The 57,671-nt window shown below is 38.5% G+C and carries 42 protein-coding genes, 2 tRNA genes and 1 pseudogene (1 of these 45 running past the window's edge); 20 read left to right on the top strand and 25 right to left on the bottom strand.

Annotated features, from left to right (window positions below; genetic code table 11):
- The 12 genes and pseudogenes from H4J57_RS01225 to H4J57_RS01170 all read right to left on the bottom strand — a co-directional run.
- Positions 1-2,003: the 5' portion of a nitrate reductase gene (locus H4J57_RS01225; RefSeq protein ID WP_182241717.1), read on the bottom strand. 688 nt of this gene lie to the left of the window's left edge; only the first 2,003 of its 2,691 coding nucleotides appear in the window; its start codon is at positions 2,001-2,003; its stop codon lies off the left edge, out of view.
- A 97-nt stretch (positions 2,004-2,100) separates the two neighbouring features.
- A pseudogene (gene nirB, locus H4J57_RS01220) lies at positions 2,101-3,555 on the bottom strand (nitrite reductase large subunit NirB); the annotation flags it as partial.
- Between the two features lie 116 nt (positions 3,556-3,671).
- Positions 3,672-4,856, bottom strand: a complete 1,185-nt coding sequence (locus H4J57_RS01215; RefSeq protein WP_182241716.1) for an alginate export family protein — start codon at positions 4,854-4,856, stop codon at positions 3,672-3,674.
- A gap of 60 nt (positions 4,857-4,916) precedes the next feature.
- Positions 4,917-5,777 (bottom strand): ABC transporter ATP-binding protein, encoded by an 861-nt coding sequence (locus H4J57_RS01210; RefSeq protein WP_182213408.1) that lies wholly within the window; start codon positions 5,775-5,777, stop codon positions 4,917-4,919.
- 24 nt (positions 5,778-5,801) lie between these two features.
- Positions 5,802-6,758 (bottom strand): ABC transporter permease, encoded by a 957-nt coding sequence (locus H4J57_RS01205; protein WP_259366324.1) that lies wholly within the window; start codon positions 6,756-6,758, stop codon positions 5,802-5,804.
- A gap of 123 nt (positions 6,759-6,881) precedes the next feature.
- Positions 6,882-8,228, bottom strand: coding sequence for a CmpA/NrtA family ABC transporter substrate-binding protein (locus H4J57_RS01200; RefSeq protein WP_182213585.1), 1,347 nt, complete (start codon positions 8,226-8,228; stop codon positions 6,882-6,884).
- Positions 8,229-8,629: 401 nt separating this feature from the next.
- Positions 8,630-9,703 carry a CmpA/NrtA family ABC transporter substrate-binding protein gene (locus tag H4J57_RS01195; protein WP_182241715.1) on the bottom strand — a complete coding sequence of 358 codons (1,074 nt, stop codon included), beginning with the start codon at positions 9,701-9,703 and terminating at the stop codon, positions 8,630-8,632.
- A gap of 41 nt (positions 9,704-9,744) precedes the next feature.
- On the bottom strand, positions 9,745-10,380 hold the full coding sequence (locus tag H4J57_RS01190; RefSeq protein ID WP_259366313.1) for an ANTAR domain-containing response regulator: 636 nt from the start codon (positions 10,378-10,380) through the stop codon (positions 9,745-9,747).
- A 352-nt stretch (positions 10,381-10,732) separates the two neighbouring features.
- The gene (gene nirD, locus H4J57_RS01185) at positions 10,733-11,068 is read right to left on the bottom strand and encodes a nitrite reductase small subunit NirD (protein ID WP_182202631.1); all 336 of its coding nucleotides are present in this window, start codon (positions 11,066-11,068) and stop codon (positions 10,733-10,735) included.
- Between the two features lie 26 nt (positions 11,069-11,094).
- Positions 11,095-13,638, bottom strand: a complete 2,544-nt coding sequence (nirB, locus tag H4J57_RS01180) for a nitrite reductase large subunit NirB (protein WP_182241714.1) — start codon at positions 13,636-13,638, stop codon at positions 11,095-11,097.
- A gap of 216 nt (positions 13,639-13,854) precedes the next feature.
- Positions 13,855-15,636: a bifunctional protein-serine/threonine kinase/phosphatase gene (locus tag H4J57_RS01175; protein ID WP_182241713.1), complete on the bottom strand. Its 1,782-nt coding sequence runs from the start codon at positions 15,634-15,636 to the stop codon at positions 13,855-13,857.
- 6 nt (positions 15,637-15,642) lie between these two features.
- Positions 15,643-17,115, bottom strand: coding sequence for a NarK family nitrate/nitrite MFS transporter (locus H4J57_RS01170; protein WP_182241712.1), 1,473 nt, complete (start codon positions 17,113-17,115; stop codon positions 15,643-15,645).
- A 700-nt stretch (positions 17,116-17,815) separates the two neighbouring features.
- Here H4J57_RS01170 and H4J57_RS01165 point away from each other — a divergent pair.
- From H4J57_RS01165 to H4J57_RS01115, 11 genes are all read left to right on the top strand, one after another.
- Entirely contained in the window at positions 17,816-20,284 is a 2,469-nt protein-coding gene (locus H4J57_RS01165) for a S8 family serine peptidase (protein ID WP_182241711.1), read from the top strand.
- Between the two features lie 184 nt (positions 20,285-20,468).
- Positions 20,469-21,305, top strand: coding sequence for a DUF6689 family protein (locus H4J57_RS01160; protein ID WP_182241710.1), 837 nt, complete (start codon positions 20,469-20,471; stop codon positions 21,303-21,305).
- Positions 21,306-21,340: 35 nt separating this feature from the next.
- A complete protein-coding gene (locus H4J57_RS01155; RefSeq protein WP_182241709.1) occupies positions 21,341-22,243 on the top strand; it encodes an FHA domain-containing protein in 903 nt (300 codons plus the stop codon).
- A 26-nt stretch (positions 22,244-22,269) separates the two neighbouring features.
- Complete coding sequence (locus tag H4J57_RS01150; RefSeq protein WP_182241708.1) at positions 22,270-25,623, top strand: serine/threonine-protein kinase; 3,354 nt, start codon at positions 22,270-22,272, stop codon at positions 25,621-25,623.
- Positions 25,613-26,335 (top strand): sensor histidine kinase, encoded by a 723-nt coding sequence (locus H4J57_RS01145; RefSeq protein ID WP_182221097.1) that lies wholly within the window; start codon positions 25,613-25,615, stop codon positions 26,333-26,335. The genes H4J57_RS01150 and H4J57_RS01145 overlap by 11 nt, the downstream gene beginning before the upstream one ends.
- Entirely contained in the window at positions 26,332-26,970 is a 639-nt protein-coding gene (locus H4J57_RS01140) for a response regulator transcription factor (RefSeq protein ID WP_182241707.1), read from the top strand. The genes H4J57_RS01145 and H4J57_RS01140 overlap by 4 nt, the downstream gene beginning before the upstream one ends.
- Before the next feature lie 101 nt (positions 26,971-27,071).
- Positions 27,072-29,546, top strand: a complete 2,475-nt coding sequence (locus H4J57_RS01135) for a S8 family serine peptidase (RefSeq protein ID WP_182241706.1) — start codon at positions 27,072-27,074, stop codon at positions 29,544-29,546.
- 179 nt (positions 29,547-29,725) lie between these two features.
- The gene (locus H4J57_RS01130) at positions 29,726-30,319 is read left to right on the top strand and encodes a PEP-CTERM sorting domain-containing protein (RefSeq protein WP_182221095.1); all 594 of its coding nucleotides are present in this window, start codon (positions 29,726-29,728) and stop codon (positions 30,317-30,319) included.
- 590 nt (positions 30,320-30,909) lie between these two features.
- Entirely contained in the window at positions 30,910-33,027 is a 2,118-nt protein-coding gene (locus tag H4J57_RS01125; RefSeq protein WP_182241705.1) for a bifunctional diguanylate cyclase/phosphodiesterase, read from the top strand.
- A 51-nt stretch (positions 33,028-33,078) separates the two neighbouring features.
- Positions 33,079-33,363 (top strand): MazG nucleotide pyrophosphohydrolase domain-containing protein, encoded by a 285-nt coding sequence (locus H4J57_RS01120; protein ID WP_070374689.1) that lies wholly within the window; start codon positions 33,079-33,081, stop codon positions 33,361-33,363.
- Between the two features lie 478 nt (positions 33,364-33,841).
- Complete coding sequence (locus H4J57_RS01115) at positions 33,842-34,663, top strand: RMD1 family protein (RefSeq protein ID WP_259366312.1); 822 nt, start codon at positions 33,842-33,844, stop codon at positions 34,661-34,663.
- Positions 34,664-34,757: 94 nt separating this feature from the next.
- On the opposite strand, the gene speB is transcribed toward H4J57_RS01115, so the two are convergent.
- The 3 genes from speB to H4J57_RS01100 all read right to left on the bottom strand — a co-directional run bounded on the left by speB (position 34,758) and on the right by H4J57_RS01100 (position 39,428).
- Positions 34,758-35,684, bottom strand: coding sequence for an agmatinase (gene speB / locus H4J57_RS01110; RefSeq protein ID WP_182241704.1), 927 nt, complete (start codon positions 35,682-35,684; stop codon positions 34,758-34,760).
- Positions 35,685-35,696: 12 nt separating this feature from the next.
- A complete protein-coding gene (gene speA, locus H4J57_RS01105) occupies positions 35,697-37,607 on the bottom strand; it encodes a biosynthetic arginine decarboxylase (protein ID WP_182241703.1) in 1,911 nt (636 codons plus the stop codon).
- Between the two features lie 294 nt (positions 37,608-37,901).
- Positions 37,902-39,428 (bottom strand): carbon-nitrogen hydrolase family protein, encoded by a 1,527-nt coding sequence (locus H4J57_RS01100; RefSeq protein WP_182213456.1) that lies wholly within the window; start codon positions 39,426-39,428, stop codon positions 37,902-37,904.
- A gap of 332 nt (positions 39,429-39,760) precedes the next feature.
- Here H4J57_RS01100 and H4J57_RS01095 point away from each other — a divergent pair, with 332 nt between their 5' ends.
- Positions 39,761-40,735, top strand: a complete 975-nt coding sequence (locus tag H4J57_RS01095) for a transposase (protein WP_182241702.1) — start codon at positions 39,761-39,763, stop codon at positions 40,733-40,735.
- Positions 40,736-41,174: 439 nt separating this feature from the next.
- On the opposite strand, the gene H4J57_RS01090 is transcribed toward H4J57_RS01095, so the two are convergent.
- The 7 genes from H4J57_RS01090 to mutY form a co-directional block, all read right to left on the bottom strand.
- A complete protein-coding gene (locus H4J57_RS01090; protein WP_182241701.1) occupies positions 41,175-41,516 on the bottom strand; it encodes a YdbL family protein in 342 nt (113 codons plus the stop codon).
- Between the two features lie 9 nt (positions 41,517-41,525).
- Positions 41,526-41,708 carry a YnbE family lipoprotein gene (locus tag H4J57_RS01085; RefSeq protein ID WP_182213460.1) on the bottom strand — a complete coding sequence of 61 codons (183 nt, stop codon included), beginning with the start codon at positions 41,706-41,708 and terminating at the stop codon, positions 41,526-41,528.
- 2 nt (positions 41,709-41,710) lie between these two features.
- Complete coding sequence (locus tag H4J57_RS20230; RefSeq protein ID WP_182241700.1) at positions 41,711-44,344, bottom strand: YdbH domain-containing protein; 2,634 nt, start codon at positions 44,342-44,344, stop codon at positions 41,711-41,713.
- 374 nt (positions 44,345-44,718) lie between these two features.
- A tRNA-Thr gene (locus H4J57_RS01075) sits at positions 44,719-44,794 on the bottom strand.
- Between the two features lie 122 nt (positions 44,795-44,916).
- Positions 44,917-44,992, bottom strand: a tRNA-Phe gene (locus H4J57_RS01070).
- Between the two features lie 188 nt (positions 44,993-45,180).
- Positions 45,181-45,453, bottom strand: coding sequence for an oxidative damage protection protein (locus H4J57_RS01065; protein WP_070374680.1), 273 nt, complete (start codon positions 45,451-45,453; stop codon positions 45,181-45,183).
- 101 nt (positions 45,454-45,554) lie between these two features.
- Positions 45,555-46,628, bottom strand: a complete 1,074-nt coding sequence (mutY, locus tag H4J57_RS01060) for an A/G-specific adenine glycosylase (RefSeq protein ID WP_182241699.1) — start codon at positions 46,626-46,628, stop codon at positions 45,555-45,557.
- A gap of 141 nt (positions 46,629-46,769) precedes the next feature.
- Between mutY and H4J57_RS01055 the strand changes: the two genes are divergently transcribed.
- Both H4J57_RS01055 and trmB read left to right on the top strand, forming a co-directional pair.
- Positions 46,770-47,108 (top strand): 50S ribosome-binding protein YggL, encoded by a 339-nt coding sequence (locus H4J57_RS01055; RefSeq protein ID WP_182241698.1) that lies wholly within the window; start codon positions 46,770-46,772, stop codon positions 47,106-47,108.
- A gap of 151 nt (positions 47,109-47,259) precedes the next feature.
- Entirely contained in the window at positions 47,260-47,994 is a 735-nt protein-coding gene (trmB, locus tag H4J57_RS01050; protein WP_182241697.1) for a tRNA (guanosine(46)-N7)-methyltransferase TrmB, read from the top strand.
- 14 nt (positions 47,995-48,008) lie between these two features.
- On the opposite strand, the gene H4J57_RS01045 is transcribed toward trmB, so the two are convergent.
- From H4J57_RS01045 to H4J57_RS01035, 3 genes are all read right to left on the bottom strand, one after another.
- The gene (locus tag H4J57_RS01045; protein ID WP_220470246.1) at positions 48,009-48,356 is read right to left on the bottom strand and encodes a hypothetical protein; all 348 of its coding nucleotides are present in this window, start codon (positions 48,354-48,356) and stop codon (positions 48,009-48,011) included.
- 200 nt (positions 48,357-48,556) lie between these two features.
- Positions 48,557-49,036, bottom strand: a complete 480-nt coding sequence (locus tag H4J57_RS01040) for a methylated-DNA--[protein]-cysteine S-methyltransferase (protein ID WP_182241696.1) — start codon at positions 49,034-49,036, stop codon at positions 48,557-48,559.
- A gap of 157 nt (positions 49,037-49,193) precedes the next feature.
- On the bottom strand, positions 49,194-49,625 hold the full coding sequence (locus H4J57_RS01035; protein WP_182241695.1) for a CBS domain-containing protein: 432 nt from the start codon (positions 49,623-49,625) through the stop codon (positions 49,194-49,196).
- Positions 49,626-49,817: 192 nt separating this feature from the next.
- Here H4J57_RS01035 and H4J57_RS01030 point away from each other — a divergent pair, with 192 nt between their 5' ends.
- From H4J57_RS01030 to H4J57_RS01005, 6 genes are all read left to right on the top strand, one after another.
- Positions 49,818-52,061 (top strand): ABC transporter permease subunit, encoded by a 2,244-nt coding sequence (locus H4J57_RS01030; protein WP_310733690.1) that lies wholly within the window; start codon positions 49,818-49,820, stop codon positions 52,059-52,061.
- 16 nt (positions 52,062-52,077) lie between these two features.
- Positions 52,078-53,715, top strand: coding sequence for a phosphate ABC transporter permease PstA (gene pstA / locus H4J57_RS01025; RefSeq protein WP_182241694.1), 1,638 nt, complete (start codon positions 52,078-52,080; stop codon positions 53,713-53,715).
- Between the two features lie 120 nt (positions 53,716-53,835).
- A complete protein-coding gene (pstB, locus tag H4J57_RS01020) occupies positions 53,836-54,657 on the top strand; it encodes a phosphate ABC transporter ATP-binding protein PstB (protein ID WP_070374673.1) in 822 nt (273 codons plus the stop codon).
- Positions 54,658-54,706: 49 nt separating this feature from the next.
- Entirely contained in the window at positions 54,707-55,408 is a 702-nt protein-coding gene (gene phoU / locus H4J57_RS01015; RefSeq protein WP_182176185.1) for a phosphate signaling complex protein PhoU, read from the top strand.
- 189 nt (positions 55,409-55,597) lie between these two features.
- Positions 55,598-56,278: a TIGR00153 family protein gene (locus H4J57_RS01010; protein WP_146799161.1), complete on the top strand. Its 681-nt coding sequence runs from the start codon at positions 55,598-55,600 to the stop codon at positions 56,276-56,278.
- A 9-nt stretch (positions 56,279-56,287) separates the two neighbouring features.
- Positions 56,288-57,553, top strand: a complete 1,266-nt coding sequence (locus H4J57_RS01005; protein ID WP_182202657.1) for an inorganic phosphate transporter — start codon at positions 56,288-56,290, stop codon at positions 57,551-57,553.
- Positions 57,554-57,671 lie beyond the last annotated feature (118 nt).

The raw sequence follows: 57,671 nt of genomic DNA, 5'->3' as shown, positions 1-57,671 counted from the left end.
TTATTCCAATGAATAGGCATAAAACATTCATTAGAACGCTGGTTTTTATCTAACTTTGCATGCACTTTTGCTTGCCCAGTGTTTGATGCAATATTGACTATCTCATCATCTACTATGCTTAATCGCGCCGCGTCATCAGGATTAATATAAAGGTAACATTTATCGGTATGAGCGGTGAGCTGAGGGGATTTGCCGGTTCGAGACATCGTATGCCATTGATCTCTTAATCGACCACTGTTTAGCCTAAAGGGAAATTTAGCGGATAATTTTTGAGTTGGCTGGCGTGGCGTAATAGGAAAAAAGACAGCTTTACCAGAAGGGGTAGAAAACTTACCCTCTTCATAAACACGTTTTTTACCTTCAGGATAGGTATCATTAACTGGCCATTGTAGAGGCTTTAAACGGTTATACTGTTTTGGAGTAATGGCTGAAAATGCAGAGATATCAAAGACTCGTTTGCCATTGTTTTCAAAACCTGACAGTTGAGCGAACTCTCTAAATACCTCACTAACGTGTGAATAGTTAAAGCCTGAAAAACCCATGGCCGTGGCAACGTCCGCAATAATTTGCCAGTCGTGCTTTGCTTGTCCGCTCGGAGCTATAGCATTAGTTTGGCGCGAAATTCGGCGCTCTGAGTTGGTAACGGTACCGTTTTTTTCTAGCCATGGCGTTGCCGGTAGTTTTACATCAGCAAAGTCTAACGTATCATTGTTTTCAGCACAGTCTGAGACCACAACATATTCACATTTATTTAATGCTTGGGCTATTTTTTTAACGTTGGGCAAGCTTACCATCGGGTTAGTTGCCATTATCCAGACCGCTTTTATTTTACCTTCATCGATAGCGTCAAACAGATCAACCGCCTTATAACCTGCTTTAACAGCGATAGTGGGGGATTGCCAAAAACGTTGCACTGTTGAGCGGTGTTCAGGGTTTTCAATATCCATATGAGCGGCTAATTGATTAGACAAACCTCCCACTTCTCTACCGCCCATAGCGTTGGGTTGACCTGTGATAGAAAAAGGCCCACAACCGTCTTTAGCTATTTTTCCGGTGGCTAAATGACAATTAATAATGCTTTGACACTTATCAGTGCCTGAGTTTGACTGGTTGATGCCCATTGAATAAAAGCTGAGTACTTTTTCAGTGTCGGCAAATAATTGATAGACACTGGCAAGGGTTTGTTGGTCAAGATCGCAATAGGCTGATACTTCAGCGAGTGACCATTTTTTTGCTGCTAATAAAGCTTGTTCGAAACCTTGGGTATGTTGCTCGATATAGTCATTATTTAAGCCATTGTTAGTGCTTAAATAATTTAATAGACCGTTAAAAAAGGCGGCGTCAGTGCCAGGCTTTATTGGTAAAAAATAATCAGCTATTTGACAGGTTGCGGTTTTACGCGGGTCAATAACCACAATTTTCATCGCTGGATTACGTTTTTTAGCACGTTCAATACGTTGAAATAATACCGGATGGGTCCAAGCGGCATTAGAGCCGGTAATTAATAAAAGCTCTGTACTGTCTAAATCGTCATAGGTACATGGTACAACGTCCTCACCGAAACTGCGCTTATAAGCGGCAACCGCTGAAGACATGCAAAGGCGTGAATTGGTATCTATATTGGCTGAACCTATATAGCCTTTCATTAATTTATTCGCCAGATAATAATCTTCAGTCAGTAGCTGTCCTGAGACATAAAAAGCCACGGCATCAGCGCCATGCTCTTTAATAATTTGTGTAAATTTATCGGCAACATGATTTGTCGCTGTTGACCAATCAACCGTTTTATTATTTATTTGTGGCTCAAGTAAGCGGTTGGTTAAATCTGTGGTGGCTAATAAATTGGTACCTTTAACACACAGTTGTCCAAAGTTGGCTGGGTGCTCTATGGTGCCGACTAATGCACTGGCCTTGCCATTGTTAACCGTAATATCAATACCACAACCTACACCACAGTATGCACAAGTTGATTGAACAGTATGTGATGATTGAGAACAACTCATAAAATTTACCTTTAAAACAGAGAATGATATACAGCCCGCTTTATATGGGATGTTTTGTTTATTTATTTATGTTCGAATTTTATTCGATGACATTTAGACAAATATCTTGTTTAACTTTCACAGCACGGCTTGCAAATTCTGCCTCAGCCAGATTTTTCAATAAAGCGCTACAACCGCCACATCCGCTACTGGCTTTAGTACAAATTTTAATATCATCTAGGGTATAAGCTCCTTGATCGATTGAGCTGATAATATTGCTTTTTGTGACCTGGTGACATGAACAAATAATTGCGCTATCAGGTAGTGCACCAACGTCTAATGTTGGCTTTTCACCTGATGAAGGCAATATCAGCGTTTCGGGTGATTCAGGTAAATCTATGGCATTAAGCATATATTGCAATAACGTGTCGTATTCACGGGTATCACCAATTAATACTGCGCCAAGCATTTTGCTTTTGTCACTAGAGATAACAATTTTCTTGTAAACGCCAGCCGGTTGATTTTGATAGGTATAGGTTATTGCCCCGGTTGTTTTTGCGTGAGCGTCACCTATTGAGCCTACTTCAACACCCATGAGTTTCAATTTGGTACTCATATCGGCACCGGTAAACAAGGTTTGTTCACCCATAATATGTTTTGCCGCCACTTTAGCCATCTGGTAACCCGGCGCCACTAAACCAAAAATGAAGTTGTTCCAAAGCGCACATTCGCCAATCGCATAGATATTTTTATCTGAGGTTTGGCAGTGGTCATTAATCACAATACCGCCTCGTTCACCCATTTCAAGCGCGAATGATTTAGCTAGATTGTCATAAGGGCGAATACCTGCGGAAAATAAAATAAGGTCAGTTTCTAGCTCGGTATTATCACTAAAACACAGTTTATAACGACAGATTTCGCCGTCTTCAATTACGCTGGTAGCTTTTGATGTATGCACCTCAACACCTAAAGCTTCAATTTTTTCTTTTAATAATCGACCGCCACCAGCATCAATTTGTACCCCCATTAATTGTGATGCAAATTCAACGACATGGGTTTTTAAGCCTAAGTGGCTTAGCGCATTTGCAGCTTCAAGGCCGAGTAAACCACCGCCGATAACTACCCCTACTTTACTGACCTTTGCGCTGGCCTGAATCTTATCTAAGTCATCTATGGTGCGATAAACCAAACAATGCTCGCGGTCTTTTCCTGGAATAGGCGGTACAAAAGGATAAGAGCCAGTGGCTAAGATGAGTTTGTCATAAGCGATAACTTGGCCGTTTTGCGTCACAACATGCTTATTACTGCGATCGATATCAACAACTTTGGCATTAGTTTTAAAATTTACCGTCCAATCTTGGTAAGTTTTTTCGTCAGCCATGGCCAGATCTGCCGCTGTTTTACCGCTAAAGTATGTTGAAAGGTGAACACGGTCATAAGCAAGGCGAGGCTCTGCTGACAAAACGGTTATCTCAATGGCTTGAGCAGCTGAGTTCATTTGAGCCAATTGCTCAACAAAATGGTGACCCACCATGCCGTTACCGACCACGACAACTTTTTGTTTCTCTATGATTTGTTGGTTACTTGAGCTAATTTTATTTACCTGCTGCAATATTGATATGGGTTTACAATTTGTGATAACGCTTAACAAACCTGTAGAGCGTTATCATTATAAGTGTGTTTGGATAGCTAAAAACTTGCACTTACCCAAAGCCAAATTTTATCTGTATCAACTTTACCTGCAGTAGAATCGCCTGCTGAGTAAGCCGCATACTTTAAGCCTGCCTTATAATTCTTAGCGAATTTTTTCGCGTAAACGGCATTAATTTCGCTACCTAAATCATCAACCGTATCGGTTGATTCATCAGCAGAATAATCATGAATTGTCACTGTCCAACCGCCGCCGAATGCTTTACCTGACACCGAGGCATAAAGATCAACCAAGCCTTCTTTTGGTGTGCCTAAAAACTGATCTGCCCAACCATTAAATTTATGCAGTGTCGCCAGTGGTGTTGAAAACCCAACCATTGAATCATCACTGCCCAGAACTTCTGCACCTAATTTAAGGGTTAGCGCATCAAAGCTATAGCCACCTTCTATGGCCATATAGCTTGCAGAGTAGTCAGTTGCGCCGCTTTCTGAATCTTGAGTAGCAAATTCGGCTGAATATGAAAACTTGTCTTTTTTACCGTTAAAACTCACCCCGAAAGTATCTAAGCTATTAGCGGTTCCTTCATCAACTTCTAAGAGATAGCTGTAAACGGTTAGTTTGCCATAACTCGTTTTGTAGGCGAGGTTAAGTAAATGGTCTTTTGCATTAAAATCTTTTTCATTGGAAAAAATACGATTACGTTTATTAATGTAGCTATAGCTCATTTTTACATTGTCTAATGCGTCATAAGTTATGGTCGCGGCATCAAATGTTTGTCTATCTTGACGCCATCCTACATGCCCAACATAACGATGATTATCTAAGGTCAGTACTTGGCGACCGACTTTAGCGGTGATCCCATCTTTTTTGTATTGCACATAAGCTTGGTCTAATTCAGTCGTTTCTGGATCGGCAATAACAGAATATTCAGTATTATTGCCCACGGCATCGTTATACCTGTTAATACCCGCTACTTGGCGTGAGTCTTCAAATTCAACAACTGCGGTAAAATTATTGTAGCTAGCACTGGTGTAATTTAGACGAGTTCTTAGCGTTAACGCTGAGGCATCTTTTTTGGTATTGTCTTGATCAACTTTTTCATATCGCAAGTTTAAATCTATACTGGCTTTAGCTTTAGTCTCGCTATTTGCGGTTGCTGAAGCACTGGCACTTGCTAACAAAACCACTGCCGTAATTTTTGAGAATGTATGAACGTTTTTCATGGTTTATCCCTTAAAGTTTTTTTAAATTATTTTTATAATTTTTCAATTTAGCGAAATGTATTAAGCAACACTGGACGTCTTTTGTTTTACTTGAGCTTTTTCAGTTGATTTAGCCGATTTAGCTGTGGGAATAACTTCAACCTTTCTTTGTTTTTCATACAAAAAAGTTAAAACAGCTGAGCGTAAACGGTTATATTCAACATCTTCTGCTAGCGCTAAACGGTTTCTTGGATGAGGTAAGTTGACGTCTAATATTTCGCCTATTGTCGCGGCTGGCCCGTTGGTCATCATGACAATGCGATCTGATAATAAAACAGCTTCATCTACGTCATGGGTGATCATGATGACGGTGTTGTTAAGCTTTTGCTGAATTTCCATTAATGAGTCTTGCATATGAGCTCGCGTTAAAGCGTCGAGCGCACCAAAAGGTTCATCCATCAAAAGTACTTCTGGTTTCATTGCTAAAGCTCTGGCAATACCAATACGTTGTTTCATACCGCCTGAAATTTCATCAGGACGCTTGTCTTTTGCATGATCCATATGAACTAAACGTAAGTTATGTTCGATCCATTCTTTCATTTCGCTTGAAGACATTTTATTTTTGAAGACTTGTTTTACCGCTAACTCAATATTTTGATAGGCGGTTAACCAAGGCAATAATGAATGGTTTTGAAAAACAACAGCACGTTCAGGGCCGGGTTCTGTTACTTCTTTGTTATTTAATAATACGCCACCTAATGTTGCTCTGTGCAAACAGGCAACAATATTCAATACGGTTGATTTACCACAACCTGAATGACCTATAAGTGAAATGAATTCACCTTTTTTTATTTGTAAATCAACACCCTTTAACGCGGTAAAATCGCCTTTAGGGGTTGGAAATACCATATCTACTTTGCTGATGTCTAAAATAATGCTCATGTGATTTCCTTAATCCTATATTGGCTAAAGTTGTGCGCTTGATTTGTCCCAAGACAATATTCTTTGCAGTTGCAGCATGGTTCTATCAAGCATGTAGCCAATAAGGCCTATGGTTAATACTGCGGTCATAATGCGACTAAGAGATTGCGAACTGCCGTTTTGGAATTCATCCCAAACGAACTTTCCTAACCCTGGATTTTGTGCCAGCATTTCAGCCGCAATAAGTACCATCCAAGCAATACCTAATGACATTCTCATGCCAGTAAAAATGGCAGGAATGGAAGCAGGTAAAACAATTTTTTGAATATGTACGTGTTTAGGCAGGCTTAATACTTTACTGACATTCACCCAGTCTTGATTTATTGAAGCCACACCAAAAGAAGTGTTGATGACCATAGGCCAAAGACTACATAAAGTTACTGTGATTAAAGAGGTGATAAAAGATTTAGCAAACATAGGATCAGGAGATACATAAAGTGCACTGACTACCATGGTTACTATCGGTAGCCAAGCCAAAGGAGATACGGGTTTAAAAATTTGTATAATAGGGTTTATTGCCGTATTTAAATTTTTACTTAAACCAATGGCAATACCTAAGGGAATAGCAACAACAGCAGCCACTAAAAAGCCACTAACTACCGTCACTAAACTGGTGAATATTTGGTCTAAAAATGTTTCTTTACCAGTATAAACTCGTATTTTAGCTTGATAGCTTGGATCTTTTGCCATTCGCACTTTATTTCGTTCGTCCTGGCGAATATAAAAAGCATCTTCTTTGGCGCGTTCAGCATTATGTTCATCAATTAAATTAACTACTTGAGTAGCCACTGCACTGGGGCCAGGGAATTTTCCGAGCGAAGTATCAATGCTACTTGCCGTAAACGACCATAGCAGCATAAAACAGAAGATACCGGCCATAGGTAATATCAACGCTTGTGCCTTTTCTGAAATAAAGGACCCGATTATTTTGTTATTACTCATTGGCACAATACCTAATGTTTTTTTATTAATTACAGCAGTCATTTTTGCTCTCCTTTATGCGCTGCCAGTTAATGGACAGCGCATAACTACTCAGTAAAGTACTGGCTAAAATACGACAAGGTTCTAAAGTTTGTCACCGGCTTTTAGGCCAATTTTAAACTTGTTTATATAGGCGTTTGGTTGAGTACCGTCATAAACAATGTTGTCAATAAAGTGTTTTTGAGGAGCACGGAAACCGTCTTCACCGACTAAGTCTGAAAAGTCGCTTTTAGACAATAACTTGTCATCAACTAATGATTGCGCTGCAGCCATGTAAATATCAGGACGATAAACTTGTGCGGCAATATCTTTGTACCAACTATCAGGTTTGTCATCGCTAATTTGTCCCCAACGACGCATTTGTGTTAAATACCAAATAGCATCAGAGTAGTAAGGATAAGTGGCGTTGTAGCGAAAGAATACGTTGAAGTCAGGTACTGAACGCACATCGCCTTTTTCGTACTCGAAAGTCCCTGTCATGCTGTTTGCGATAACGTCGTAATCAGCACCAACATAGTTCGATTGAGATAAAATTTTCACTGCTTCTGGACGGTTAGCATTATTGTTTTCGTCTAACCATTTAGCGGCACGAATCAATGCGCGTGTTAAACGAATGGTGGTATTTGGGTATTTTTCAGCAAAGGCTTTAGTAATACCAAATACTTTTTCCGGGTTGTTCTTCCAAATTTCATAATCGGTAACGACCGGCACACCAATGCCTTTAAATACGGCTTGTTGGTTCCAAGGTTCACCTACACAATAACCATAAATAGTGCCGGCTTCCATTGTGGCTGGCATTTGTGGAGGAGGCGTTACTGACAACAGCACTTGTGCGTCAATCTTTCCTGATGTATCACCTTTATGAGGAGCGTAAAATCCAGGATGAATATCACCAGCCGCTAACCAATAGCGTAACTCGTAGTTATGTGTCGATACTGGAAACACCATACCCATGTTGAAAGGTTTGCCTTCATCAAGATACTTTTCTACAACAGGCTTTAAGGCATCAGCTTTAATAGGATGAACAGGTCTTCCATCGGCTTGCTTAGGAATATTGACCTTCATTTGCTTCCAAATTTCATTAGAAACAGTAATCGCATTGCCATTTAAGTCCATTGAAAAAGGCGTGATGATTTCAGCTTTAGTCCCGTAACCAATCGTTGCTGCAATGGGTTGGCCAGCAAGCATGTGAGCACCGTCTAATCGACCATCTATAACGCCATCAAGTAATACTTTCCAGTTAGCTTGAGATTCAATCGTGACGTATAAGCCTTCATCTTCAAAAAATCCTTTCTCATAAGCAATAGCGATAGGGGCCATATCGGTTAATTTAATAAAACCAAATTTAAGTTCTTCTTTTTCTGGGTAGCCTAGCTCTGCTGCTTGCAAAGACGAAGTCAGTAGGGAGCCAGAAATACATAGTCCTGCAATAACAGTACGGCATAATTTTTTACATTCATTTTTTAAAGTCGTTTTCAAAATACCTTTCTCCAAATAAAAAAAGCCCACAGTACTTCGGATACAATCCGAGTACTGTGGGCTTCAATGCCAAACTAATAATGACTACGTCGTTGCAGTGCGATTAGTTTTAACGAAATAAGTTTTGAGTCAATTTTCACTTTATCGTTAAAACAACCGCTGTTGATTGAATTAACATGAAAACGCTATTAACTATAAAGCACAATTAGTGCCACCTATTAATTGTTTTTAAAATCAGTAACTTACTTTGTTTTATTTTTTTTGATTAAATACTTTGCTCCAACAGTGAGAAGTATTTGCACTATTTTGGTGTCTATAGGCCTGTAGGCAGATACTTCATTTTAATAAAGGCTCTACTTATTCTTATATATTACAGCTTGATAAATATCTTCCCTGTAGATCGAAGCAATGTCTAGATCCGTTATTTGTTGTCTGTTTATGTGTCCACACGCTTGCATTAATTTGGCAATGTTTTCACCGTAATGATGTGCTGGCCTATTGAATGTGGGATCACCTAATGTCGAAAATTGTTGATAGCTTTCTACTTTACGAGGTGATGTATTGTTAAGGGTTAGGCAACTCCCCATTAATGAAGGCGCAATTACGTCGATATGTGTGTCTAAATACTTTGCACGACTCAAGAACCTCGCTGCTTCAAAGCGATTGGGAATATTTTCAAGCCATTGGCATGCTTCATATAAAGCAGATACTAAAGCAAATGTTGTTTCTGGGTGCTTAACTTGCCAATCAGACATTAATCCAAGCACCTTCTCAGGTGAATCTTCCCATAAGTCAGAAGAGGTAACACCTGTGATGCCAACACCTTCTCTAACCGCTTTAGCATTCCAAGGACTACCGACACAAAAGCCATCAAGATCCCCTGAATGCATAGATGGCACCATGTTTGAAGGAGGTACAATTAATAAATTAATGTCTGATGGATCGATATCACTATTCTTTAGCCATTCAACAAGTTGATAATGATGACAGCTATAAGGAAAAACGACAGCGAAGGTTAATTTATTACCTTCTTTTTTTCGTTGCTCTATTTCATGTCTCAATATATTGGCCGAAAATGGCATACTGATCTCATTGGTATTGTGTTGTAATAATATTTTTTGGTAGAGTTTAGTCGATAACGTGATGCCATTACCGTTACGACTCAATATCATTGGGGCAATCACGGTTGACTTTTGTCCGTGTAAACCTAAGTTACAGGCAATGGGCATAGGGGCTAACATTTGGGCGGCGTCAATAACTCCGCTATGCAATTTATCTGTTAATGTGGCCCAAGAATTTTGTTTTGTTAGGTTTACGTTAAGCCCCCATTTTTCGAAAAATCCCATTTCATGAGCAATGACTAAGGGGGCACTATCTGTTAATGGCATAAAGCCAAGGGTTATATTTTTTTTTTCAATATTAAACATAATTGATATTCTCTACAATTCTTTAAAACGTCTTTAAATATCTAAAAAATGCTAGCAACAGAAAGGATGTTTTTGGCAACATCATCCATTTTCTGGCTGTTATCCATCGCTATTTTTCGAATGAAGTGATACGCATCTATTTCAGACAGTTGTTTTGTTTCCATTAACCAACGTTTAGCTTTATCGATACTTTTCTGGCTAGACAATTTTTGTTTAGTGTCAGCAAGTTCTTGTTTTAGTCCTTGAAAAAGCTCAAATCTCGCAATAGCCACATCAATAATTGACTTCACTCTTGTTTGATTAACTTCCCCTACAACATAAGCACTAACCCCTGATTTGACCATCTGATTAATGGTAGTATTGGCACATTGTTGTTCTGAAAAAACTACGATAGGTTTTGGGGCGAATTGAGAAATTTTATTGAGGTTTTCAAGCATATCTCTGTTTGGAGATTCTATATCAATAATGATAACGTCTGGGTTTAGCTGTTTAACATCTCTTAATAAAGGTACGCCAGAATGAGCAACATGATAGATATCATATTGCTCATTTATCAGTACGCTCATTAATACCTTTGCTTTTGCATGGTTTATTTCAGCAAGCAATACTTTTAATCCTGATGGAACATCCTGATATATCGTATTTTTATTAGGCAAAGACAAGGTTTTATTTTTCAATTTATTCAAATTAAAATTAAGAATTAAGTATATTTAAAATATTAAAGCACAATTCACACCAGAAGTTTAATTACATTTATATCAATTGGTTAGGGTTGCCCTTTGATTTTTTATACTCGTTTTTATTAGTTTGTGATGCAAAGATGCACCAAAATAATCTCTTCCGAGATTGAACTGTTTAAACACCTTAGCATGTAGAATTGGGATAATTAATCTTCGCGTATGCAGACTTTTTTTTAGCAGATGCTAAGTGAGTCATATTAGGCTTAAATTTAATGATGAATGGTACAAAATAAAAATCCCAGCACCGTTAACTTCGCTAGGATTTTTATGAAAATAAAGGATGAAATCCTTAACCAAATATTTCTAATTTTCCATCAGTAACACGTGTTTCATAGGTTTTAATCGCTAAAGTATCATCATCTAAACAGGCTCCTGAATTTAAAACAAAGCGTTGTTTTAATAAGGGTGAAGCAACGTAAATATTACCTTTAGTTTCACCAATTAAACCACGGTATAAAACGTTTGCTTTACCAAAGGGATCAAAGTTAGAAATAGCATAAACGGTGTCCTTACCTACTTGGAATAAAGCCACTTGTTCTTTGTTTGCTAATAATGCACAAACACCTGAGTTTTTAATTAAATCACTGGTTGAGCAAATGGTTTGCCAGCTATTTTCTGTTGTCATTTTATTTTCCTTATTCGTAAATGTATTTATGCAGGTGTTAAATCAACGGCTTGAATTTGAACGCCATATTTTTTCTCATCACCTTGAGCGGGTCTAATTTGATCACGCTCAGTAACGAATTCGATGTTGCCATCGACAGTGTCAGAGTTAACAAACTGACGAAAACGCTTTAATTGCTCTTCACTTTCGATGGTTGTTTTCCACTCACATTGATAGGTATCAACGACATTTTGCATTTGCTTTTCTAATTCAGCATTAATCCCTAAGTGATCGTCCTTAACTATTTTCTCCATGTAGGCTAAGCCGCCTTCTAGGTTTTCTAACCAGACAGAAGTACGGGTTAAGCGATCTGCGGTACGCACATAAAACATTAAGTAACGATCGATATATTTCACTAAGGTTTCATCATCTAAATCAGTCGCGAATAAGTCGCCATGGCGAGGCTTCATGCCGCCATTGCCACTGACGTATAAGTTCCAGCCGTTTTCAGTAGCAATAATACCAATGTCTTTACTTTGTGCTTCAGCACACTCGCGTGTACAGCCCGAAACCGCAAACTTAATTTTATGAGGAGAACGCAAGCCCTTGTAGCGATCTTCTAAGAAAATGGCCATTGCCATGCTGTCTTGTTGGCCGTAACGACACCAAGTGCTGCCAACACAAGATTTAACCGTACGTAACGATTTGCCATAGGCATGACCAGTTTCCATACCTGCATCAATTAAGCGTTTCCATATCGCCGGTAATTGGTCAACACGTGCGCCGAATAAGTCGATACGTTGGCCGCCTGTTACTTTGGTATATAGGTTATATTCTTTAGCGACTTCACCAATAACAATTAACTTATCTGGGGTTACTTCACCGCCTGGCATACGGGGAACGACAGAATAAGTACCATCTTTTTGCATATTACCTAGAAAAACATCATTGGTGTCTTGTAGTGATACATGGTCGGGTTTTAATATGTAATCGTTCCAAACCGAAGCGAGAATAGACGCAGCTGCTGGCTTACAAATTTCACAGCCTAAACCTGAACCGTGTTTTTCTACTAACAGGTCAAAGGTTTTAATTTGTTCTGCTTGCACAATGTGAAATAACTCAACCCGGCTGTAAGCAAAATGTTCGCAAAGGTCAGTGCTAATTTCTACCCCACGTTTTTCTAATTCGTGATCTGTTACTTTTTTCAATAAGGCGGCACAACCACCACAGCCTGTTCCTGCTTTCGTTGAAGACTTTACTTCACCGACATCAACGGCGCCACAATCAATAGCAGCAATAATATCGCCTTTGGTGACATTCAAACATGAGCAGATAGTTGCGGTATTAGGTAAGGCATCTACGCCTAAGGTGGGTTTTTCGCCTGAGCTGGGTAAAATTAAACCGTCAGGATTTTCTGGTAATTCAATACCATTTAATGCGTATTGCAATAATGTATCGTATTCACTGGTATCACCCACTAAAACCGCACCTATTAATTCTTTACCATTGGCACTGACCACTATTTTTTTATAAATTTGGTCAGGTTGATTTGAATAGACGTAGCTTTTACAACCTTGAGTACGGCCATGAGCATCGCCGATCGATCCCACATCCATACCCATTAATTTTAATTTAGTGCTCATATCTGCACCAGTGAACTGCTGTTCACCGCCAATAATGTTATCGGCAGCCACTTTAGCCATAGTGTAGCCTGGCGCCACTAAACCAAAAATAAAGTTATTCCACAAAGCACACTCACCAATAGCGTAAATATTTTCGTTAGAGGTTTTACAGTTGTTATCAACCACAATGCCGCCCCGCTCGCCAACCGCTAAATCAAATTCACGTGCTAAATTATCATAGGGGCGAATACCGGCTGAGAATAAGATGACGTCAGTTTCTAAATGTGTTCCATCGGCAAAATTCATTCGGTGAACACATTCTTCACCATCGACAATTTCATTGGTGGCTTTTTGTGTATGTACCTGAACACCAATATCTTCGATCATTGAACGCAATAAAGCGCCGCCGTCTTTGTCTAATTGCACGCCCATTAATTGTGGGGCAAACTCTACAACGTGTGTCTGCAGGCCTAGTTCTTTAAGGGCGTTAGCGGCTTCTAAACCTAATAACCCCCCACCAACCACCACACCAACTTTACCCGCTCTAGCTGACGCTTGAATGTCTTCTAAATCTTGAATAGTACGATAAACCAAACAATGGTCACGTTCTTTACCTGGAATAGGGGGAACAAAGGGGTATGATCCTGTCGCCATAACTAATTTATCGTAAGCGAAAATGTCACCCGACTCAGTCGTAACAGTTTTTGCAGCTTTATCAATATTAGTGACTTTTGCGTTAGTAAAAAAATTAACGCCTATTTCGTTGTAATATGCTGGCGTAGTCATGGCTAAATCATCAGCAGTTTTTCCAGAAAAGTACTCTGATAAATGAACGCGGTCATAAGCTAAACGGTCTTCAGCTGATAGAACGGTAATTTCATAGCCGGCATGTTTCGCCATTTCATCAACAAAGTGATGGCCAACCATGCCATTACCAACGACGACGATCTTCTGAGGTTGTGTACTCATTTTTGGAACCCTACTTCTTTAAATTACTGCTGTATTAGCAGAATTAGATAATGATTTGTTATTAGCAATAAACGAACCAAGTGGTTTTTTTAATAAATTCAATTAGATAGTGATTTAGGTGTGAGTTGTAACAGCGATTTTGCACTGCAGTGAAGGCATCAACGCACCAGAGGTGTGCACCATAATCATCAGCGGTAAGTGCAAAGGGGGAACGGGTTAATTAACTAAAGATACCATCAAGGCAATAAACAATAAGGTTGATACTAATTGCCAAAAAAAGATAGGATCACGCTTTAACAAGGGTTGGTTTTTGTATTCTTCAACGGCAGATGAACTCGGTTTATTTAAATCACTAAAAAATTCTGAAAAGGCTCTATAGCGCTGTTTTGGGTCTGCAGCCGTTGCTTTTTGAAGGCTTAAATCTAACCACAAGGGTAACTCTGGTCGAAACTGTTTAATGCTGCGATATTGCATATCGTTATAATTTTTAATAGTGACTTCAGCACGTTGCATTGGTTTGTAAGGAAGTTCACCCGATAACATTTCATAACAAATAACCCCCAATGAGAATAGGTCACTTTGATAATCAGCTTGCATATGCAATAAGGTTTCAGGCGCAATATAATTTAGAGAGCCGTGTGGTACTTGTTCTTTTATTGTTTCTTGGTTTTCATCAAGTGAAGCGACAAATACGGTGCCGTAATCAATCAATTTAATTTGACCATATTCATCGATCATAATATTGTCGGGCTTTAAGTCGCGGTGAACTAAATCTAAACGTTGAAATGATCGTAATGCGCCGATCACTTGTTTCATTATATCGCGGACCTGCGCAATGCTAGGTTTAGGGTTGTCATGTAACCATTCACCCAGGGTTTGCCCTTTAATGTATTCACATACATGGTATAAAAACTGGCTGTCTTTTTTAGCGGATAATACACGCATGACATTAACGTGTTTAATGCGTTCTCCCACCCAAGCTTCCCGCATAAAACCTTGTAAATAAAAGGCGTCATCTGAAAAGTTAGCAGAGGGTGCTTTTAACACATAAGGTTTTTCTGTTTTAACATCAACGACTAAATACAAGTGTGAACGAATACTGGCGTGTATTATTTTTTTAACAAGGTAATCATCAAGCTTCTGCCCAACTTTTAATGCTGGAGGGATCGCTTTTGAACTTAGGTCGCGTTCAATTTCTGCCAATTTTCGATTCGGTATCGCGTCAATATAAACCAGTAAGCAGGTCACATTGTCATGACTACCGCGCTCAAGTGCGGTGGCAACAATTTTTTCAGAAAGTACTTCTAAGTCAGACTTATTTGGTGATAACGGCAATGAATCAAAGAGTGTTTTAAAAGCAGCTTTACTAACAAAGTCATGAATACCATCACAACTTAGCATGAATAAATCTCCTGCCTGTAAATCGACTTGATAAACATCAACTTCTAAATGGCTATCAGCACCTAATGCGCGTGTTAATAAATCCTGTTGCCCTATTTGTTTACGATTATGATCACGGGTTATAATTTCTAATTGTTGCTGGCGATATTTTGTTATACGGGTATCGCCAACATGAAAAATATAACCGGTGTTTGATTTAGCAATAAGCGCTGAAAAAGTCGTTAGCCATTGAGGAGAGTCTTGATTAACTAAAGCATCAACAAATCCGCTTTGTGAATACAACCAGTTATTTAAACTGCTTAATACTTTAGCGGCAGATTTTTGTGTAGACCATGTTTCGGGCGTAGCAAGATACTCTTGAATAAATTGAGTGACCGCAAGTTGTGAAGCTTCAGCGGCTTTACTTGCGCTCGATACTCCATCTGCGATCGCCACAACCGCGCCTTTAGCGCGTAATTCAAGTTTTTTTGGCACAACAGCAGCAAAAGCGTCTTGGTTTTCTGCCTTTAAACCTTTATGAGAAAAACCACCAAAGCATAGTTGTAAATCTACAACCGTGCTTTGGAGCGTTTGCTTGTCTGTATTGATAACACTCATCTTAGCTTAGTGACCGACATTAATTAATTCAACTGTGCCATCTTCACGTACTTCCGTCATTGTGCCTTTTGGCTCTACCATAAAGAGTAATGTAATAAAGCCTACCACAGCGGTAGCGGCAATCACCATAAAGAAAGTCGAGTAATCAACCATAGTTAATACGGTTAAGTAAACCACCGCACCCACGTTACCGTAAGCGCCTGTCATACCTGCAATTTGTCCCGTTAAACGACGTTTAATTAAGGGGACTGCTGCAAATACAGCTCCTTCACCCGCTTGCACGAAAAAAGAACAAGCCATAGCTGTTACTACTGCTAGGGCTAATGGCCATTCTCCGGTAATTTCTGACATGGCAAAATAACCCGCAGCTAAACCTGCTGTTAAAATTAACAAGGTTTTCTTTCGGCCAAACTTGTCTGATAACCAACCACCACCGGGACGAGACATTAAATTCATAAATGCATAAGTAGAGGCTAACATCGCTGCGTACACCATGCTTAATTCGAATGTTTCAGCGAAGAATAACGGCAACATCGAAACAACGGCCAACTCAGAACCGAAAGTTGCAAAATAAAGCACATTTAACACCGCCACTTGCTTGAATTCGTAACGATGAATTTCTTCGACCGGTTTTGAAAATAAGTGACCGTTTACTTTAATGGTTTGTTTTAATTCAACGGCAAACAAAACCACCAAGCTAATATAGGCAATGACGGCACTTTGTTCTGTTAATAAACTGACACCGGCAGGAGATAATTTCCAGGTGAGTAAAGCTAAAGCGCCATACATAGGAATTTTCATAATGAGTAATAAGAAGAAGTCGCCCGTTGAGGTAACTTCCATTGCACCTGTTTGTTTAGGCTTGAAATACGTTGAACCCTTAGGTGTATCCGTTACGTTTTGATACCAGATTACACTGAAAATTAAGCTTAATGCACCGGTAAAAGCAACGGCGTATCTCCAACCATCTTCACCACCAAAGGCTAACGCTAGTGTAGGTAGTGACATGGCAGCAGCGGCTGAACCAAAGTTACCCCAACCCCCATAAATGCCTTCAGCCGTCCCTAATTCGTTAGCGGGGAACCATTCAGAAACCATACGGATACCAATAACAAAACCCGCACCAATAAAACCTATTAAGAAGCGCGAAAGTGCCGCTTGTTCAAACGTATCTGCAAGCGAGAACATAAAACAAGGGATACTACACACACCAAGCAAAACCGCGAATGTTAAGCGCGGGCCGTATTTATCGGTAAGCATACCAATGACAACACGCGCTGGAATGGTTAACGCTACGTTTAATAACATTAATGTTTTTATTTCAGCTTTTGTTAGCCCTAATGAATCAGCAATAACTGACACCAAGGGAGCAAAGTTAAACCAAACAGCAAACGTAATGAAAAACGCTATCCAACTCATATGTAATGCTTTCATCTTACCTTTGAATGAAAATATATTGAGACCTTCTTGACCGCTCATGTACCACTCCTAAAATTGAGTCAATTAAATAAGCAGGTTTATTTAATACTCATCATTGATTGAGTTACGTAGAGCAAAGGTAGTGCCATCATTATTACTTTATCTATCACATTGTTTTAAAAGCTTTTATTGTTATTTCTCTTGCGCGGATGACTTTTAGCGCACAACACAATGACGATTACGCACACATAGAGTGCAAAAACAGAGTAAGTAATCAATGCATCATAAATGAGCGCTGATATTAGGCATATACCTTTAACAAGCAGTCAATAAAACAGTAATGGTATTACGCTCCTCATAAGTACAATTCTCTAAAAAACGATTGTTATTGCGAGAGATTACTTAGATGAGCGCTTTATGGTTGAGTCAATAGTGGTGTTGATTTGAGCTTAGGTCACCAGAAAAATGGTGACGGAACTGTCCGCTTGATTAAGTCTCAGGTGATGTTATTTAAGATATAGTGGCTTGCTGTCTAAAAGTACAAAAGCCAGTTATTAGCGTATGAATTAAGAGGGTGAAAAATTGGCTGTGCTAAAACAGAACGCCGCTTAAATCTCCTTAATGACTTATCTGGAAAATTCACAACTAGGGGTTTTCCCCTGTATAAAATAGGGGCTGTTCCCGATGGTCTTATTTGCCAAAATCTAGTCAAATAATAGCGTAAATAAAATACACTTTTAAAGACGGGTAGATATAAAGTATGAAGACAATAATAAAGAACATGGCATTAACCATGTCAATCGCAGGTATCAGTCTTAGTGCAACCGCAGCTGCAGTCATTGGCTCTCAATTAGAGCAACAATTACAAAATATGACAGTAACGGACAGTGCTATGGTTGTTGTTTCCTATGATCAACTTGATGCATTAACAACTACCCAGTTGCAAAGCTTATTAAACCTTGGTTTAACTCAAGGTGTACAGTTTAAATCACTACCTATCGTTGGTGTGATGGCAAACGCCAGTCAGATTAATCACTTAGCGGCAATGCCAGGTGTTCGTTCGATATTCGCTAACCGTTCATTAGAATATTATAATGCTGAAGCACGTCAGATAACAGGTGTAGAAAAACTGCAATCTAGCACATTCGATAGTAACAATGGCATGAAATACACGGGTAAGGGCGTTACCGTTATTGTTAATGATTCAGGCATCGATGCAACATTAGATGATTTACAATATGGCGTTAAAGTGATTGAAAATGTGCAAGGCGTTACCCATGCTCAAGCGCTTTCCTTAACCGGTTTTGACGGTATGTGGCTAGAAGGTCAACGTAACACTGACTTAAATGTTGGTCATGGAACACATTGTGCCGGTACTGTCGGCGGTTGGGGGACTCACTCTGGCGGCAAATACCAAGGTGCGGCGCCTGGCGCTGATATTATTGGTTATGGCTCTGGCGCGGGTCTTTCTATTTTAGATGCGCTGGGCGGCTATGATTATGCTATTACCCACGTTTGGGATTTTAACTCTCCCATTCGAGTGATGAGTAACTCTTGGGGCTCTAGTGGTAAATATGACTCTGCAGGTCCAATATCTTTAGCGTCTTATAAAGCTCACAGAATGGGCATTATGTCGGTATTTGCTGCCGGTAATAGTGGTTCAGGCGAGGACACGCATAATCCATATGCTCAAATTCCATGGGGTATCTCTGTTGGTGCAAGTACCAAGCAAGGCGATTTAATCGATTTTTCATCGCGTGGTAAACGTGGTGAAAACGGTAATTTTAGTATGCCAGACGGTTCAGCTTGGACTTATATCAATGAAGTGACTATTGTTGCCCCAGGCGTTGATATTATTTCGACTCGTGCTAAAACCAATATCGCTTCTAATGGCGGTGCCGATGATATTGGCGTGATTGAAAACGAATACTTACCATTTTACACAAGAATTTCAGGCACTTCGATGGCAGCGCCTCATGTTGCCGGAATTATTGCCTTGATGTGGGAAGCTAATCCCAATTTAACCAATTTACAAATAAAAACTATTCTTCAAGAAACCGCTACTAATATGCCCGGTTACCAATCTTGGGAAGTGGGCGCGGGTCATGTCAATGCATATGCAGCAGTTGCTGGAGCCCTAGGTTATAACGAACAAAACAGTGCAACGGTGAACAATCTCAATACCTTTAATGCCAATGCGATTATTATTGATGATGAAGCACCTGAGCCATTTAGCGTTTTATTTACCCCAGCAGGTGAACCTGAAGTCCATCTGTTTAACGTTCAAGATGATGCCGCATGGATAAGTGCTTCCTCTGAAACATTGGCCAATCTGGTTAAACTTAAATTGGAAGCTCCAGACGGTACCGTCTATTTTGGTAACTTAACAACGCCTGTGCTAAGTAGCACCATGCGAGTTTCTGCACCAGCACAAACCGGAGAATGGAAATTATCTGCCTTTGGCATCACTTCTTTATCAGGTGTACAAGCTGATCCAACAGGTACCACTAATGGTCCTGGTATTCCTGAATATATCGAAGGTGATATTTCGATTTTAACCTCAGGTGGCTACGAGGGGTTAAACGACATTACCGGACATCCTGCAGAAAAAGCAATTGAATTTGCGGTCAGTGAGCGTTTAGTTGATAGTAAAAACGATCAATATTATCGTCCTGATGCTAAGTTAAGACGTAAAGAGCTGGCGCAATATTTAGTCATGGGTATGTCAATTAGGCAGCACCGTGGCTTCTTAAATGATAATAAAACCGTCTTTACAGATGTTAACGCAAAACACGCCCCCTTTGTTGATGCCGTCACAGAAACTGGCTCAGCGCTTAAAGATCGAGTACAAAACCAAGCACCGGTGATGATCTCTAATGGTGATAGTTTTCAACCACACGCTAAGGTGAATAAACAAGAGTTAGCTTATTCACTGGTACAGGCACTCGGATTAGAAAGACAAGTTAAAGACTTTAGTGGTGATATAACTGTCGAATATAATGGTGAACGTATTGCTGTTATGGACTCAAGCGATATTAATGAAGCGCTAAAAGGTTATGTGCAGGCTGCAATAGATATGTCATTAATCGGGGTTCGTTTCGCTATTGAACAAGGACCTTATGACCTATCGCCAACCGTTGTTGCTTACTTTGAACCAGCCAGCGATGTTAAGCGTGGAGACTATGCCATTATCATTAGTCGGTTATATGATGGATACTTACGTAAATAACTGTTAACACTTAACATTTATATAATTAACATTGATAACAAAACCAACCTGACTAGGCTTGGTTTTGTTGTTAGTAAAAGCACCATAGAACTTGCTAATTGACGTAGATCAACGTAGGTTCTAGTTAGAATAGTGTAAAAAATAATTTGATGACATTGTCAGGTTACTACCCAGAGGACAAAATATGTTGCATATAAAAAAGCTACTTACTTTAGTACTAACATCAACAGCTATGTTGGTCAGTACAATCTCATTCGCTTCTGAATCGGTGTCAGTCAACGTACAAGGTAATAAGGTCGAGGCGGTTATTCATTTACCGGGCAACATTTCTGCCGATATGACTCTACAATTTGAAAATGCGGTTGGTTTAACGAAAGAGAGTTTAGGGCTAACGGCAGAAATTATTGACGTTACCTCATTAGATTTTATTGACCGTTTACCCGATGGCTTAAATATCTCTCCCTCTGCAGCATTTCCAATGATGATTACCATTGAGCCTTTGGCGAACAGTGGCTTTTCATTTTCAGGCTTAGCTTCGGTTGATTTACACACGCATAATTTAGAATATACCGCGGGTACACCGCTGCGATTCTTTAAAGCGCCACTTAATGGTGAGTTTAAAGATATCACCATGACTATGGGGGCAGGTAGCTATAGAACACGTGGTTCAACAGGGCGTTTCTCACAATTTATTATTGTTGCCGATTTACGGGCTCCGTTAGTTGTTGTCAACCAAAAGTTTAACGATTTACAAACCGCACTCAATGATTTTTCATCCAAAATAAATGCAGCGGTTTATTCGATGTTACTGCAAGATGTAAATGAAATTAATCAACTTATTTTGTCGAACAATTACCATATGGCGAGTAGTAAGCTCAATGACTTTAATCGCCGTATTAATGATAATAAAGGCATAAATATTCCTGATGTTTGGCGTTCAAGTCGAGATATTCATAATGTTGCTGGCGAGCTTATGGCTTATGCCAACACCTTACGATTCAGCTTGCGATTAATCAAATAGTATCGACAAAATAGTGTTCAATTAAGGGTGATCTTATGCCAGCTAAAATTACGATTTGTTATCCGGACCAACCAGCGATAGAAAGTTTTCTTTATGAAGATAATGGTTACCGTTTAGGACGTTCTCACGAATGTGAGTTGTTGCTTGATCACCCAACCGTTTCTCGTCAGCATGCTAAAGTTGCTCATTTAAACGAAATTTGGCAACTTGATGATGAGCGCAGTCGTAATGGCACTAAAGTTAATGGTATAGCAATTACCCATTCCACTTTAAATGATGACGCGATTATTTCTATTGGCGAACTCGATTGCCTTTTTGAAACTAAGTCGTCAAAACAAGTTGATGCAATAATTACCCACAATGCATGGCGGTTGTCGAGTAGTCAAACACCTACTTCAATACCGTTGACCGAGCATTTAAAACAAAATCTCTCTGAACAATTGCAAAATATTATTATGTTAACGGGCACTCAACGCGGTATCGTCTTACTTGGCGATACGTTAGCTTCACTTAATGTCAGTATTGCCCATGGTATGCAGCGAAATGATTTTAAACTATCAGAGTTTGAAGGCAGTGTTGGCGCGATAACACGTTGTTTTGAAAGTGGACAAAACGTGGTTGCTATGGATGTTTCATGCCATGAACTGTTAAGTGCTCGTAAAAGCATCGAACTGAAACAAATTGCTGCTTTAGCCTGCATTCCACTATTTTATGAGCATAAAGTGGTGGGAATTGTTTATACTGACAGCAAAATGTCTGATAAAGTGCTAACCGAGTTGGATATAGAAATCTTAAACAGTATGAGCCAACAACTCGAAGCAACCGTTCAGGCGATGTTGCTGCAACAATCTATTGATTCATTGCAACTAATTCTTAATGAGAACTCGATATGGACATCTAGCGAAAAAGACTGTAGTTTGCTTAATTTGTGCCACTAATACTATATCATTAGTAAAAAGGCTGTATGAGCGATTCGAAATCACCCAAGTTAATACATAGCGATGATGATCAGCTAAATGCGACTCAAATAATACCCTTGTCTAAGCCGCTCGCTGCTGGAGAGTGCCTTGTTGGTCGTTTTGAAATTGAAAGTCTGCAAGGACAAGGCCGTTATGGTTTTGTTTACCGCGCCTATGATAAGCAGCTCGATACCCTTATCGCCATCAAAGTCCTCAATAAATCGCTGAGTCAAGATAAGCAAACCATTGCTGATTTTAAAAAAGAATTATTATTGGTTCGTCAATTAAGTCACCCCAATATTATCCGCGTTCATGAATACTACCAAGATGAAGATGTTCACTTCTTAACCATGGATTGGATTTCGGGTAGCAGCCTAGAAGAAGCTATCGCATCGAAATCACTCACAACGGAACAAACTTTTCAAATTATTGAGCAATTATTAGATGGCTTAGCCTTTGCTGAAAAAGCGGGCGTTACTCATAAAGATATTAAGCCTGAAAATATCATGTTAGACGAGTCAGGTCGGCTCTTTATTGCCGATTTTGGCTTGTCTGCTTTTAATAAAGAAAGTAACGCTGACCGTGTTTCAGGTACACCTTACTATGCGCCACCTGAGTATTTACAAACCGGTAAAATAAACTTAACCACTGATTTGTATGCCGCAGGTGTAGTGATCTTTCAATTATGTTGTCACGGTTTACCATTTAGTGGCCATTCGATTGATGAAATTTTACAGACTAAGTTGTTAGATAAACCTAAATTTAAGGCCGTTAAAGAAGAGTTTAACTTTCTAAAGTCATGGTCATTGACACTCATTTCTCCGCATCCCGCATCCCGTCCCACTAATATTAACCAAGCGCAGAATCAATATATTAGTTTATTAGCAGAAAAAGATAATAAACCCATCAGCAAAAAGCGATTAATAGTGACGGTTATGTCGATGATGGTATTTTTTACCATCGCAGTGGTTTTGTTTCTGAGTCGTCAAACACCCATTAAAGCCAATGCGGTCGATCATTACGCGGTAGCGATATTACCTTTGCAGACACAAGAGGGCGAATTTGATCAAACTTTTGCTAACTATTTGAATTACCAATTAACCGATATTAAGAACTTACGGGTGATTGAACAATCGAGATTAAGCCAGCTATTAGCGCAACTGGGTATTACGCCTCCCATTGATGACGCTAATATGGAGTTGATATCAGACTTACTGCAGATTGACGTGCTCATTAGCCCACAAACATTTATTGCCGGTTCTGAGGCTAAAGATATTCAGTTTCAGTTGGTTTCTGTCGATGGTTTTAACATTCAACGCGAAACCTTAATAAAAGCCCCTTATGACGAGAAAGATTGGCAAGAAGTGACCCGACATTTTGTTGATAAATTTAGGCAGCGTCTAGACATAGAAGTGAATGCCGAAAAAACCATTGAGATTGAAGAAAACCCTTTGGTTGATTTATTTCCTATTAAAACACTGATTTTAAAGGGTGACTTTGAGCAGGCGCAGCAAGCGTTAAGCCAAATATTAGCGAGAGAACCCAATTCTGCGCAAGCTTGGCTGCAACAAGGTGAATTAAATCTGATGATAGGTTTATTCATGGAAGCCGAACAGGCTTATAGCCAAGCGATAGCATTAAGCGCCACTAATTCTTATACGGCGAAACTAGCGAGTGCACGCTTAAATGATTTAGCGGGTAAAGTCGAACAAGCTCAAGCCGATTATTTAAGCTTAGTGAATGCCTTTCCTTACAACACTGAACTTAAGATGATGCTATCAGAGTTCTATTTTTTAATTGAACAACATAAAAAAATGGAAGTCTTATTACAAGAAGTGGTAAAAATTGATCCAAACCATCCTAGTGCATGGTTTATGTTAGGTAGAGTGGCATTTTTACAAGGTGATTTTGAAAAAGCGTTAAATGAATATTTTGTTAAGGCACTAGTCACCGCTAAAAAACTAAAAAACCGTGTTCAAGAAGGTGAGGCGCTAAATGCCTTTGGTGTTGTTTATGAACAGTTAGGAGAAACAGAGCTTGCCTTTGATTATTATCAACAATCGTTAAAAATTAGAAGACAACTAACTAACTTAGCCGATGCAGCGACCACTATGACTAACTTAGCCGCTATGCATTTAGCGGTTGGTGAATACCAGCAGACTGAACAATACCTAACAGAAAGTTTAGCTATCTATCAGAAGTTAGACGATCAAGAGGGCCTTTCGAATACTTATAATGAGTTAGGAAAATTGGCTGAAGAGCAAGCTTCGTATCAAACGGCCTTGGAAAATTATCGCCATGCGTTAAATATTCGGGTTGAACTCAATAACTTAATGCTCCAAGCAGAGAGTATGAATAATATTGGCTTCACTTATTTTATGCTTCTTGACCCAGAACATGCCTTGGTTTATTGGCGTCAATCAGAGCAGTTATATCAGCAAGTACAGTTTCCTATTGGCATTATCCATGTACGACAAAACTTGGGGCAGATGGAACTCGCTAAGGGAAACTGGCGCAATGCCTATCACCTTTTTAACAACACTTTAACCGATGCTGAAAAACTCAATATTACCGAAGAGTCGATCGTTTCGCGTAGTTACCTAACAAAACTCGCTTTTTTACAAGGTAATTTTTATGCGAGCATTGAAGAGTTAACGTTAACTTATCAAACGGCGGTTAAAGCTAATGACGTACGAGCTATGGCTGAATTTGGTCTATGGTTAGCCGATTGGTCATTGCAGCTTGGCGACCAAGAGCAAGCAGCTAAGCACTTAGCCAATATAAACGATATAGTTTCGCGTCATGGCAATAAAGAACATATGAGTAAATTTCAGTTCTTAAAAAGTCAGACGGTAGGGAATTTATTCACAGCTGTTATTGAAAATAAAAATAATAGGGTTTTAGATCATGCCCATCAATCTATTTATATTCGCCAATTAATTTATCAGGCAAAACAGTCTTTACATCAAGGTAACAAAGATATCAGTGCTTATTTGACACCACTGGCTAACGTTGATTTTAGCTTGCAACAATATCAGTATATTGAATATTTAGAGCTTTTAGCCGTGCAGCAATATTTTGCAGGAGCTTGGCTTGATTTAAAAGCCACGCTAAGGTCAGCCGATATTTTATTAAGAAAAATGGGCGATTATTGGCGCAGTTTTCAATTTGATCGTTTACGTGCTCAATTGGCGATTGTCAATCAACAAGACCCAACAAAATATTATAAAAAAGTGACTAAAAAGCTGATGCATCTTAAGGCTAATTTACCTCCAGAATTTTCTGGTAAATTCATAGAAACTCAAGATTATTTTGAATTAAATGATTCATTAATGGAGTTATCACGCCATGACCAATAATGCCAATATTGCTAAAATGGTTGACCAACTTAATGAAAAGCAAAAACAAATATCACAACAGCTTTATTCGGGTAATGAGCAAATGCGTGGTTTGGCAAAACGCGTTTGGCGAGTACAAGAAGATGAACGCAAGCATATCGCTCGAGAATTACATGACGGAGTAGGACAACTGCTTACGGCTTTGATAAATCAGCTGCAGCAAGTTAAAAAAGGAGACGCGAGTATAGCGCTTGATGAGAGTATAGATCTTGCACGTCAAGCCTTATCAGACACTCGCGTGATTTCTCGCTTAATGCGCCCAAGAATTTTAGATGATCTTGGGCTTATTCCTGCCCTTGATTGGTTAGTGCGTATTATGGCGGAACCCGAAAAAGCGACAATTGAATTTCATCATCAAGTTGACAGTATTTTAGATAGTGATACTCAAACCCTGGCGTTTCGAGTAATACAAGAAGCGCTGACCAACGCGATTAAGCATGCACAAGCACAAAATATTATTCTCAATTTAATTGCAACTGATAATCTTTTAATGATTAAAATAAAAGATGACGGTATTGGAATGAAAGCTGATCAAGAATCTAGTCCTGAGGGCTTTGGCTTAGGCGCAATGCGCGATAGAATAAGTGCCTTCGGTGGTCAATTAACAATAAATTCACAGCCAGGACAAGGCTGTGAAATAAAAATATTGGTAACGGGGAGGAATGGCCGATGATCCGTGTTCTTATTGCAGATGATCATACTATTTTACGTCATGGACTGGTCAGTTTATTAAGTAAAGATAATGATATTCAAGTGGTTGCTGAAGCCGCAGATGGACTTGAAGCTGTGAGTAAAGCGCTGGAATTAAAACCCACCGTTATCGTTATCGATATTAGCATGCCAGGATTGAACGGTATGGAAGCGGTTAAACGCCTAAATGGCCAACTGCCAGACACAAAAGTGTTAGTGCTAACTATGCATGAAGAACAAGAGTATGTCATCCATATGGTTAGAGCGGGTGCTTCTGGTTATTTATTAAAAGACAGTGCAAGTGACGAACTCATCGATGCGGTAAAAACATTAGCTGCGGGGAAAACCTATTACAGCCAATACGCGGCAAGTGTGTTGGCATCACAATACAATAAGCCGGCAGAAAATTGGCAAGACCCCTACAAAAATCTGACTAATCGTGAACGTGAAGTCTTTCATTTAATCATTGAAGGTAAAACTACCAAAGAAATTGCTCGTTCATTAGATATAAGTGTTAAAACAGCAGAAAACCATCGCGGTAAAGTGCTAGATAAATTGAGCGTTGCCAACGCTGCTGAATTGGTCCGTTATGCGGCCAAAAACAACCTACTGCTATAAACAAGGTATATTAACCTCTTCCTTGTAGGGGTTTTACCTGATTATTTTAAACCTTAATGTTTGGCATGCTCGATGTATCAAAACATATAAGGTTTATTCCAATGCTAAAAACACAATTAAAAAATAAAATATTAATCGCTGGCCTTATTGGTGCAGGCTTAACTTTCATGTCGCTAAATATTGCTGCTAAATCTATCGGACCTGAACTGAAAGGTTTGATGGCGACTGCTGAAGTACATGAGGTTTTTAACGTCATCGTTACTTTCGAAGGTAAAGGAGCTATTAATGCACAACAGCTAAACGTTATTGAATCAACGGGTGTTATTGGTGGCGTAAGCTTTAAGCAGTTTCCTATTGTCGGTATAACGGCAACAAAGGCGCAAATAGAAGCTATTTATAAATCAAATAAAGTACGCTCTGTTTACTACAACGCGCCATTATCATTAGAAAATGATAGAGCAACACAAATTACCGGTGTTGACCGCTTACGTGATGACAGCTCTTTACGTAGTAACGGTATGCCATATTCTGGACGTGGTATCGGGGTTGTGGTTAATGACTCGGGTGTCGATGGCACGCACAGCGACATTAAGTTTCCTAACCACGTTGTTCAAAACGTATTGGCACAAACTAACCTACATTCGTTATCAGATATTTTACCCATAACTTACCAAGAAGATACCGCGAACAGTGATATTGCTGGTGGTCATGGTTCTCATGTTGCGGGTATTATTGGCGGCAACGGTGCGATGTCGAGTGGTAAATATCAAGGTGTTGCTCCTGGCGCAAAAATTGTTGGTTATGGCTCAGGTGCTGGTTTATTTATTTTAGACACTATCGGTGGTTTTGATTACGCTAAGACGCATCAATATGCTTATAATATTCGCGTTATTTCAAACTCCTTTGGTAGTACAAGTGATACAGGTACTGACTTTAACCCTGATCATCCAACCAATGTTGTCACTAAAACATTATCAGATGCGGGTATTATTGTCGTTTTCTCTGCGGGTAACTCAGGAAGCGGCGAAGCGACAATCACCGGTAACTTCAAAAAAGCACCTTGGGTCATTACCGTAGCAGCGGGTGATAAAGACGGTAAATTAGCTGACTTTAGTTCACGTGGTGTTAAAGGTAAGAGTGGCGAAGTTACGGTTGATGGCGAGCTTTTTCAGTGGGAAGACCGTCCTACTGTAACTGCGCCGGGTGTTGATATTATTTCAACCCGCGCTTCATTATCTAGCTTAAGTGCCTTGAGCATTGCCGATGATAGCGACGTGATGGACGCAAATCACGTACCTTATTATACTTCTATGAGTGGTACATCAATGTCAGCGCCACATGTTGCTGGTATCGTTGCCTTAATGTTAGAAGCTGAACCTGACTTAACGTGGCGTGAAGTTAAGTCAATACTACAAAAAACAGCAACCAATATGCCTGGCCGAGAAACATGGGAAGCTGGCGCCGGTTATGTCAATGCCTACGCGGCAGTGCAATCAATCGTCGATGAAGATTTATTATTTGGGAAAACAACTAAAATCAACCGTGATTTTAATGCTAAAGCGTTAACCTCAGTACAGTCAGAAGATGATATGTCTGTGCCGTTTAGTCCTGTTGGTGATAATGAAGGTGTTGTTTTGACCGTCAATGCCGAAGCTTCTATGGTGATGGTTCGAGCAAATGTTGATGATAATACGGTAGCACTTACCTTGATTAGTCCTTCGAAAAAACGTTACGGGTCAAGTATTGCTTTACCCGTTTTAGGTCAAAACATTGCAGTGACAGCGCCAGCTGAAGCGGGTAAATGGATACTTAAAGCAGGCGGTATTGGTAGTCTTTCGGGTGTTGCGCTTGACCCTACCGGATTAACCAATGGTTATGCGGTACCTGGTGATATTGACGTAACGGTTAAGATTATAAAAACTGATGGTTATCTTGGTCTTGATGATTTGACTAACCACCCCGCTAAAGCGTTTATTGAATTCGCAGTTAGTGAAGAATTAGTCGATGCAAATGCGCTAGGTTTCGAACCAGATAATAACCTTACCCGTCAAGACCTAGCTGATTTTTTAAGCTTAGGTGCTGGTATTCGTCAATCAAATTTGGCAACAACAACCAAATTTGCTGATGTCACAGAAGATACTACTTACACTGCTGCTATTAACGCGGCTAGTGAAAAGGGTGCCGCTTTACGAAATGGTGCACAAGATCAACATGCAGTAATGTTGACTAATGGTGATTATTTTAATCCACAAGACTTAGTTAATCGCAATGAGTTAGCTTATTCTTTTGTACAGTCATTGGCTTTACAATCGACTGCAGAAAGCTTTACCGGTGATATTACCGCTATTTATGGCGAGCAACGTATAGCGATAGCAGACCAAGCTGATATTCCACAAGCAATGAAAGGTTACGTACAATTAGCCTTAGACCTAGGAATATTAGGCGCAAGCTTTGACGTTCAACAGGGTACTTATGATTTAGTCCCTACTATAACGGCGACCTTTAACGGTAAAACACGAGTTAGCCGCGCTGATTACGCAGTAGCCGCGACACGTTTTTTTAATAACTACCTATAGACTGAGTATCAGGGTAAACAAAGCCTATCGGGTAACATCGGATAGGCTTTAATTACCCACTATTATTACAATATATACCAGTATCAGATTAGTTTTTTTATTAGCACAACACATTGATGAATTATCTTTTTTAGCATTACTCATTAATATTATTTTTTGGGAATAAATAGGAATATCAAATGAAAACTAAATTTATAACAGCCAGTGTCACAAGTTTTATCTTCGCGTGTAGTTGTTTAGTTAATGTCGCATCGGCATCACTAATTACTATCGATTTTGAAAGCTTCCCTGAAAGTGATTTTAGTCAAGGTAGCGAAAACGGTTTTAATATTAGTGCTAATGGGCCAGATACTAAGATTGTAGACCCAGGGTTTAATAGCGGTAATACCGCTTTTTCTGATGGTGGCTCAACATTACTACCATCAAATTGGTTTTTCTCAACTAACGGCTTATTTACTTTTGAAAAGCTTGATATTGGTTCATTCTATAATCAGGGGGACTATGTCATTGTGACGGGGTGGCTAGGTAACGTACTTCAAGCAGAGGACAACTATAAAACGACTACCTCACAATGGAATGGTCAGTTATCAACTAAAGAAGCGATTAATTTGAAGGGTATTATGGTCGATAAAATTAGCATCTCGATGTTAAGTACCAGTAATCTTTATGGTGTTATGGATAATGTCGTAATGAATAAAGTACCAGAGCCGACCAGTTTAGCTATTTTTGCCTTAGGTATAATGGGATTAGCAGTACGACGCCTTAAGCAATAAGCGTAATGATTGTTTAGGTTGTTAACGTTTTATAAAAAACACTGATGGTAATCATCAGTGTTTTTTTATGATGTGAATTTGGGTATTAAGCCTTTAAGCTTGTTAATAGCCGAACAAGGTTATAAGTAAAGCTAATAAAATAGCTATTTGCTTTAAATATATTGGTTGCACAAGGATCACAGTGAATCAGCTGGTTGTGATTTTTTATTGTTGTTCAAGATAGACCTATAAGCTAAGGTCACTTAGTACTTAACCTCGTTCACAGAAAAATAGCTCGAATTATTCTCTGTGTATTAACATAATTATATTTTAATAAAGAAATCTTTACTTTTCTAAGGGATCGCCCGCTGGCCAGTCAATAAACTGGCGAGTATCTGCGCACTTGACATCCTTTTAGCCTAACCTTATATTTAAAACACTTTGCCTTGAAACAATCAAGGTTGCCTAAAGAGTCTCAAATGCAATATTTGGGCAGGCGAAGTCTTCAATATCGATATAAAATAAACGTATGGTAAAGTATATTACTTGCAACTTCCGGTAGTGTTATTGAATACCTTTTGCTTGAATTGTCCAACAAGGAACTATGTTAAATGGTGTTTGAACAGGATCAAAATACTACTGCGCTAGAGCAATTCGAAGTAACCCCCCATGATATAGAGATGTATCTCGATGTGGTTTTTAATAATCACGACGATCCTATATTCGTAAAGGATAATGAATGTCGATTGTTACTCGTTAACGATGCTTTTTGCCAGGCTTTTAACTTAACTAGAAACGAAATCATCGGAAAAACACTCGCTGAAACAGTACCTCCAAGCGAGCGTGATCATTTTTTAGCAATTGATAGGTTAGTACTGGATAAAGGGGAAGCGATTTTAAGTGAAGAAACCCTTACGATTAATGGCTCAGAAACTAGAGTTATATTAACTAGAAAGAATCGCTTCATAGATAGTAAAGGTGACTATTTTATCGTCGGTGTCATTAATGATATTACCAAACGAAAACTAGCCGAAGAAGAATTAAAACTCGCTGCCAGTGTTTTTACTCATGCCGGTGAAGGCATCATGATAACCGACGCCAAAGGGACCATTATTAATGTCAATAATACCTTTGTCACTTCAACTGGTTATAGCGCTGTTGAGGCGATTGGACAGAAGCCGAATTTTTTACAATCAGGAATACACACCGCCGAGTTTTATAGCGAGATTTTGGAAGTGCTGCAGAGTAAAGGGGCGTGGTCTGGTGAAATATGGAACAGTCGTAAAAACGGTGAAATTCATGCTGAAATGCTTAATATTAGTTCAGTTAAAGATGTTCATGGTCAAATAAGTAACTATGTTGGCTTATTTACTGACATCACTCCAATGAAAGAACATCAAACTCAGTTAGAGCATATTGCCCATTATGACGTACTGACTAACTTACCGAATCGGGTGCTACTGGCTGACCGATTATCTCAATCTATGTTGCAGTGTAGCCGTAATATGCAAACACTCGCCGTGGTCTTTTTAGATTTAGATGGCTTTAAACTTGTTAATGATGAGCATGGTCATGATGTGGGTGATGAACTGCTGGTTGAAATTTCCATACGAATGAAAGCGGCACTTCGCGAAGGTGATACTTTAGCCCGTATCGGTGGTGATGAATTTGTCGCGGTATTAACTAATTTAACAAAGGTTGAAGACTGTGAGCCGATATTAGATCGCTTGTTATTAGCCGCATCTGAGCCAGTGACCCTTAGTAACGTCGTGTTAAATGTATCAACCAGTATCGGTGTAACACTTTATCCACAAGACAGCGTTGATGCTGACCAACTTATGCGCCATGCTGACCAAGCCATGTATGTGGCTAAAGAATCAGGTAAAAATCGTTATCACTTATTTGATACTGCGCAAGATGATGCGGTTAAAACACAACAGGAAAGCCTTGAGGCCATTCGCAGTGCACTCGATAACCAGCAATTTGTGCTTTATTATCAGCCCAAGGTTAATATGAAAACAGGCAAAGTGATCGGTGTTGAAGCCCTTATCCGCTGGCAACATCCCTGCAGAGGATTATTAAATCCCCTCGACTTTTTGCCTATTATTGAAAATAATCCGATGAGTATCGAAATGGGCGAATGGGTTATTGATACCGCACTAACACAAATAAGCCAATGGCAAAAAATGGGTCTCGACCTTCCGGTTAGCATTAGCGTAAATATTGCCGCGGTTCAATTACAGCAGCCTGACTTTACTCAGCGATTAACAACTTTACTAGCAGCGCACCCTAATGTTAAACCTTGCTATTTAGAACTAGAGGTACTGGAAACCAGTGCCTTAGATGATGTCCATCATGTCTCAACAACCATGCTGGAATGTATCGCATTAGGCGTAAGCTTTGCCTTAGATGATTTTGGCACGGGGTATTCCTCCTTAACTTACTTGAGACGGTTACCCGCAAACTTAATTAAGATAGATCAAAGCTTTGTTCGAGATATGCTGATCGATACCGATGATTTTGCCATTGTTGAAGGTGTTATCGCCTTGGCTAAATCATTTAAACGTGAAGTTATTGCTGAAGGTGTTGAAACGATTGAACATGGTAAGGCGCTGTTGCAACTAGGCTGTAATTTGGCACAAGGTTATGGCATAGCCAAACCTATGCCAGCGCATGATGTGCCAGTATGGGTCAATAATTGGCGACCAGATGCGAGTTGGCAACTGTAAGTACTAAATATGTACGATCAAAGACAAACGTAAACAAAATAAGTGAAAAAAATGAAGATTAACGAAATAGCAGAGAAGAACTATCTTTGGGTAGAAAAAATGGGTTGGCATAATAAAACAACGCTAGAAGCATTAGCCCTTGTTGCATCAGAAGTCGGTGAGGCTATTAATGAATGTCGGCACGAAAAACCTAGTGATGCCTTTGGCGAAGAGCTTGCCGATATTATCCTAAGAGTGCTAGATATTTCCCATTGGCAAGGAATTGATATTGAAAACGAAATTTTAAAAAAAATGAGCAAAAATGAAATTAGAGGCACTAGAGGAAGGCTTAAATAAATTAAAGACTAATACTTTTTCTAGTTACTTTCGCTGCAAGTAAACGCTGACATTTAATTTATTATAACGTGCAGTAGCAACCAGGTTGTTGCTGTTAATTTAACCTACAAAGAACATCTTCTTTTTACAAACAAAAAATTACTACATCTTTACCATTCTTGCAAAACTCCTACCGAGATACTCATTATGGTAGCGCCTTAAGGTGAGTTTAAGTCCTATTTTATTTTTAAAGCTAAAAATATTAACTCAAATAGAGCAAATTTATCGCCATTATATGCGCCGGTAAACAACTAAACGATATCAATTTTTTTATCAGACTGATTAAAAAATTGATATTGAGTATTTCTATTAATGGCGCAGAATCTAGCAAATTTAGTTAGTGTTCATCAATAAAACTTTTTTGTTGATCACTAGTGACTAAATTTTTTAATGTATTTTAAATCGAATAAAAATCAGACAACCACTTATAAGAGCAATCATGAGTAACTTAATGGCAGGTAATGAAGTCATTTTTAGCGACGATAAATTATCAGTTTATAATTTTGGCGATAATTTTTTATCAGAAAAATCGAATATAGATAAACGCTTTTTTGAAGGCGGTACTCGTTATAGAGACGCTGTACAAATAATCGTGGCAACGGGAGAGTATTGGATATTTGACTATGGTGTAGTGGTTTTTTGGGCGGTAGCCGCAGGTGAACGTCAAGTATTAATCAACCGACTTAAGAGTGATAACACCCCTTACATTGAAAATATTGAAGAACATTTACGCTTTACTTTTTCTAATGAACTGATCATTAAAAAAGATACCATAGTACTACCTGATAACGATCCGTTGACACGTCTGGCGATAAGCCATGCGTTAGCGCAATCTAACAAGTTGATGGAATTTGAACTTCAAGCGCAAAATAAAATAATGGATTATTCTCATATTCCTGAAGAATTGGCTAAATTAGGTAAAATATCAATTAGCCAAAAAGAAATCGCTAAAATTAGAGGTACGCTACTGAGTACTAAAAGCGATATTATTTTACATTATGGATTACTTGATACCCCAGATTTTATTTGGGAATACCCTGAATATGAAGCGACTTACGAACGTATGGCGCGTTATATGGATATTCATCAACGCGTGGAATTATTATCTAAAAAGCTCTCAACCATTCATGAACTATTTGAAATGTTAGCGGCTGAACAAAAGCATCAACATTCATCATTTTTAGAATGGATTATTATCGTGCTAATTGGTATTGAGATTGTTTTGTTTCTTGTTCAAGAGTTGAAAAGTTTGGCGAGTTAACTCGCCAATTTTTATTGTTAACATTTATTTTTTAATGTGGGTTTTAAGTTAGTCAGCAGGTAAGTTATTGAGTAAAAATAACTGACCTGCTTTGTTATACAAGCTTATGCTTAGCGGTCCAAATATGTGCCAATTCTAACGCTATTGTTGCAGCGGCTAATGCAGTAACTTCACTGTGATCATAAGAAGGAGCGACTTCCACTACGTCCATGCCAATCAGATTAATACCCACTAAACCTCTCAATATCTTCAACACTTTATCTGTGGTTAACCCACCACATACTGGCGTACCTGTACCAGGAGCAAAGGCGGGATCTAAACAATCAATATCAAAGGTTAAGTAAGTTGGTGTATCGCCAACTCTAGCTTTAATTAATGCGGTGATATCACTGACACTCATATCATTAGCTTGCATGGCATTAATGACAGAAAAACCATGGTCTTGCTCTTTGTAATTGGTGCGAATACCGACCTGGATAGATTTATCTTTATCTATGAGATTTTCTTTAGGCGCATGATAAAACATAGTGCCATGGTCATAACAACTACCATTGCTATAAGTATCAGTATGCGCATCGAAATGTATCAGTGCCATAGTACCAAATTTTTTCGCATAAGCACGCAGTATCGGCAACGTAACAAAATGATCGCCGCCTAGCGATAAAATGGTTTTGTCTGCATCAAGTAACTGACCTACCGCCGTTTCAACTTGCATACAAAAATGTGCAGAGTCTCCAGGAGAAAAAACCAAGTCGCCAGCATCAATAATTTTACAGTGTTTTAATAAGCTAAAAGGCCAAGGAAATCGCTTACCTTCCCAAGCCAAATTAATTGAAGCTTGCCTAATCGCAGTGGGGCCCATTCGAGCGCCTGAGCGCCCGGTGGTAGCCATGTCATAGGGTAAGCCTAAAACAACAATATCAGCAGCCGACTCAATGGGATTTTGCACTAAAGGCTGACGTAAGAACGTCATTGCATTTGAGTAAATTGACTCATCAACTTGATTGAAAATATTTTTCATTGTGCTTAATCTCTACAAATCTTCAAGGTAGGTGTAGCCTTGTAAGCCATCAACTAACTCTTTAAAAATTTCTTCACCTTCGATTTTTGATAATCTAGCATCGATAAGCTCGGCATAGGTTTTTTTGAATAATTCGGCATCTAAATGCACATAATTCAGCATATCTTCTACCGTATCACCTTCATTAATTTCAGTGATTTCTGCTTCACCGTCGTCATTGATGAAGACCACAGCACTGTGAGTGTCACCGAATAAATTATGCATATCACCCAAAATTTCTTGATAAGCACCCACTAAGAAAAAGCCAAGTAAATAAGGCTCATCTTCTGTCCATGCTGGCACCGGTAATGTGCTTTCAATACCTTGTCCGTCAACATAATGGTCAATAGTGCCATCGGAATCACAAGTAATATCTAATAATACCGCTCGTTTTTCATGTGATTTTTCTAAGTTACTTAAAGGTAAAACAGGAAAAACCTGATCAATTCCCCATGCATCGGGTAATGATTGAAACAAAGAAAAATTAACAAAAAATTTATCAGCAAGTTTCTCTGTTAAATCATCCATTATTGGGCGATGAAAACGATTTTTACCATCCATTAATTGATTTAATTCATAACAAACACGTAAATTAATTTGTTCAGCCCAAGCGCGTTGGGTTAAATTTAATAATCCCATCGAAAACTGGTTGTGTACTTCAGCTAAATCACTTTGGGTGTCATGATAAATTTCAATTAAGGCGCGATCATCATTACGATCATTTAGTTGCGCTAACGAACGCCACATATTACTTAATAAAATAGATTCATCAGGCGTAGGCGCTATGATATTTTCAGGTTCGTAAGACTCAGTGCCAATAACATTAGAAATAAGTACCGCATGATGTGCGGTTAATGCTCTGCCTGATTCCGAAATAATCATTGGCATAGGTTGATGATAACTTTTACAAATATCACCGATAGTATGGACGATGTTATTAGCGTACTCAGCAACACTGTAGTTCATTGAGTTATGGGATTGGCTTCGAGTACCATCATAGTCAATGGCCAAACCGCCACCAACATCCATGCATAAAATACCTGCGCCTAGGTTGCGCAGCTCGCAATAAAAACGCGCCGCCTCACTAACACCTAATCTTACATCTCTTATATTGGCTATTTGTGAGCCTAAGTGAAAATGGACAAGTTTTAAGGCGTCAAGCATGTTTTCTGCTTTAAGGACTTTTACAACGTTAAGTACTTGCGAAGCTGACAAACCAAACTTTGACTTTTCACCACCACTGGCTTGCCATTTCCCTTTGCCTTGAGAGGCTAAACGAACACGGATCCCTAAACGAGGTTCAACATTGAGTTTCTTTGCTTCGGTTAAAATCATTTCTAATTCAGACATTTTTTCTAAAACGATATGAACTTTATGACCTAACTTTTCGCCAATTAACGCTAAGCGCACATATTCTCGGTCTTTATAGCCGTTACAAACAATAACCGATGAAACCTTTTGAGCCATAGCTAAAACAGCTAATAATTCTGCTTTACTGCCTGCTTCGAGGCCAAGTTGTGTGGATTCTTTATTATTTTGGCTCGCCAAAATTTCATCAACAACTTCACGCTGTTGATTGACTTTAATAGGATAAACTAATAAATATTTTTCCTGGTAATCATAGTCTTCTATCGCCTTATTAAAAGCTTCACATAGACTGTGAATGCGATGATGAATTATTTGCGGGAAACGCACTAATGCAGGCAGTGTTAAGCCTTTATCTTCAATCATTTTAGCGATATTGATTAAATCTACTGTGTGATCCTGACGCTCAAATTTTGGCGCGACATATACATTTCCAGCATCATTAATACCGAAATAGCCCTGACTCCAGTGACGTACGTTATAGTGTGCGCGAGCGTGAGCAAGATTATCTTTGTTCATTGATTTTCCTTTACTTATTCTACTTAATAATAGAATGGCAATTCTTCATGGGTAATTAGGGCGAATTAGAATTTAACAGCCGCTTAATGTCCAACAAAAAAAATAATGATAGGTAACAATTATTATTGATGAGTGCTGGTGATAATTCAACTTGAGACCTGAATTAGTGCACTAATTGATAGGGAGAATTTAATTTGCGGGGCTAGTGCACTGATTTTGATATTCAATATTAGTGCGTTGACCCCGCAGATTATTAGCAGGTAAATATATTTAATTACTTATAAAAATGACCAACTAATCTTTTTTATGTTGGGTAATACTGTATAAATCATGGCGTCTATCACGCATGGTATGTACAGCGCCATGACTATGTAACTGTTTCAATAAATCTAGATTTACGTCTACAATAACAGTCATTTCTGAGTTAGGTGTTGCCTCTGCTTTGATGCCCGTTGTTGGAAAAGCAAAATCAGACGGCGTAAATACCGCAGATTGGGCATATTGAATATCCATATTATTTACTTTTGGCAAATTACCTACCGCGCCAGCTATAGCAACATAACATTCATTTTCAATCGCTCTTGCCATTGCACAGTGACGCACACGTGTGTAGCCATTCTGGGTGTCTGTTAAGAACGGCACAAACAAGATATTCATCCCTTGGTCGGCAAGTATTCTAGAGTACTCTGGAAATTCAACATCATAACAAATCATGATACCAATTTTGCCACAGTCAGTATCAAACACCTTGAGGTTTTTACCACCCACCATAGACCAACTACGCACTTCTGCTGGCGTTAAATGAATTTTATCATAACGTTCCCATGAACCATCACGACGACACAAAAAGCCTGAGTTATAAAGATTGCCATCAACAAAAAACGGCATGCTACCGGTAATAATATTAATATTGTAACTTATCGCAAACTCGATAAATTTATCACGAATTTGTTCGGTATATTCCGATAGTCTGCGAATACTCTCTGTTAAACGTAAATGGTTAAATTCTGCCATCAAAGGTGCATTGAACAATTCAGGAAACAGCACAAAATCACTTTTATAATCGGATACGGCATCGACATAAAATTCCATTTGTTCAAATAAATCATCAATACTTTTCATTGAACGCATTTGCCATTGCACTAAACCTAAACGAACCTCTGAGCGCGGCGCATTGATAAGTTTTACCGATTTAGTATAAAAAATATTCGGCCATTCAAGTAACGTGGCATACTCCATTGATTCCCTATCGCCCGATAAGTAACCGGTTAGTAACTTGCGGACATAAAAATCATTGGCGAGCTGAAAGCTTAATACTGGATCATATAATTCTTTGATTTTTACTTTTTCAATATACTGTTTAGCGCTCATTTTATCTGAATGTTGCGCATAGTTTGGCATACGACCACCGGCTACAATAGCGCGTAAATTCAAGTTTTCACAAAGTTCCTTACGAGCATCATACAAGCGTCTAGCCAATCGTAAACCGCGATAATCAGGGTGAATAAAGACCTCTATTCCATATAAAGAGTCGCCTTTAGGATCATGATTATCAAAGGTCATATTGCTAGTGATTTCAGAATAAGTATGTTCATCACCAAAATCAGCATATTCAATTATTAATGAGAAGGCACAACCGACAACAATGCCATCAACAACTACACAGATTTGCCCATCTGGAAATTTAGTTAATAAGGCTTTAACCGTGGGTTCATTCCACGTTGCTAATTCTTTATTAAGGTAAACTGATTCACTCGCCTTGCGAAGCTCTGTCATATCTTGCAATGTTAAATGACGGACGGTAACGCTATTTGCTTCCATTTAAATTCCTAATTAATTTTGGTATTAATCATACTTTTCTCTCATCGTAGAGTGCAAAAAGACGATTATTGTGATTTGTATACCAAAAAATCAACTTATACAAGCATATTAAAAAAAATCAGAACAAAGATACAAACCAAAATACCTAAGCAGACACTCACTCAAAATTGAGACCTAAGCTAAAATACTTAAGCAGACACTCACTTAAAATTGAGACCTAAGTTAATAGATCTAAGCAGACATTCACTTAAGATTGAAATCCACTTAAAATTGAACAATAACAGTCTTTGCACTAAGCTAAAATAAGGTAGCTATGTTATTTAGGATGAATGATGGCAACGCCAAGGAAGCAACAAATTAGTTTAGAAGACACCCCTTATTACCATTGTGTAGCTCGTTGTGTTCGACGGGCTTTCTTATGTGGTGAAGATAAATATTCAGGCCAAAGCTATGAACACCGCCGAGGCTGGATAGAAGACAAACTTCATTTTCTTAAGCAAGTATTCGCTATCGATGTCTGTGCTTATGCTGTAATGAGTAACCATTATCATGTAGTAGTATTTATTGATGAAGCAAAAGCTAAGCAATGGAGCATGATAGAAGTTCTTGAACGTTGGCATACTTTATATAAAGGCACTTTACTGACCAAGCAATATTGTCAGGGTGAAGTCTTAGCAAAGCCATTACTTGATATAGTTAAGTCAACCGCTAAGGTTTATCGAAAACGTCTGATGAAAATTAGTTGGTTTATGGGTTATATTAATGAGGGTATTGCTAGGGCCGCTAATCAAGAAGATAACTGCACAGGTAGATTTTGGGAAGGTAGATTTAAATCACAAGCGCTATTAGACGAAGCTGCTCTTGCATCTTGTATGGCATATGTTGACTTAAATCCTATTCGAGCTAATGCCGCAGAAACACCAGAAAATTCAGAACATACCAGTGTCAAACTTCGATGTGAACAGGCAGCAAAAAGTAAACAGCCCAGCACGCTATTACCCTTTATTGGCAATCCAACAAAGGGTATGCCAAAAGGTTTACCTTTTGAACTCAAAGATTATCTTAAATTAATTGAGTTAACAGGTCGATGCATTAGAGAAGGTACATGTGGTTTCATAGAAAAAAGCCAACCTGCAATACTCAATCGATTAAATATATCCGCTGAAAATTGGTTGGTAATCACCACTGAATTTAATACCCAGTTCCATGGTGCCATTGGTCATGAAGTTGCACTGAGTGACTACTGTGAGCATCAACAGTTAAAGCGACGACAAAATTTGAGTCATTGCAACCAACTATTTTCTTAAATAGTTAATCCATAAAAATATTTTCAGATTGCTAATCAGGTTTTTCCTGTGGACGAAAATTGTCGAAATATCGATGATTTAAGGAAGATACAGTTGAAAAACTGTTTTAGTACACTTTCATATGACTAAAAATCGATATGACTGACGACAGAATATCAGTTATTAAAATATCTATGTCTTTTTGAATTAGGGTGAGTGTCTATGTTGTTTCTTCTGAATTAAAGTGAGTGTCTATGTTGTTTTTTTTTACTTTTTATATCAGAACGAAACCTTAACATTGTTGTTAAGGTTTTGTTGCTTTCTAGGGAAGGCTATTCTTAAATGCCATCAGTAGCAGCACTTTTTTGATAGCTACCGCCCCAAAAACCTATAAAATCAAAACTTAGAGCTGTTCGCTATCTGCTCTCGTGCTACTCGCTTTAGGTGCAGTTATCACTCTTTATTTTTTAACCCATTGCCCCGCGCTATTTTGGATAAAGTGGCCTGGTTGAGTTTTATCATAAGCTTTTTTACCTGCTAAAGCGGTGACTTGTTGCATGGTGATTTTATTGGTGCGCGCTAAATTCATATAAATACTTTTGCGCTTTTCGTTAACACTGGTGACTAGGCTCTTCGCGTCTGGGCTATCAATAATAAGACCTAAGTAACCATTAGACATTTCACCAACTAAACCTTGTTGTTTTGCATCGTCGAGTGAAATAGCCCAAGCGGAAAAGGCTATAGTAGAGACCAATAGAGCACAGCTTATTTTTTTTATGAATTTCTTTGTTAAATTTTTCATGGCGTTCCCCTAAAATATGTCGCTTTCAGCACTAAATATGTCGTCTAGTTGTTTATCTACCTTCACCTTTATTTCATGATCAATTTTCAAATTTAAATTAATGGTGATCGGTTCTTTTGCACTAACTTCTATCTTATGTGTACAAGCACTGATAATGAAAACAGTAAATAGCACGATTAGTATTTTACTCATACTTACTCCTTCTTTTTTTGTAAACCTTTGATAAGGCTTTCTTCAAAACGTTGTGTTATTGATAATGATTCAAGTAAGCCAAGCAAGTCGTAACTCAAATTCAAATTTAAATTAACATCGTTATCAATATCTGGATTTCGACCTTTTATTACCGTATTTAACTGCATGTAACCGTCGTCTGCCATAGTAACTGCGGAGGAAAGCTGATGATAATGCAAGTTTTGCAGTGCATCAAACGCCAGTTTTAGTTGACTGTTGTTTGCTTTAAGCTCTTCTACGGCTGGGTTATCAATGACCTGTATCAGTCCGTTGCTAATATTGTGCAGTTCACCTTTTTCAATAATATATTTATCACCATCAAAAGTAACCGGAAGTTGACCTGATATATTACCCGTTACAACAATACCTTGTTTTTCATCTAATGCTAATACTTGCTCTAAGTCTATACTATTAAGCTGAACATTAACTGAATGCCCATGTTCGACCGGCCATTGTATATTTGGAATAAAGAAGCTGCCCCCTAAAACATTCGCCTTAAGTTTGTTGGCTGAAAGCTGAAAGCTTTTATCGAATGTCCAGTTGGTGTTAATTGATAGCTTTGAAATAGGAGTCACAGTTTCAATTAATTCAACGGTTAGGTTTTCTTTAGCATTGGGCTGAGTCGTTATTTTTCCAGCAAGTAAGGAAAAATGTTGTTGCCAATTGAGCTCTTGCAACCAAATGCCATTGATTTCACCACTGAGTGAGGTAATTGCCACCGAAACGTTAAAGGGGGTGTTTTCAATATTGTTTAAAGCGTTTATTTGACCAAAAATATTGTAATCTAATAGGCCATCAATCAATTCAACTTCAGTCGGTAATTGGATATTTAACGATAATAAGTCGGTGAGTTGTAAATTTTTGGCGGCGATAACTACATTAGGTGACTTGACTGGGCCAGTCAAAACAAGGTTGCCTAGCTTCACTCCGTCAGCACTGGCTTGAGCATTAAGCTGAATATCGTCAAAGCTGCCGTTGAGTTCACTAAAAATATTAAACGAAGTTATCTTTAGTTTTTTAGGAATATTCAGCTGTGAAACGTGATTATCGACTTTTAGTTTAATGTTTAGATTGTTGTCCTCTAACAGCGCTACGCTACCCGTTAATTTTGTTGTTAATTTTTTTAGGCTCAACAGTGCTTGAGGTTTTTGTGCAGTTGACGTTTTTGTGGTGATTTTATTGTGCGTTTGATTATTATTTTTGTCCTCAGTCATCTGTTTAAGCACCACAATATTATTTAAGGTGATTGAAGAGTCTGCTGTTAAATTAATCGTTGTTGTTTGCTCGGTTTTATTTAGTGAGCCATTTAAATGTAATGCAACAGGCGCAGGAGTGTATTTCGCTATGTTAACCAGCTTCAGCTGACTATCAATAACAAAACGCTCTACTGCTAATGCATAAGGTGTTTGTGGGGTAGGTAAGGCAAAAGTAATATTATCAAATTTTACTTGGTGAGGTCGTGCACCGCTAAAGGCGCTTATTTCAAGATGACTAAGGTAGCCCTTACTATCGTTCAGCGTTAATAGCCCATTGCCTTGCGGTTTTATGGTTACGTGCGTTAACGGATTCTCTTCAAGTATTGACATCATTGTTGGCGATAGCCCGGCTTGGGTTAATTTCGCTAACAACTGTGGCTGACTATATTCCACTGATATTTCATTTTTTCCAACAAAGGTTAATGCGACTGTTATCTTGTCTTTAGCGGAAACTTCATTAGTCGTTTCTTTGGCGATTAAATCAAATTGACTATCGAAGTTCAGCGCACCTAATAGTTTAAACGGGCCGCTATTGCCTATGCCGTTTTCAGAAATTATCGAGATATTGCTTATTTGATTTTTCAAGCTAATAGCGCTCGCTCGATATTTTATCTGTGTGTTGAAATCACCTGAGATTTCGCTAGCCGTTAAGTTGTCTGTTAATCCTGCGGTAATAGGTAATCGATGGGCGCTTAAAAAGCTTTTTAGTAAACTTAATTTACTTGAGATCGCAATGGAAAAACCTTCATTCTCTTGGGTTAGCTTAGCCTCGATAAACACTACGCTTTCGGATGTTGTTAGTGTAAAAGACAAGTTGTTGGCTAATGTCGATAAATTAGCAATATATTTTGTCTCAGTTTTATTGCTAACCGTAAACGGTGAATAGAAAAGTTTAGTGACATTTGTTTTTTTCGGTAAATTAAACTGCTTAATCTGTTGTGCATAAGTTTGTAGACTTGTTGAAAGCAATTGGCTTAAGTTTTGATTTTCTTGCTCCTTGCTTAAGAGAGCATCATCTTTCTTGGAGAATAAATGATCTGTACCTTCAATCTCTGCCAACCTTATATCAATATCAGTTATATTAAGGCTAGGGGATAGTTGCCATTGTATTATCATACCGACAATTTGAATGTTAGCCTTTGGGGTCTGTAAGCATGCCTTGTTGACTCTAATGGCCATATTACTGGTAAGGCTTACATTTAGGCAAGTCAACGCTATTTTGTCTGAATTGAATTGTGTTTTTACAAGGTAATTGATAACTGAAACTCTAGCACTGTAAGTGATAGTGAAAATAATCAGTAAGGTGATAACAGCAATTAAGATAAATTTAAGAAATCGCACTTAGGCTCCCTTGCCATAGCTACTTTTTTAACCCAAGTAGAAAATATGTTAATTGCTATTAATCGTTGATGACCGTGAGTCGACCGTCTATTTATGGTCACAACAGTTAACAGGGTAGCCTAATTTTACACAATCGAACATAGCTAGTGATTGATGAATTACAGGAAAAAATAAGATTACAGGTACTTTTTACCATATCAGTAGGTGGTTTTGCTTTTCTTGAGAAGGAATGGAAGAAAGGTTGCTGACTGCCGGAGTCGAATTGCTGCATGTTAAGAGTGACTGAGTTTATCAGTAGGTGGTTTTACTTTTCTTAAGACGAAAAAAAACCTTAACATTGCTGTTAAGGTTTCGTTCCTTCCTTTCGGAATGGATGGTGCCGACTGCCGGAGTCGAACTGGCGACCTACTGATTACAAGTCAGTTGCTCTACCAACTGAGCTAAGTCGGCACACAAAGATGTGTGCGATAAATTTATTCTATTGAACTATTTATCTTGGCACCGAACAAATGTTTCTACACTATTTCTATATTAAAAAAGTAAGCAACAAATATTCAAATAGGTTGAATAGATGGTGCCTCGACCCGGAATCGAACCAGGGACACGAGGATTTTCAATCCTCTGCTCTACCGACTGAGCTATCGAGGCAGTGTCTAATCTGCTGTCTTTTCGGCTTTGCCTTGAAGACGGGGCGTATTAAACTGTTTTTCGATTTGTTCGTCAACCCTTTTTTTTAAATAAATGTTTGTTTGCTTGTTTTTTCTGCTTATTGGCGGAATAGTCAGCGTAAAATCACCATTTAATCAAAATTATCAATAAAAAAAGTTGTTGAACCCTTACTTTTTCGGTGGAACGTAACCTTCAATTTCAGGTTCTTTTCCTTCAAAAAGATAAGCAACCATAGCCGTTTCTAAAAAAGCACGGTCATTTGGCTCCATCATGTTCATTTTTTTCTCATTAATAAGCATGGTTTGTTTTTGTTGCCAGTTTTTAAATGCTTCTTGACTGATATTATCAAAAATACGTTTACCGACTTCTCCAGGATAAAGTTGAAATCCTAGTCCTTCAGCGTCTTTTTTTAAATTTTGGCAAAATATAATACGGCTCATAAGTTAATTCTCTTGTTCTAGGTTGTAAGTTGGTCTGTGCATTTATACTTTTACCACTTTAATATTCATCTGTATCTTAAAGAGGTATCGATATATAAATATCATGGCTTTAATAAGCTGATCAATTTTTGAGTTGATGCTGCTAAGCCAACCGATGCAGTTGTGGCTAAATTGTACCACTGTTGTTGGTTGTTTTCGTTGATTTCTTTTGCTGGTAATTGTTCACAATCAATCACTACTGGCGATATATCTAAATGAAAGTGACTAAAGGTATGGCGAAATTTTACTAAGGGTACAACGGACGTTTGTTTCAAGTGGAGCTTCGCTAATAATGCGGCAATCTCTTCTTCGTGCTGGACCTCTAAAAAACACCATAAACCTCCCCATATGCCACTTGGCGGACGTTTCTCTAATAATACTTGCTGGTTAATACGAGGTATCACCATAATAGTTTGTTTTTCTGGGATGGTTTTCTTTGGTTTTTTTTGTGGGTAACTACTTTGTTCATTCAGTGAAAAAGCTAAACAAGTGTCACTTAACGGGCACAGCTCACATTTAGGTTTACTGCGAGTACAAATAAGTGCGCCTAGATCCATCATCGCTTGGTTAAACTGCGCAACACCTTCTTTGGGCGTTAATACCTCAGCAATCGGCCATAACGATTTTTCATACTTACTCTGACCATTATGGCCTTCAACCATATAACAACGAGCTAATACCCGTTTTACATTACCATCTAAAATAGCGTGATGCTTATTCAATGCCAAACTTAAAATTGCACCAGCCGTTGAACGACCAATACCCGGTAGAGCAATAACTTGTTCAATGTCCTCAGGAAAAGTACCTTGGTATTGCTGAGTAATTATTTTTGCTGTTTTATGTAAATTACGAGCTCGAGCGTAATAACCTAATCCTGTCCAGTGATGTAAAACGTTATCTTCATCGGCATTAGCTAAATCGGTAATTGTTGGGAAACTGTCCATAAAACGATGATAGTACGGAATAACCGTTGCTACCTGTGTTTGTTGCAGCATTATTTCAGAGATCCATACACGGTATGGGGTTTTATTGTGCTGCCAAGGTAAGTGCTTTCTGCCTTGGGCTTGATACCAGTCGAGTGTTTGCGTGGCAAAAAACTGTGCTGATTTCGGTGTTATTTGAGTTTTATTTGTCATAGCGACTTAGTTTACCTAATAAACGGGCACGAATAAATGTGCATTTTTTATTGCAAAAATTTATAATGCCATTATGCTCTCGTCCATATTAATCTCGAGATTATCACTCGAAATATACTTGCTAAGATTTAAGGAATTAAAATGAAATTAAATGCTAAAAACCGTAACCGCCGTTTACGTAAAAAATTACGTGTTGATGAATACCAAGAATTAGGTTTTGACGTCGCTTTTAAATTAGCTGACGGTACAGACAATGATACGGTTGATACTTTTTTGAATAACTTTTTTAATGAAGTTATTCAACCTAATGGTTTAGGTTTTGGCGGTGAAGGCGATGTTTTATGGCATGGTATCGTTTGTACTCAAAATATCGGTAAGTGTACCGATGAACATCGTACCGCTGTAGAATCTTGGTTGAATGAAAATGGCGCTACAGCAGTAGCTGTTAGTGAACTTTACGATGTTTGGTGGGCTGAATAACTTTATTCATCATAAATGAACTTTACCCGGCATTGTCAGCATTTTTCAGTGCCATTACTTATGTACAATAAGTGCAGACTCTGAAAATTTTGGCTGCTTTGTTTAAAGCGCATTTATTTAGAATAAAACTTGGATTATATTGAAGAAATATATGGTAGAAAAAACTGAAAACACCCACAAAAGCATTGAAGAAGCTGAAAAAGAAGGCAAATATATTCGCAAAGTACGTAGTTTTGTTAAGCGCGAAGGGCGATTAACAAAAGGACAAGCGAATGCATTGGAGCAATTTTGGCCAACAATGGGCTTAAACCACCTTGATGGAATGATTGATTTTGCTCACTTATTTAATAACAGCAATCCTATTATCTTAGAAATTGGTTTTGGCATGGGTAAATCTTTAGTCGAAATGGCAAAAAATGCCCCAGAACTAAATTTTGTTGGTGTTGAAGTGCATCGTCCGGGTGTTGGCGCTTGTATTTCATTAGCAGATGAAGAAGGCGTTCATAATTTAAAGGTTTTTGAACACGATGCGATAGAAGTGCTTGCTGACTGTATCCCTAATGGTTCATTAACGACCGTGCAATTGTTTTTTCCTGATCCTTGGCATAAAAAGAAGCATCATAAACGTCGAATTGTATCGTTAGAATTTGTCGAAACTATTCGTCAAAAGCTAAAGGTGGGTGGTGTTTTTCATATGGCTACTGACTGGGAAAATTACGCAGAATGCATGATTGAAGATATGAACTCAGCGCCGGGCTATAAAAACTTAGCCACCGATGGTGACTTTGTGCCACGTCCTGATTCTCGGCCATTAACGAAATTTGAAAACCGTGGTCATAACTTAGGCCATGGCGTTTGGGATATTCAATTTAAACGCCAAGATTAATCTAGAATGAACAATTAATTTAAGTACTCTTGTTCAACGTGAAAAAGATGCTGGCTATTACGTAAGTTGCCGGTGTCTTTTAACCACTGCGTACTAATGATTTCTCGTTGCAAGGCGGCTTGCAAAATTCGCACTTTATACTGCGACCAATAATAAATCGTTGCCTGTTGATGAATTTCGTTATTTGGAAAAATTTCACTTCTACTTTCTTCTAATTCAGCTAAAATATTAGCAATGACTTTTGGCTTTAACTCTTTTTCTATCTGTAGCTTAAATTTAGTGAAACGTTTTGCTTTAACTAATAACCATGCCATCCACAATATTACGGCAACAGCAAAAACAAATAAAATATCTATACTCATAACTGATTTATTCTATAAAAATACTGTGGGCATCTTATCAGTCAAATTGAATTTGGCTAAAGCTTATTTTTATTTTATAACTCGGGTATTTACAAAAATTAAGCCGCTAGCCCTCTTAACTCTATGTTAGGTTAATTAAACGCTATATTGTTGCTTTTTATCGATGAGTCACTTTGCACTTTTGTTAAGCAATATAGCAATTAAACGCTGAACTGGGCTTGTTCATGCATCAGTAACTTTGCTTTTAAAGCTAAACCACCAGCATAACCTGTTAATTTTCCATTGGCGCCTATAACACGATGGCAAGGGATAATTAAAGCGATCGGGTTTTTTCCGTTTGCTGCGCCAACTGCTCTTACGGCCTTTTCATTATTAATTTTTTTTGCTATCCATAAATAGCTTTTGGTCTCACCTTGTTTGACAGTCAGCAATGCTTGCCATACTTTTTGCTGAAACGGTGTACCTTGTGGTGCAAGTGCCAAGTCGAAGACAGTACGATGACCAGAAAAATATTCTGCAAGCTGCTGAACCACCGGGGTAAAATGAGTAGTGTTCTCTGTGTAACTTTCATCAATAATCAGCGGTAAAGCGCTATCTTGAAAAGCAAGCGCCGTTAACCCTTGGTCATTAGCGGTTAATGCGATATCGCCATAAGGAGAAGGGGTGATAGTAAAGTACATACTTATTCCTTTGTTAAAGCATAACCCATCAAATATTGTGAAGATAAATAACTATTTTAAAGATAATTAACGTTAATGCACAGCACTAAAATTGTTTCTTCAGTTAAAGCGCTAAACTGAAATAAAGCATAAGCCGTTTTATCATCACCGTCAGTCGTTATTTATTAGCGGCTAACTTATTACGGTATTGTCGTGCAATAACTTTTAAAATATCACGCCAACTGATAATGCCAATAGGTTGCATTTCATCATTTACAATCGGCAGACATGAAAGGTGGTTATCATGAAACATTAATACAGCGTCATTCAAACTGACTTCTTCTTTGGCTGTTGTCAGGTCTCTTTTCATAATGAGGTGTAGCTTCTTTTGTAACATTGAATGGTCACGGGGTGTTTCGTTTTTAGTGCCAATTGTTGGACTTAAATGCTTGTATATATCTCTATCGGTCACCACCCCGACAAGTTGTTTATCACAAAGTATCAAAATGTGGTGAATGCTGTGTAGGTCAAATATTGCTTTTGCTTTACTTAAATCATCGTCAAGTTCTAAAGTAATTAAGTCTGTCGACATAATTTTACTTAAGCTCATCATTCTCTCCTAATATTTGATTTTTGTTTGTTCGTCACGATAAACAAAACTTTGCTAGTTAACAATCATCTTTTAGTCAAAACTAGCTCTTTAGTGATTTATATAAAACTAATTGTTGGCTGTCACAAAAGTGTAATACAACTGTCTTATAATTCATATCGTACTAAAGTCTCCATAATTGAAGGTGTTTAAGTGGCAATTGCATTAAAATCGACTGGCCCACGTCAGTTGAAAAATACATTAGCACAATGGTTAATAACAGTAGGCGGTATAAGTGTTTTATTTACACTGGTACTGATCTTTTTATATTTACTCTATGTGATAAAACCTATTTTTGAGTCGGCAACAATAGAGCCTGTTGGTCAATTTGAAATCAGTACCACGGCACCCACGTTATCTGTGGGTGTTGATGAACTAAAAGAAATCGCTTTTCAAATTACTCAGCAAGGTGATATTAACTTTTATCAGCTTGTCAAAAGTGCTGCTCATGAAAAAGGTACATTAGTACTCAGTGAAAACTTATTGAGTGATGATAAAACCTTAATTAATGTTGTTAATTCTGGCGTAGAAAAGAAACTACTCATTGATAGTGACGGCAACATGCAGCTTATTGCCGCTAAATTCTTTTCTAATTTTGATTCGGGTACACGAGAAATTATTCCTAGTGTTGCCTATCCGTTAGGAGAAGAGTCGATAGCCGTTGACGAAAGTGGCGAAGTTCTTACTGAACTTTCATTTGGTATGAATGATGAAAAAGCGGTTTTTGTTGCGTTTACGCAAGACCAGCGTTTAATTAAGACCAGCTTAATTGCAGAAGATGACTTTACTTACGACAGCGCTTACGAAACTATTTATCAAGAAATTGATTTTCCTGTTGATCATGTTAACGAAATCTTAGTGACTCCTGATATGGGCTTAGCTTTTGTTCGTAGTGATGATCAAGTCTTTGTTTTTGATCTTACCGATGAAGATGACGTTGAACTTAAAGCCACAATTATTCCCTCTTTAGAACAAACCAGGAATAAACCCCATCATGTTACTGCAATGGCATTACTTTCTGGTAGTAGCTCAATCTTACTAGGTAGCAGTGCGGGTAAAGTTACACAATGGTTTGAAGTAGCTACTGACGATGGTCGTCAATTTAAAAATGTTCGTAGCTTTAACGTTAGTGATACCGAAGCCGTTACTCAAATTCATACCGAACAATTTCGTAAAAGTTTCTATACTTTAACGACCTCAGGAAATATGGGGGTTTTCTACACCACCAGTGAAGCTGATTTATGGCGTGGTCAACTAACAACTACCGAACCTAGCGTATTTGCAATTTCTCCTCGTGCTGATGGTTTAGTCGTGATTGACGAAAACCAGCTGAAAATATTCAGCGTTGAAAATGAACATCCCGAAGTTACTTGGAGTGCTTTGTGGGAAGAAGTTTGGTACGAAGGTTACCCAGAGCCAGAGTATATTTGGCAGTCAACTTCCGGTTCAGATGATTTCGAAGGTAAGTTTTCTTTAGTACCCATTTCATTTGGTACTATGAAAGCGGCCATGTACGCGATGTTATTTGCTGTGCCTATTGCGTTAAGTGCTGCGATTTACACCGCTTACTTTATGACCCCTGGTATGCGCCGAAAAGTTAAGCCAACAATTGAGTTAATGGAAGCATTGCCAACAGTTATCTTAGGGTTCTTGGCGGGTTTATGGTTAGCGCCAATAATTGAAAATTATTTGCCAGCAATCGCAATGCTATTAATTATGTTACCGCTTTCAGTCTTTGTAACTGCATTTGCTTGGCATAAATTGCCTAAAGATATGAAAAACACTATTCCTGAAACATGGGCACCGATCATACTTGTTCCTGTCTTGTTAATTGCCGGTGGTAGTGCATTTTTGTTATCCCCTTTCTTTGAAACCTTGTTTTTTGGTGGCGATGTTCGTCAGTATATTACTAACGACCTCGGTATTGACTTTGACCAACGTAATTCATTAGTGGTCGGTTTAGCGATGGGATTTGCTGTTATACCGACCATTTTTTCTATGGCAGAAGATGCAATATTTAGTGTACCTAAACATTTAACCAGTGGTTCACTCGCTTTGGGTGCTACACAATGGCAAACGCTTGCGAAAGTTGTTTTGTTAACCGCTAGTCCAGGTATTTTTTCTGCAGTGATGATGGGCTTAGGCCGTGCAGTAGGCGAAACCATGATAGTGCTGATGGCTACGGGTAATACCCCAATTTTAGATTGGAGTATCTTCCAAGGTATGCGTACCTTAGCAGCAAATATTGCTGTAGAAATGCCAGAATCCGAGGTAGGGAGTTCGCATTATCGAATTCTATTTTTAGCTGCTTTTGTTTTATTTGTTTTCACCTTTATTTTTAACACGTTTGCTGAGCTGATACGTCAGCGCTTACGTGAAAAATACAGCTCGTTATAGTTAAGGAACTGAGTTTATGAATAGTTGGTTTAAATCTGGTTCTCCGTGGGTGTGGTTGTCTGCTGGCGGAGTAAGTATCAGTTTAATTTCAGTTCTAGGTTTATTGTGGTTAATTGCTTCACGTGGTTTATCCTACTTTTGGCCTGCAGACATTTATCAATTTGAGACGGTTAATGAAAAAGGCCAAGCAGTTACCGTTATTGGTGAGATATACGATCGTGAAAGCCTGCCAAGCAAGCAGTTATCGCATTTAAATTTAGGTTTAGATCCTACTAAAGAAACCATTGAGCGAATTTTAGTGAAAACGGGTAACCGTGAATTAGTTAATCTAGATTTTCGCTGGTTGTTAATGCCGCTTATTAACAAAACCACCATGCCTGAAGATGTTGTGGTGGTTGAACGTCGCACCAACGGTAATTTTTATGGCTTCATTGAAGGGATTATCTTAGATGGTCAGCCTGAAGGCCTAGACAAAATGGCTGAGTTGCTGGAACGTGTTGATAACTTTCAAGACGAAATGGACGAATTACAAAAAGTTGATATCGGCGCCATCAATTATCAAATAGAACGCTTACGGCTGAAAAAGCGTAAACATAAACTTGATGAGACCTTAACCGTTGAGCGCGAACAAGAAATTGATGCAGAAGTTGCTCGTTATAACGCTGATTACCAAGTACTAGAAAAACAGTTAATGGCTATCCGTGACAAAGTATCTCGTGATCAACTTGTGGTACGCGCTATGGGCGGAGAGGTTATTGAGATAAATTTTGAAGAAATACTCAAAGTTACTTATAACAATAAACTGTCTGTTTTTGGCCGAGCTGCGGTATTTATTCAGCAAATAGGCAGTTTCTTGATTGATGATCCTCGAGAAGCAAATACCGAAGGGGGCGTTTTTCCTGCAATATTTGGTACTGTTTTAATGGTTTTATTGATGACAGTCATTGTTTCTCCTATGGGTGTTATAGCCGCTATTTACTTACATGAATATGCGGGTAAAAATGCCTTGACTAAACTACTTCGTATCGCCGTTATTAACTTAGCAGGTGTACCGTCAATCGTTTATGGGGTGTTCGGCTTAGGTTTCTTTGTTTACATGGTGGGTGGTAGTTTAGATCAACTGTTTTATGCCGAGACACTGCCTAGTCCAACTTTTGGTACGCCAGGTGTTATGTGGTCTGCTATTACTCTAGCGATACTAACATTACCGGTTGTTATTGTTTCAACCGAAGAAGGTCTATCACGCATTCCTTCAGCTATGCGTCACGGTTCTTTAGCGTTAGGTGCAACCAAAGCAGAAACGTTATGGCGTATTATTCTACCAATTGCTAGTCCAGCAATTATGACGGGTATCATTTTAGCGATTGCTCGTGCGGCCGGCGAAGTTGCACCACTGATGTTAGTTGGTGTTGTAAAAATGGCGCCAAATTTACCGCTTGATGGTAACTTCCCATATTTACATTTAGACCGTAAGTTTATGCATTTAGGTTTTCATATTTATGATGTAGGCTTCCAAAGCCCTAATGTTGAAGCGGCAAGACCATTAGTTTTTGCAACCGCATTTTTATTAGTGACAATTATTGTCTCACTGAATATGACAGCGGTTACCATACGTAACCGTTTAAGAGAAAAATATCGCATGTTAGAGCATTAATTTTATTGAAGAATACCCTTCTTATTTTAGTTAAATAGATCGAAATAAGAAGGGTTTAAAACATAAAGTAAAAAAGTTTTAACAGTCACGAACAAAATTTAAGCATTGAAAGAGAAAACTATGATTTCAGTCAGCCCAAGAACATTAGATCCAAAAGTTAAACTTGATCTTAACAACTTATCGCCAGAACAAGTGGCGTTAGAAATTAAAAATTTAAACCTATACTATGGTGACAAACAAGCACTACAAAATATCAGCATGTCTATTCCTAAAGGACAAGTTACCGCGTTTATTGGTCCTAGTGGTTGTGGTAAATCTACGTTGTTACGTTGTATTAACCGTATGAACGACTTGGTTGATATATGTAAGATTGAAGGTGAAATTAATCTTCATGGCGAAAATATTTATGGAAAACATGTTGATGTTGCAGCGCTGCGTCGTCAAGTAGGTATGGTTTTTCAACGACCTAATCCATTTCCTAAAAGCATTTATGAAAATGTTGTCTATGGCTTACGTATTATGGGCGAAAATAATCGCCGTGTATTGGATGAAGCCGCAGAAGTTGCGCTGCGAAGTGCGGCATTGTGGAATGAAGTAAAAGACCGTTTGCACGATAGTGCACTGGGACTTTCTGGCGGTCAACAGCAACGTTTAGTGATCGCTCGCGCCATTGCGATTAAGCCAGAAGTTTTATTGCTTGACGAACCTACTTCGGCACTTGACCCTATTTCAACATTGACGATTGAAGAATTGATTAATGACTTAAAAAAGCAGTTTACTGTGGTCATTGTTACCCATAATATGCAACAAGCCGCACGTGTTTCAGATCAAACAGCATTTATGTACATGGGTGACTTAATTGAATACAGCGATACCAATACGCTGTTTACCACGCCGGCAAAAAAGAAAACTGAAGATTATATTACTGGCCGTTACGGTTAATAAAGACGATTAATATTCTACTTTTAATATAGAATAACAAGGAAAAACAATGGATAACATCAATCTTGGTCGTCATATATCAGGCCAATTTAACGAAGATTTAGAAAACGTCATCAACCATGTCATGCATATGGGTGGTTTGGTTGAAAAACAATTAAGCGATTCACTCACGGCTGTTTATGATGCGGATGAAGTATTGGCAAAAAATGTGCTAGCGAACGATTATAAAATTAATGCCTTAGAAGTCAGTATTGACGATGAATGTACACGCATCATAGCAAAGCGTCAGCCAGCTGCTGGCGATTTACGTTTAATTATGGCTATTGTAAAAACAATTGCTGATTTAGAGCGTATCGGCGACGAAGCACAGAAAATTGCTCGGGTAGCACTCGAAAACTTCTCTGGAGAGCAAAAAGCGCTATTACTTAATTTAGATAATTTAGGTCGTAAGGTTTTAGAATTTTTACAAGCAACTCTTGATGCTTTTACACGTATGGATGTCGACTCAGCTGTTTTAACTCATGGCAATGACGAGAAGATTGATCGTGAATACGAGGCGCTAATGCGCCAATTAATGACTTACATGATGGAAGATCCGCGTTCTATCCCACAAATAATGAGTGTTATCTGGTCAGCTCGTGCTTTAGAACGTATTGGTGACCGTTGTCAAAATATTTGCGAATACATTATCTATTTTGTCAAAGGAAAAGATGTTCGCCACACAACAGCTGAAGATATTAAATCTTTGTAAATTTGGAAAAAGCCGCTACGTTTAAATAACTTTCTATATACCTGTTATGTTTCGACAAATCATAGCTATATCTAGTTAAAAGCACAGGAATTGTCAGGTGATCGTGATAAAACGCTTGAAGATCGTGTTAAATGGGTTAATATCCGCGACGAATAATAACAAAGAGCAATTTGGCTCTGGGAATAAATTATGGCTAGAAATTCAATACTAGGTGTCTTTGCAAAATCACCTATTAAACCATTAGAAAAACACATTCGATTGGTCACTAAGTGTTGTAATCAACTAACTCCTTTCTTTGCTGCTTGTGCTGAACAAGATTGGTCAAAAGCAGGGAAACTTCGCAGTAAAATCTCAAAATATGAACGCGACGCAGACAAATTAAAACGCGAAATACGCCTTGAACTTCCGGGTGGCTTATTTATGCCTGTTGATCGTGCTGATTTGTTAGAGTTACTTTCACAACAAGACAAAATTGCTAATAAAGCAAAAGATATTGCCGGACGTATTTTAGGACGCAAACTGATAATACCAGAAACACTACAAGATTCTTTTGTGGCGTATGTTGCTCGAAATATTGAAGCCGCAGAAAAAGCAGCTGACGCGATTAATGAATTAGACGACTTATTAGAAACAGGTTTTCGTGGTCGAGAAGTAGCATTGGTTGAGAAGATGATTAACCAATTAGATGAAATAGAAGATGATACAGACGGCATGCAAATTAAATTGCGTAGCGACTTATTGGCGATTGAGAATGACTTAAATCCTATTGATGTAATGTTTTTATATCAAATTATTGAATGGATAGGTGATTTAGCCGATTTAGCCGAACGTGTTGGTGCTCGTTTAGAAATTTTACTGGCTAGAAAATAAGGCTTATTCATGGATATATTATTAACACATGGCCCTATGTTGGTCATTATTGCCGGCGTTGTTGGTTTCTTTATGGCGTGGGGCATTGGTGCAAACGATGTGGCTAACGCAATGGGTACATCAGTTGGCTCTAAAGCGCTAACGATTAAACAAGCTATTATCATCGCGATGATTTTTGAATTTGCTGGTGCATATTTAGCGGGTGGTGAAGTTACTTCAACTATTCGTAAGGGTATTATTGATGCTTCTTACTTTGTTGATAGTCCGGAATTACTTGTTTTTGGTATGATTTCAGCATTATTTGCTGCTGCTACTTGGTTACTTATTGCTTCTATTTTAGGTTGGCCTGTATCTACAACACACTCAATTGTTGGCGCCATTGTTGGTTTTGCTGCCGTTGGTGTTAGTGTTGATGCTGTTGAATGGGCTAAGGTTATCGGTATCGTAGGTAGCTGGATAATTACGCCACTTATCTCAGGTATTATTGCATTTATTATTTTTAACAGTGCACAAAAATTAATTTTTGATACGGATAACCCATTAATTCAAGCTAAACGTTGGGTACCTTTTTACATGTTTTTAGCGGGCTTCGTACTTGCTTTAGTCACTATTAAGAAAGGTTTGAAGCATTTAGGCTTAGACATCGGCTCTGTTGAAGGTTATGTATATGCGATTATTGCCGCAGTTATTGTAGCTCTTATAGGTAAAATATTCATAAACCGTTTAGAATTTGATGAAAGTGCTGCGAAGAAAACACATTATGCCAACGTAGAAAAAGTATTTGCGGTATTAATGATCGTTACTGCCTGTGCAATGGCATTTGCTCATGGTTCAAACGATGTTGCTAATGCGATTGGTCCACTAGCTGCGGTAGTCAGTATTGTTGGTAATGACGGTCAAATTGCAGCTAAATCAGCTATCGCATGGTGGATTTTACCACTAGGTGGTTTTGGTATTGTTGCTGGTCTTGCATTATTTGGTCACAGAGTTATTGCAACCATAGGTAATGGCATTACACATTTAACGCCAAGCCGTGGTTTTGCAGCTGAATTAGCAGCAGCATGTACAGTTGTTATCGCTTCAGGAACAGGTTTACCTATCTCAACCACACAAACGTTAGTAGGCGCTGTGTTAGGTGTAGGTATGGCTCGTGGTATTGCTGCAATTAACTTAACGGTTGTGCGTAATATTGTTGTTTCTTGGGTTGTTACCTTACCGGTTGGTGCAGGTTTATCTATCATTTTCTTCTGGGGAATGGTGGCAATTTTCACCTAGGCACACTTAGAAAATTTACTTTTAAAAAACCAACATTGATGTTGGTTTTTTTTATTTAAACTCCTGAATTTGTAAACTTTCAGTGGTAACCACTATATAATTAAAAAGTGATTAGGTA

It is taken from the genome of Colwellia sp. BRX8-7, from assembly GCF_014077275.1.
Lineage (GTDB): Bacteria > Pseudomonadota > Gammaproteobacteria > Enterobacterales > Alteromonadaceae > Colwellia_A.
Note: the sequence above shows the minus strand (reverse complement) of the source record. Positions and strands in the feature narration are given on the sequence as shown.

Coding starts and splice junctions, on each gene's coding strand:
- H4J57_RS01130 (WP_182221095.1), top strand. CDS start 29,726: ATGAAAACTAAATTTATAACAGCCAGTGTCACAAGTTTTATCTTCGCG.
- H4J57_RS01175 (WP_182241713.1), bottom strand. CDS start 15,636: ATGAGTGTTATCAATACAGACAAGCAAACGCTCCAAAGCACGGTTGTA.
- H4J57_RS01170 (WP_182241712.1), bottom strand. CDS start 17,115: ATGAGCGGTCAAGAAGGTCTCAATATATTTTCATTCAAAGGTAAGATG.
- H4J57_RS01100 (WP_182213456.1), bottom strand. CDS start 39,428: ATGGAAGCAAATAGCGTTACCGTCCGTCATTTAACATTGCAAGATATG.
- mutY (WP_182241699.1), bottom strand. CDS start 46,628: ATGACAAATAAAACTCAAATAACACCGAAATCAGCACAGTTTTTTGCC.
- H4J57_RS01140 (WP_182241707.1), top strand. CDS start 26,332: ATGATCCGTGTTCTTATTGCAGATGATCATACTATTTTACGTCATGGA.
- H4J57_RS01115 (WP_259366312.1), top strand. CDS start 33,842: ATGAGTAACTTAATGGCAGGTAATGAAGTCATTTTTAGCGACGATAAA.
- pstB (WP_070374673.1), top strand. CDS start 53,836: ATGATTTCAGTCAGCCCAAGAACATTAGATCCAAAAGTTAAACTTGAT.
- H4J57_RS01160 (WP_182241710.1), top strand. CDS start 20,469: ATGTTGCATATAAAAAAGCTACTTACTTTAGTACTAACATCAACAGCT.
- H4J57_RS01045 (WP_220470246.1), bottom strand. CDS start 48,356: ATGAGTATAGATATTTTATTTGTTTTTGCTGTTGCCGTAATATTGTGG.
- H4J57_RS01095 (WP_182241702.1), top strand. CDS start 39,761: ATGGCAACGCCAAGGAAGCAACAAATTAGTTTAGAAGACACCCCTTAT.
- phoU (WP_182176185.1), top strand. CDS start 54,707: ATGGATAACATCAATCTTGGTCGTCATATATCAGGCCAATTTAACGAA.
- H4J57_RS01155 (WP_182241709.1), top strand. CDS start 21,341: ATGCCAGCTAAAATTACGATTTGTTATCCGGACCAACCAGCGATAGAA.
- H4J57_RS01125 (WP_182241705.1), top strand. CDS start 30,910: ATGGTGTTTGAACAGGATCAAAATACTACTGCGCTAGAGCAATTCGAA.
- H4J57_RS01035 (WP_182241695.1), bottom strand. CDS start 49,625: ATGAGCTTAAGTAAAATTATGTCGACAGACTTAATTACTTTAGAACTT.
- H4J57_RS01150 (WP_182241708.1), top strand. CDS start 22,270: ATGAGCGATTCGAAATCACCCAAGTTAATACATAGCGATGATGATCAG.
- H4J57_RS01165 (WP_182241711.1), top strand. CDS start 17,816: ATGAAGACAATAATAAAGAACATGGCATTAACCATGTCAATCGCAGGT.
- H4J57_RS01205 (WP_259366324.1), bottom strand. CDS start 6,758: ATGAGTAATAACAAAATAATCGGGTCCTTTATTTCAGAAAAGGCACAA.
- H4J57_RS01010 (WP_146799161.1), top strand. CDS start 55,598: ATGGCTAGAAATTCAATACTAGGTGTCTTTGCAAAATCACCTATTAAA.
- nirB (WP_182241714.1), bottom strand. CDS start 13,638: ATGAGTACACAACCTCAGAAGATCGTCGTCGTTGGTAATGGCATGGTT.
- H4J57_RS01135 (WP_182241706.1), top strand. CDS start 27,072: ATGCTAAAAACACAATTAAAAAATAAAATATTAATCGCTGGCCTTATT.
- H4J57_RS01195 (WP_182241715.1), bottom strand. CDS start 9,703: ATGTTTAATATTGAAAAAAAAAATATAACCCTTGGCTTTATGCCATTA.
- speA (WP_182241703.1), bottom strand. CDS start 37,607: ATGAACAAAGATAATCTTGCTCACGCTCGCGCACACTATAACGTACGT.
- H4J57_RS01005 (WP_182202657.1), top strand. CDS start 56,288: ATGGATATATTATTAACACATGGCCCTATGTTGGTCATTATTGCCGGC.
- H4J57_RS01215 (WP_182241716.1), bottom strand. CDS start 4,856: ATGAAAAACGTTCATACATTCTCAAAAATTACGGCAGTGGTTTTGTTA.
- H4J57_RS01085 (WP_182213460.1), bottom strand. CDS start 41,708: ATGAGTAAAATACTAATCGTGCTATTTACTGTTTTCATTATCAGTGCT.
- pstA (WP_182241694.1), top strand. CDS start 52,078: ATGAATAGTTGGTTTAAATCTGGTTCTCCGTGGGTGTGGTTGTCTGCT.
- H4J57_RS01040 (WP_182241696.1), bottom strand. CDS start 49,036: ATGTACTTTACTATCACCCCTTCTCCTTATGGCGATATCGCATTAACC.
- H4J57_RS01120 (WP_070374689.1), top strand. CDS start 33,079: ATGAAGATTAACGAAATAGCAGAGAAGAACTATCTTTGGGTAGAAAAA.
- nirD (WP_182202631.1), bottom strand. CDS start 11,068: ATGACAACAGAAAATAGCTGGCAAACCATTTGCTCAACCAGTGATTTA.
- H4J57_RS01055 (WP_182241698.1), top strand. CDS start 46,770: ATGAAATTAAATGCTAAAAACCGTAACCGCCGTTTACGTAAAAAATTA.
- H4J57_RS01065 (WP_070374680.1), bottom strand. CDS start 45,453: ATGAGCCGTATTATATTTTGCCAAAATTTAAAAAAAGACGCTGAAGGA.
- H4J57_RS01210 (WP_182213408.1), bottom strand. CDS start 5,777: ATGAGCATTATTTTAGACATCAGCAAAGTAGATATGGTATTTCCAACC.
- trmB (WP_182241697.1), top strand. CDS start 47,260: ATGGTAGAAAAAACTGAAAACACCCACAAAAGCATTGAAGAAGCTGAA.
- H4J57_RS01090 (WP_182241701.1), bottom strand. CDS start 41,516: ATGAAAAATTTAACAAAGAAATTCATAAAAAAAATAAGCTGTGCTCTA.
- H4J57_RS01145 (WP_182221097.1), top strand. CDS start 25,613: ATGACCAATAATGCCAATATTGCTAAAATGGTTGACCAACTTAATGAA.
- speB (WP_182241704.1), bottom strand. CDS start 35,684: ATGAAAAATATTTTCAATCAAGTTGATGAGTCAATTTACTCAAATGCA.